Genomic DNA, 57,671 nt, shown 5'->3' with positions numbered 1-57,671 from the left:
TGTCGCAGGTGGCTTACCAGAAATGTCGTAAACAACACGAGAAATGCCATCAACTTCGTTGATAATACGGTTAGAAACCTTACCTAGGAAGTCGTATGGTAGGTGTGCCCAATGAGCAGTCATGAAGTCGATAGTTTCTACCGCACGTAGAGACACAACCCAATCGTACTTACGGCCATCGCCCATTACACCAACAGAACGAACTGGTAGGAATACCGTGAACGCTTGAGATACTTTGTCATATAGGTCTGCAGCGTGAAGCTCTTCAATAAAGATAGCATCAGCACGACGTAGCAAGTCACAGTATTCTTTCTTGATTTCACCAAGAACACGAACACCTAGACCTGGACCTGGGAATGGGTGGCGGTAAAGCATGTTATAAGGCAGGCCTAGCTCTAGACCAATCTTACGTACTTCATCTTTGAACAGCTCACGTAGTGGCTCAACAAGACCCATTTCCATGTCATCTGGAAGACCGCCCACGTTGTGGTGCGATTTGATCACGTGCGCTTTACCAGTCTTAGATGCAGCTGACTCGATTACATCAGGGTAAATCGTACCTTGAGCTAGCCATTTCGCGTTTTTCAGCTTCTTAGACTCTTCATCGAATACATCTACGAATACGTGACCGATAGTCTTACGCTTCTCTTCTGGGTCAGACTTGCCTTCAAGTGCTTTGAGGAAGCGTTCTTCAGCGTCAACTTTGATAATGTTCAAACCAAATTGGTCGCCGAACATATCCATAACTTGTTGACCTTCGTTTAGACGAAGTAGACCGTTATCAACAAATACACACGTTAGCTTGTCGCCGATTGCGCGGTGAACCAGCATCGCAACTACCGATGAATCAACACCACCAGATAGACCTAGGATAACTTCGTCGTCACCCACTTGCTCTTTAATGCGAGCAACCGCGTCTTCTATGATAGATTCCGAAGTCCATAGACGCTCACAGCCACATACGCCAAGAACAAAGTTCTCAAGCATTTGTAGGCCACCTTTTGTGTGTGTCACTTCTGGGTGGAACTGAACACCGTAGTATTTCTTCTCTTCGTTCGCCATCGCAGCGTAAGGACAAGTGTCTGTCTCACCAACTTTTACGAAATCGGCTGGGATCTCTACTACTTTGTCGCCATGGCTCATCCAAACGTCTTGAGTTGCTTCAAGGTCTTTAAATAGAGCACATTCACCAGAAACTTTAACCTGAGCGTAGCCAAACTCACGTTCGTTAGAGCCCGCTACTTTGCCTCCTAACTGTTCCGCCATGGTTTGCATGCCGTAACATACGCCAAGCAAAGGAACACCAGAATCAAACACATATTGAGGCGCGCGTGGAGAGTTCTCTTCCGTTACGCTTTCTGGACCGCCAGATAGGATAATGCCATCTGGGTTGAATTCGCGAATATCCGCTTCTTCTACATCCCAGCTCCATAGTTCACAGTAAACGCCGATTTCACGTACGCGGCGTGCTACTAATTGAGTGTACTGAGAACCGAAGTCCAAGATCAGAATACGTTGGTCATGGATATTTTTAGTCATTTTAAGCAGTCTTTTTAAGGCTAAGTGATTAAAACCGAGGCGAGTGTACTCGCCTCTTCTTAATGCTTCAAGGAAAAAGCAAACGTTTCCGTTAGGTAATTAGTTCCCTAGACGGTAGTTCGGCGCTTCCTTAGTAATTTGAACATCGTGTACATGAGACTCTTGCATACCTGCACCAGAGATACGTACAAATTCAGCTTTCGTACGCATATCTTCGATAGTTGCAGAACCAGTTAGACCCATGCTTGAACGTAGACCACCCATTTGTTGGTGTACGATCTCTTTTAGACGGCCTTTGTATGCGATACGACCTTCAATACCTTCTGGTACTAGCTTGTCCGCTGCGTTGTCAGACTGGAAGTAACGGTCAGAAGAACCTTGAGACATAGCACCAAGAGAACCCATGCCGCGGTAAGACTTGTAAGAACGGCCATTGTATAGAATCACTTCACCCGGCGCTTCTTCAGTACCAGCAAACATAGAACCAACCATCACACATGATGCGCCAGCTACGATTGCTTTACAGATATCACCTGAGAAACGGATACCACCGTCAGCAATAACCGGAATACCATAATCATTAGCCACTTCTGCCGCATCTGCGATTGCAGTGATTTGTGGAACTCCTACACCCGTTACAATACGAGTTGTACAGATAGAACCAGGGCCGATACCAACTTTCACTGCGCTTACGCCAGCTTCGATTAGTGCTTTAGCACCAGCACCTGTTGCTACGTTACCACCGATGATGTCTAGATCTGGGTAAGCTGCACGTGTTTCGCGAATGCGGTTTAGAACACCTTCAGAATGTCCGTGTGAAGAGTCGATAAGTAGAACATCAACGCCTGCTTCAACTAGAGCAGCAACACGCTCTTCGTTACCAGCGCCAGCACCAACGGCTGCGCCAACACGTAGGCGACCACGCTCATCTTTACATGCGTTTGGTTTACGTTCTGCTTTGTGGAAGTCTTTCGCAGTAATCATACCGGTTAGTTGGAACTCATCATTCACAACCAATACTTTCTCTACACGAGCTTCGTGCATTTTCTCTTGCACTTCTTCTCGTGTTGCACCTTCTTTAACTGCTGCCAACTTCTCTTTTGGCGTCATTACTGAAGATACTTTCTTAGAAAGGTCCGTCACAAAACGAACGTCACGACCAGTGATAATACCAACAAGCTCATTGCTCTCAGTGACAACAGGGAAACCTGCAAAACCATGTTTTTCAGTGAGTGCAACAACATCAGCGATGGTCGCGTCAGGGTTTACAGTAACCGCGTCAGTCACCATACCAGCTTCGAACTTCTTAACTTTACGAACTTCGGCTGCCTGCTGCTCAATAGACATGTTCTTGTGGATAAAGCCAATGCCACCCTCTTGCGCTAGCGCAATTGCTAGACGAGCTTCAGTAACAGTGTCCATAGACGCTGAAATCATTGGGATGTTTAGGGTGATGTTCTTAGTTAGCTGAGTGCGAAGATCAGCTGTGTTTGGGAGAACGGTGGAGTGTGCTGGCACAAGTAGTACGTCATCGAATGTCAGCGCTTCTTTGGCAATTCTTAGCATTTGCAATATCTCACAATTAGAAGAGTAAAAAGAACAATCCAATCTCATCGTTTCGCATAATGAGGGTAACCTGTGTTAGCAACAAGCTACATTTGGATTAGATATTGCGGAGGGATTATACGGTTAACGCAATCGCTTGACCACAAATTTTTTAATTTTTTTCTTGCAATTACCCCCTTGCTATGTATTATATTGCCGCTAATTTCCATACTCACGTCTAAGAGATTAGCTGTGCTCTCCAAGACCAATCAAAACATCTTTACTGTTTCTCGTCTCAACGCAGAAGTTCGTTTACTCCTTGAAAACGAAATGGGGATCGTTTGGCTCGTCGGAGAGATATCCAACTTTTCAGCTCCTGTCTCTGGTCACTGGTACCTCACTCTTAAAGACTCTCGCGCTCAAGTTAAATGTGCCATGTTTCGTGGTAACAATCGCCGCGTTACTTTCAAACCCGCTAACGGTAATCAAGTCCTAGTAAAAGCTCGTCTGTCTCTTTATGAGCCTCGCGGTGACTACCAATTGATCATCGAAAGCATGCAACCGGAAGGTGATGGCCGTCTTCAACAAGAGTTTGAAGAGCTGAAAATGAAGCTTGCAGCAGAAGGGTTGTTCGCGCAAATCAATAAGCAATCTTTGCCTGAGCACCCTAAACGTGTTGGCGTCATCACATCGAAAACTGGTGCCGCGCTTTACGATATCTTAGACGTATTGAAACGTCGTGATCCTTCCCTACCTGTTGTGATTTATCCGACAGTGGTACAAGGTGAGGACGCAGCCATTCAAATTGCACAAGCCATTGGTCGCGCTAACAGCCGTGATGAATGTGATGTGCTAATTGTGGGCCGAGGTGGTGGTTCATTAGAAGACTTATGGTGCTTTAACAACGAGATATTAGCTCGCACGATTGCAGCAAGCCAAATTCCTATTATTAGCGCCGTTGGACATGAAGTTGACGTGACAATAGCTGATTTTGTCGCCGACGTACGCGCGCCTACTCCATCAGCAGCCGCTGAGCTAGTAAGCCGTGATAACAGCCACAAAGATCAAGCTTTAGTTACCCGCCAGCATAAGTTAGCGAGCGCGATGCGTTACTACCTAGCACAACAAAAGCAGCAATCTGCTCAATTAGTGCACCGTCTAGAGAGACAGCACCCAAGCTATCGCTTGCAACGTCAGACGCAACAGTTAGATGAGTTGGACATGCGCTTACAGCGAGCGATGAGTCGTTTTATTGCCTTGCGTCAACAGCGAATCGAGCGTCAACATTATCGGCTGCAATTAAATTCTCCTGTAACACGCCTTGCCGAGCAGAAGTCGAAGCTAGAACGTGTTGAGCAAAAGCTCATGGATGCAATGGATCGCAAATTACTGACTATGCGCCATCAACTCGCGATTGCTGCAGAGAAGTTAGACACCGTCAGCCCACTAGCGACATTGAAACGAGGTTACTCAATTACTCAAACTGAGCAAGGTAAAGTGATTACTCAATCTTCAGATGTAAAATCGGGAGATGTATTGATTACTCGATTAGCCGAAGGCGACGTTCGCTCTACCGTTAACTGAATACAAACTCTGGTTAACTGATTTTCTGGAACTCAAATCGGACACGTGATTTTGATTTGAGTTCATTACACACATTACAAAAGTAACTCGCAGCACCGCATGCTTGCAGCTTCTCCAGCTCCGCCTCACAATCAGGGCAAAAACCTACTTTTTTAAAATCCGATTCACACTGTTCACAATGGTATTGTCCTGTCCATTCCAGTTCGACATTGCAAGTCGGGCAAATGTTCTGCTGCATATCCCGTTCCTCTCTCTAAACTAAGCAATTTCGAGTAACGCATGCTACTCAAAATAGCGAACAAGTATGTTGATCTTCATCACCGCCCCAACAAGTTTCACGAGGCGTTAACCATACTTGATACGTAGGATCTTATACTGATCGTCTGATATTTACTCCTTGATCAGCGATCACCCCTTAAAAGAATATTTATATAACCACACACCGAAAGCATAAGTTACATATTCTGCATTCCAATTTAAGACAGAATAAAAAACCTTAAAGAGATTTAATTAAACGAAAAATCAGAATTTAATAAAAAGATCTTATTCAAAAAGCAGTGTTTACATTGGTGTGCATTTCGATAGTTTGAGCGTCGAGCTTAACGAGTTTAACTTGGATAAAAGCAAACTCATTTAAATGGCTCGCATGCGTTCCACCACAAGGGATTACCGCTAATTGACCTTCCCCTAAATCGCACTTCCAATAGCGAGAATCCGTTAATCTGTCACCGTGGCATTCCATGGTGATCATCGCATCTCGTCGAAGCCATTCCACAAGTTGGCTATTCACTTTTTTTGCAATCGCCTGGAGGTCATTCAGCATATCTGCACTGTTTAATCCTCTTTTACGGAGTGTTTTGCCTAAACGGTACGTATCGAGGCACTTGTCTGGAGTAACATAACTCGTAACTTGTGCATAGCTATTAAAGTCATAATAACCATGTGGGTCTTTGCGGTCTGCGTCTTTTCGCCAATAGTCTTCCGCTAGTACTTTATTCAACGCCAAATACGCTAAGTGTCCTGCAGTGTGGCCTCGACTCAAAGCGCGTTGGTAATCCTTATCTACCGCCAATGTCACCAAATCATCAGTAACAAGTGATTCCGTACGTGATAAAACATGCACAACGACAAACACCCAACCTTCAGCATCACGCTTTACAGGGATGTCACTACCCACATACAGAGCACCACTTTCCTGCTCCACTGCCCCAACTTGGCAATCTACTACGTCATGCTCAGCCCCATTCACCTTCAACGTTCCTTTGTCTGCAGGGTGATCCGGCCATATGTGACTAACGGGATGGAACGGCGTGACATCTGTAATAACGTAAGTCACTTCTTCCGTATATTGAACGAGCTGTATTTGTGCTTCTAATTGCCATGTTTGATGACAAAAACGAGTCTTTGTTGCTGTGATAGTCATTTTTACGATTACTTTTGATAAAAAAATACCCAAGTAGAAACTTGGGTATTCGAATTTCATTATTTATTGCGGTTTTTCACTATCGACATCATACGCTTACGTTTACGCTCTTGTGATAGCGTAAGCTTATTCGTACGGTTCTCGTATGGGTTATCACTGTTGTGGAAGTTAATGCGAATCGGTGTTCCCATAATTTCCAGAGACTTACGGAAGTAGTTCATCAGATAACGTTTATACGAATCTGGCAATTCACGAACCATGTTACCGTGGATAACAACGATCGGTGGGTTGTAACCACCTGCGTGTGCGTATTTGAGTTTGATACGACGACCACGAACCATTGGCGGTTGGTGATCATCCACAGCCATCTTCATGATACGCGTCAGTACTGACGTACCCACACGCGTTGTCGCCGAGTTATATGCTTCTTGGATAGATTCAAACAAGTGACCAACGCCAGTACCGTGCAGCGCAGAGATAAAGTGGATACGCGCGAAGTCGACGAATCCTAGACGGCGGTCCAGTTCTTTCTTCACGCTTTCTTTCACGTCACTGTCTAGACCATCCCACTTGTTAACGGCGATGACAATTGAGCGGCCAGCATTCAGTGCAAAACCAAGCAAGCTTAGGTCTTGGTCTGAAATATTTTCACGAGCATCAATCACCAGTAGAACGACGTTTGCATCTTCTACCGCTTTCAGCGTCTTAACAACAGAGAACTTTTCAACCGTTTCATTGATACGACCACGACGACGAACACCTGCGGTGTCAATTAGTACGTATTCGCGTCCATCACGCTCCATCGGGATGTAGATAGAATCGCGCGTTGTACCAGGCATATCGTATACAACCACACGTTCTTCACCCAGAATACGGTTAGTCAGTGTCGATTTGCCTACGTTAGGACGACCGATGATCGCCAACTTAATCGGCTGCTCTTGAAGGCGTTTGAATTCAGCTTCTGCGTCTTCTTCAGTGTAATCTTCAACAAGAGGCTCTTCGTCTTCGAATCCAGTCAGGTCTTCAATCTCACCTTCTTCAGATTCACTTGTTAGTAGATCATCAAAGAATGGAGATAAAGCACGCTCAAGCAAAGCGGTCACACCACGGCCATGAGCAGCCGCAATCTGGTACATATCATCCACGCCGAGCTGCCAAAAATCAGCACACGCCGCATCGGCATCAATACCATCGATTTTGTTTACTACCAGCATCGCTGGCTTTTCAATTTTACGCAGATGCGCAGCAATTGCTTCATCTGAAGGTGTCAGACCAGCACGACCGTCAACAAGGAACAATACAACATCAGCCTCATCAATCGCGGCTAATGACTGTTCTGCCATCTTTGTTTCCACGCCTTCTTCTGTGCCATCGATACCACCAGTATCAATCACAATGAATTCGTGCTCTTCACCAAGTCTCGCCTGGCCATATTTACGGTCTCGCGTTAGGCCTGGAAAGTCCGCAACCAACGCGTCACGAGTGCGAGTCAATCGGTTAAATAGTGTAGATTTACCTACGTTCGGACGCCCTACTAGAGCTACAACAGGTACCATAACAACCTCTACAATAATCTTTCTTCTGTAGTTATAGGTAACGACTTGCTCGATGCCAAATCAAACCAGCTTTTTACCTATAACCACGTCAGGGTTAATAAATTCAAACAACAAAACGGCTCCTAGCTGTCACCAGCCAGGAGCCGAATGTGAATTATATCACGATATTATTCGTTAATGGTTAGTTTCTTTACATCGCCGTTGCGAGTTGTAATCACATAACCATCCGACAATAACGTCGGGCCAACAGCCAAGCCGCTATCATCGACAAACTGCTGCGCAACAAATTCGCCCGTTGAACGATCCATCCAGTGAAGGTAACCAAGCGTGTCACCGACAACGAGATAATTACCAACAATAACTGGCGCTGTAAGTTGTCGGTGCTCAAGCAAGCTGTTTTCCCACAACTCAGTCCCGCTTCGTGAATCAACGGCAACAACATGATCTTTTTCCGTTATCACAAAGATGCGACTACCATCTGTAGAAATGTCTGTCGCAGATGAGTAATTACGCTTCCAAATCGGGTTCGCTGAACGCAAGTCAATGGCGATAAGTTGACCATTGTATCCAATGGTGAAAAGAGTACCGCCTAGCACAATTGGCGATGAATCAACGTCAACCAAACGATCAATTTCTGTCGCGCCTTTTGGCGTACCAACAGGCTGTTGCCAAATCAACTGACCACGCTCAACGATAGCAGCTGCGAGTCGGCCATTTGCCGTTCCCCAAAATACACCGCCGCCAATTGCAGTCGGAGTACTGTCGCCACGTAAAGTTAAGTTCGGCACTTCTGTACTCAATGCCCAGCGTTGCTCACCTGTACTCTCATTAAGGGCAATCAACATGCCTCGGCTAGTATTGATGATAATAAGGCCTGAATCTGCAACTGGCTTCGCCAGTACCTCACCACCAACTTTTACACGCCAAACAATTTCACCTGTTTCTTGGTCAAGAGAGGTGACTTCACCATTCTCAGAGCCAATGTAAAGGTTTCCGTATGCCGCTGTGATACCACCAGAGAGACGAGCAATGACATCTTCTTCTAGGTCCGTTTGCCAACGTTGTTTACCGTTTTCAGGATCCAGCGCTTTTACTAAGCCATCACGACTTGCCACGAACAATGTATCATTCGCAAATACAGGGGATAGTTTTGAAAAGTAATGACCGACACCATCGCCAACCGACGTGCTCCACTCACTACTGGTTGTAAACTGACTGTCTACCTGAGGTAGTGGCGCCATTACAATGGTGTCTTTCTCACCTGCACAACCGGCAAGTACTCCCATTGTTAACGCCCCTAGCAAGGCTTTCTTAAAGACTCTTTTCATCCAATGCGGTCCTTATTTCGCCAGATCGTCCAATTTCATTTGTAGTGTCGGGCTTGCATCTGCCGCTTGCTGAGCTTCAGTATACGCAGCGTACGCAGCATCTTTGTCACCTTGGCGAATCGCAATATCGCCACGAAGTTCAGCAATACGACCTGTCCATGCTGTATCAGTGACGTTACTTAGCTCTGCCGTTGCAGCGTCGAAGTTACCCATTTCCGTCTCAATACGCGCAATACGGTAACTAATCAATGGTAACAACGCAGCATCTTGAGTGTTGCTTTGCGCCCACTTCAGTTGCTCCAATGCAGCAGAAAGGTCTTGAGCTTCAACTTGTGCTTTAGCAAGTTGTAGTGCAGCCAATACTGAATATTCTTTTACTTCATTTGACTCAATGAAAGCTTTCACGTCAGCTTGAGCATCAGTGCCTTTGTCTTGCAAAGCATTCATTGCTGTCGTGTAGCTTTGAGAAGCTGCTTCACTCGCCTGAATCACAGAATCCTGGTAGTAACGCCAGCCAAATAGACCACCTAAACCAACAACCGCACCGATGATGACGGCTTTGCCGTTTTCCTTCCACCAGTCTTTAATGGCTTCAACTTGTTGTTCTTCAGTATCGTAAAGTTCCACTTCCTGTCCTCTTAAAACATGTAAATGGCAGCTTAGCTGCCATTGTTCCTATTTCGTTTAAAGGCTCCACATTTGGGAGCCTTAGCTTACGAACTAGGATGTAATTTTGTTAGATTACTAAAAGACTTAAATCAGTGCTGCGATCTTTTCTGCAACTTCTGCTTGGTTGTAAGTCTCTTGCTCACCACCAGCTAAGTCTTTCAGTACTACGGTGTTATCCGCAACTTCGTTTTCGCCCAGAACCAATGCTACAACAGCACCAACTTTGTCTGCGCGTTTAAACTGTTTCTTGAAGTTACCGCCACCGAAGTGATTCATCACACGAACGCCTGGAACAGACTCGCGAAGCTGTTCTGCTAGCTTCATTCCTGCCATCATGGTGCCTTCACCCGCAGTGACTACGTACACGTCAACACTGCGACGAACGTCTGTCAGTTCCAACGTTTCTAGCATCAGTACTAGACGCTCTAGGCCCATTGCAAAGCCGACCGCTGGTGTTGGTTTACCACCTAATTGCTCTACAAGGCCATCGTAACGACCACCGCCACATACAGTGCCTTGAGCACCTAGGCTCTCAGTGATCCACTCAAATACCGTGCGATTGTAGTAATCCAGACCACGAACTAGACGTTCGTTAACTGTGTATTTGATACCTGCAGCGTCTAAAAGTTCACATAGACCTGCGAAGTGTGCTTTAGATTCTTCACCCAAGTAATCTGAAAGGCGAGGCGCATCACCTAAAATAGCTTGAACGTCTGGGTTCTTCGTATCCAGAACACGCAGTGGGTTCGTGTGCATGCGACGCTTACAATCTTCATCTAGCACATCAATATGTTGCTCAAGGAATGCAACCAGTGCAGTACGGTAGTCTGCGCGGTCTTCTTGAGAACCGATAGAGTTCAGCTCAAGACGAACATGTTCATTGATACCTAGCTCACGCCATAAACGCGCCGTCATCATGATAAGCTCTGCATCAACATCTGGACCATTTAGACCAAACACCTCAACACCACACTGGTGGAATTGACGGTAACGACCTTTCTGCGGACGTTCATGGCGGAACATAGGCCCCATGTACCACAGACGCTGTTCATCACGGTTGATCAGGCTGTTTTGGATACATGAACGTACACAACCCGCCGTACCTTCTGGGCGAAGTGTTAGGCTGTCGCCGTTACGGTCATCAAAAGTGTACATTTCTTTTGAAACGACGTCTGTTTCTTCACCAACAGCGCGGCTGAATAGGTTTGTTTCTTCAACGATTGGCATGCGCACTTCGTTATAACCGTATGCGCTAATTACATTTTTCACTGTGTTTTCTAGTTTTTGCCACAGTGGCGACTGAGTTGGGAGGCAATCGTTCATGCCTCGAATTGCTTGAATTGTTTTTGCCACAATACTTACCGTAATTCTCGTTGAGATTAATCTTGTACTTTAACTTCGATGCGGTTTTCGCCATTCATCATAGCTGCTTTCGCACGGATCTTAGCTTCTAGCTTATTCACAAGGTCATCGTTATCAAAGCGCTCTTTCTGGCGTTTACCATCTTCGTAGAATGCGCTCTTCTTGTTACTACCTGCTAGACCTAAGTGAGAAACTTCTGCTTCACCAGGGCCGTTTACCACACAACCGATGATAGACACATCCATTGGCGTGATGATGTCTTCTAAACGTTGCTCCAGTGCATTCACCGTACCAATCACATCGAATTCTTGGCGTGAGCAGCTTGGGCACGCAATAAAGTTGATGCCTCGAGAGCGAATGCGCAGAGATTTAAGGATGTCGAAACCGACTTTGATTTCTTCAACTGGATCGGCAGCCAAAGAGATACGCAGCGTATCGCCTATCCCTTCAGATAACAGCATACCTAAGCCAACAGATGACTTAACAGCGCCAGCTCGAGCACCACCCGCCTCTGTGATACCTAAATGAAGAGGCTGATCGATTTTCTTCGCCAGCAGACGATATGAATCCACCGCAAGAAAAACGTCTGAAGCTTTCACGCTAACTTTAAATTGGTCAAAGTTAAGACGATCGAGATGATCTACGTGACGCATCGCCGATTCAACCAAGGCTTCTGGCGTAGGCTCACCGTATTTCATCTGTAGATCTTTTTCCAAAGATCCACCATTGACACCAATACGGATCGGGATGTTTTTATCGCGAGCGCAATCAACAACAGCGCGAATGCGCTCTTCATTGCCGATGTTACCAGGGTTGATACGTAAACAGTCAACTCCGTACTCCGCAACTTTCAGCGCGATACGATAGTCGAAATGAATATCAGCCACTAATGGTACAGAAACTTGCTGTTTAATCAGTTTGAAAGCTTCTGCTGCGTCCATCGTAGGTACAGAAACTCGAACGATATCTGCGCCGACTTTTTCTAGTGCTCGGATTTGAGCGACTGTCGCTTCTACGTCAGTCGTGCGAGTGTTAGTCATTGACTGTACTGCAATTGGCGCACCATCACCAATTGGCACATCACCCACATAAATACGCGTCGATTTACGACGAATAATTGGAGATTCGTGTTGCATAATTTTTTATAACGGTAGAGTGAATCTAGCTACTTTGCCTGAAGTATACCCAGAAAGGTCGACAGGTTCACTTGCAAATGTCATTGTAACCCCTTCCGGTGCGCCTAATATCACTTTAAATGGCGCTTTTCCGGTAAGTTCTACATCTTGTCCTGGCTTATGAGTACCACTTACCAGCGTTTTACCATTGGTGTCTTTTACTTGAATCCAACAGTCCGCTTTAAACTTCATAGTAAGAAGTGTCATGCCTTCAGGTACTACTGGCGCAGGCTGTTCCTCTTCCGCCGCTTCAATCACGGCAACAGGTTCTTCAAAATCTACGCTTGTTGTATTTTCAGTTTCAGTCAGCAAAGGATCCGCCCCTTGCTCAACGGGTGCTTCAGTCAATTCAGCAACACCTTCATTAGTTGAAGCAACTTCTTCAGGAGTGCTTGCGATTAACTCTTCAGCCGTCATCAAATCGATATCAGCTAATTCTTGAGCAGTGGGCTGCGGCGCTTCAACACTCGAATCCGTTACTTCCTTAGTTAGGCTATTTTCTTGTTGGTTTTGCCACCACCATGCCGCTGAAATGCCAATAATGACCAGCCCGATAACCCAAGTAAGGAGCATAATACGGCTATTGTGCTTCTCGTCTTTTGTTTTACGAGAGAAGCTTTGCATTTCAATTTCTTGCTCTTGAGGCTGAGCATCGGCAGTCTGCTCTAACGCCGTCAAAACCACCTTCTCATCAAGACCTACGAATTTAGCGTAAGAGCGTAAGTAACCACGCGTAAATGTCGCGACTTGTTGAGATTCAAATCGGTTATTTTCAATATCTTCAATCACAGAAATGCGAAGCCTCAGGCGATCGGCAACTTGCTTTTGGCTCATTCCCAAGGATTCACGTTTGTTTTTCAGTAATGTGCCAGCTTCAATAGAGAGTGGCACTTCATTCGTATTTTCGTGTTCTGTCATAATGGCGGTATTTAATCTGTTTTAGTGGCTAACGTGGTCATGTATTTTCGTTATTGTTCTTAAGCCTCTTTAAAGATAGCTAGCCTAAACGCGTTAACCAAAAATAATAATTTTAAGAAACTCTCAGCGATCTGAGTGCGAATACCCGTTTTGCAAAAATCAGCAAAACGTATGTGAGAAAGTGCTGAGAATTATCGGTGTCATCGTTAGTGTTACATATCATGATAAGCGAATGCGCAACGAAGACAAAAACTCTTTACACTCAAACTAACAGATAGCTCAAGCTTTTGTCCAAACTTTGACAAAGGAATTCGAAATTATACCCAAATAACCTTAAGTTGAAGAGTGATAGTCACAAATCTTTGCGAAAATGTCCTAAACAATAAACAAAATAGCCAGAGCGAATGGCTCTGGCTATTTTTGAATTCCGGTCGTTTATACAGCTTTCACTTCAATGGTATCGGCACCGCGTGACGCTTTCAGCATTGCCGTACGTTTAGTTCGGTCAATTACATCACCGACCAACTGACCACATGCGGCATCAATGTCATCACCACGTGTTTTACGAACCGTAACTGTGTGCTCGTATTGCATCAATGTTTTTTGGAAGCGATCAATACGTGAGTTACTTGGTTTCTTGTAAGGTGAACCTGGGTACGGGTTAAACGGAATCAAGTTAATCTTACATGGTGTGTCTTTCATCAATTCAGCCAGCTCGCGTGCATGGTCCATGTCATCGTTCACATGATCAAGCAACACGTACTCGACTGTTACCTTGCCACGGTTTGCATTCGATGAAGCAATGTAACGACGAACGGATGCTAGGAAATCTTGAATATCCCAACGATCGTTAATTGGCATGATTTCACTACGCAGCTTATCGTTTGGCGCATGAAGAGAGATCGCCAACGCAACGTCGATTTTGCCCGTCATCTGATCAAGACCAGAAACCACACCTGATGTTGATACGGTTACGCGACGCTTCGACAAACCAAAGCCAAGGTCATCCAGCATTAACTCCAATGCAGGAATCAAGTTCTTCATATTAAGAAGCGGCTCACCCATGCCCATCATCACGACGTTCGTAATTGGGCGACGGCCTGTTTCTTTCTCAAGACCAATTTCACGTGCAGCACGCCACACCTGACCGATGATCTCTGAAACTTTCAAGTTACGGTTAAAGCCCTGCTGTGCTGTTGAGCAGAACTTACATTCCAATGCACAACCTACTTGAGAAGATACACAAAGCGTTGCGCGATCATCTTCTGGAATGTAAACCGTTTCTACATCCTGATCACCAACCTTCATTGCCCACTTGATCGTGCCGTCTGAAGAATGCTGAGCTTCTGCTACAGTTGGTGCTTTAATTTCACACTTGTGTAAAAGCTTTTCGCGCAGCTTCTTGTTGATGTTTGTCATTTTTTCGAAGTCATCTACACCGAAATGGTAGATCCACTTCATAACCTGATCGGCACGAAACGCTTTCTCGCCAAGTTCTTCCGCGAAAAACTGACGCATGCCTTTGCGATCAAAGTCGAGTAGATTGATTTTTTCAGTGGTCATGTTGCCTCTCAATGACTGAAACAAGAATAAGGGCGCGAATTGTACAGCCTTTATTCAGCTACAACAAGGGGTGTAAGACCCTGAGTTTGCTAAGGCATTAAAATAAAAACGATTAAATTTTAATCAGACTTTACGGTGAGAATAATGATTAGACAACCGACAGCAAAAGCGTAGAAGTGGTGCAGAGAAAGCAGTGAGAACAAACACACGTAACTAAGCTTTCCCCCCTGTAAGGTGCTCAGATTAGCCAACGTCTTCGCGAGTACTTACGAATGAACTCGCCGATGAAATGGAGAACACGGAATAAAAAACCTCGGACAAATCCGAGGTTGTTACGAACTAGATCATCACGCAAAAGTGATGCATGAACGAGTTAGCGAGAGAAAACTTCTGATTCAGGGAAGAAAAACTCAATTTCACGAGCGGCAGACTCAGGGCTATCGGAACCATGAACTGAATTGTGACGCATGCTGAGTGCGTAATCAGCACGCAAAGTGCCGCATGCCGCTTCCTCTGGGTTGGTTTTACCCATTAGCTCGCGGTAACGTGCAATCGCATTTTCACCTTCCAATACCTGAACCATAATAGGACCAGATGTCATGAACTCTTTTAGAGGAGGGAAAAACTCTTTACCTTCATGCTCTGCATAAAAGCCGCTTGCCTGATCTTCTGTCAGGTGAACCATTTTGGCAGCGATGATACGTAGGCCAGCCTTTTCAATACGATTGTAGATTTCACCAATTAGGTTTCGCTCTACAGCATCAGGCTTAATGATTGAAAATGTTCTTTCTAGAGCCATAAAATTTCCTTTCTGTACTTGTAATAATAGTTGTGCTTTTAAAGTGACTTACTGGGTAAGAGCAGCACTCAAACAAGAGAGTGCTGCAATCAATCTTATTTTCCAGCTTGCTCATTGAGGAAACGAGCAAGTGTACGAACACCCATACCCGTTGCTCCCGCAGCCCATTTATCAGAAGCGGCTTTACGATACGTACCCGCACAGTCGAAATGTAACCAGCCTTTTTTGTAGTCCTCAACGAAGTAAGACAAGAATGCAGCTGCAGTACTTGCACCTGGAGAATAATCACCAGAGCTGATATTCGATAAATCGGCAAAATTAGATGGCAGCATTTCTCGATGGAAATCAGCAAGTGGTAGCGGCCACAAGCCTTCTTTTTCCTGGTTTGCCGCCGTAAGCGCTTGATGCGATAGCTCATCATCAAAGCTCATTAGCGCATGGTAATCGTTACCTAACGCATTCTTCGCTGCGCCTGTTAACGTCGCGCAGTCAATGATTAACTCAGGCTTTTGCTCACTGGCGTAGATAAGACCGTCTGCAAGCACCAAGCGACCTTCCGCGTCGGTATTCATAATCTCAACGGTTTTGCCGTTTTTGTAAGTGATGATGTCGCCAAGCTTAAGGGCACGGCCAGAAACCATGTTCTCAGCACAACACAAGATCAGTTTTACGCGCTTGTTTAAACCGCGCAAGATAGCTAATCCTAGGCCACCAGTTATAGTACCCGAGCCACCCATATCTGCTTTCATTGCACTCATGAAGGTAGAAGGCTTCAAGCTGTAACCACCGGAATCAAAGGTGATGCCTTTACCCACAAGACATGCGAATACAGGTGCGTTTTCGTCACCAGTTGGGTTGTAGTCTAACTGAAGCATCGCAGAAGTACGCTCAGAACCACGGCCTACTGCGTAAATACCTTCCCAACCTTCTGCCAACAAGTCTTTGTCTTTGACGATACGAGCTGTCACCGTGCCTTTCGGCGCAACAGATTTGATGAATTCAGCAGCCATTGTCGCTAGCTGACGAGGAGCAACTTCTTCTGCCGTTTTGTTGATAATATCGCGGGTAAAATCAGTCGAAGTAATACGAGCTTGAAGCTCTGCTTGATCTTCATCAGACAATGCAGCCCACTCAACTGAGCCATGTTTTTTAGGGTTACGGAACCCTTGGTGGAAAGCCCATACGCTCTCTAGATCCCAGTTATCACCAGAAAGAAAAATAGAACGAATTCCTTGGCCATCTAGCTGACGAGCTGCACGTTGAATTGCGCCGAGATCATAACCTTCACCTAAGTGAATAGTTGCGCCGTTTTCAGCGAATGAAAGCAGTGCTTTTTCACCCCAATGTGGTGCTGCCGACTCTTGACTTAAAAATACAGACATCTGTGTAGACATGGTTTCTCCTTGTCTTATAGCAGCGTTGCCTACGCTGCTTCTTTTTAATAACTCACGGATGTTAGCATTATGTAGGGCAAAAATGTCAATTGGATAAAAAAACGGACCTAAAGGTCCGCTTTTTTTAGTAAGAATTGTTAACTAGGCTGTGTTTTACAGACTTAGTCTGCTTCGTCCATCCAGCACATGATAACGGCTTCTAGAATCTTTTCATTAGAACGGTTTGGCTCATCGTCAAACTCATCTAACTCCATGATCCATTGATGAAGATCGGTAAAACGCACTGTTTTTGGATCGACATCTGGAAACTTGTCACAAAGTTCAATCGCGATATCGCGAGAATCTGTCCATTTCATTGCTCATCTTCCTTTTGCTTCTTCCCTATATTGGGAAGATAGTTTTAGTGATCTTCTGAAGCGTGGTTTAGTGTGTATTTAGGAATTTCTACCACCAAGTCTTCATCAGCGATTCTCGCCTGACACCCTAGGCGTGACTCAGGCTCTAGACCCCACGCTTTATCTAGCATGTCGTCTTCTAGTTCTTCACTTTCTTCTAGTGAATCAAAACCTTCACGGATGATTACGTGGCAGGTAGTACACGCACATGACTTCTCACACGCATGTTCAATACCGATACCGTTTTTTAGCGCTACGTCTAGAACGGTGTCACCAGAGTTTGCTTCCAACACTGCACCTTCTGGGCACAAATCGTCGTGTGGTAATACAATAATCTTAGGCATAACTACTTATCTCTTATATATCGTCTACTGATTGACCTGACAACGCAGCTCGAATCGATTTATCCATACGGCGTGATGCGAAATCTTGGCTCGCTTTATCGGTATCTTTAATGCCTTGCTCTATCGCATCTGCATCATCACCATTACGCAGCTCAATCAAGGCTTCGATGGCTTTAATCAAGTTTTGTTTCTCTTGTTCTGATAGTAAGTCATCACCATCAGCTTGCATCGCTGCAATCAAACCTTCTATCACTCGGTCAGCTTCAACACGCTGCTCAGCTAAGGCACGAGCTTGCATGTCTTCTTTTGCGTGCGTCATTGAATCACGCAACATATCCGCCACTTCATTGTCACTTAAGCCGTAAGAAGGTTTTACTTGAATCTCTGATTGAACACCAGTGCTCTTCTCCATTGCCGTAACAGAAAGAAGGCCATCTGCGTCAACTTGGTAAGTCACGCGAATATGTGCCGCACCCGCTGCCATCGGAGGAATACCTTTTAACGAGAAGCGAGCAAGTGAACGACAGTCATCAACCATTTCACGTTCACCTTGTACCACATGAACACTCATCGCCGTTTGGCCATCTTTGAATGTGGTAAATTCTTGCGCACGCGCAACGGGAATCGTAGTGTTGCGGGGGATGATCTTCTCGACCAAACCACCCATGGTTTCAATACCGAGCGACAGTGGAATCACATCAAGAAGCAACATTTCAGAGTCAGGTTTGTTACCCGCTAGGATATCAGCTTGAATACCCGCACCGATTGCAACAACTTCATCTGGGTTAATGCTTGTCAGTGGTGTACGGCCAAAGAATTCGCCAACCATTTCTCGTACAAGCAATGTGCGTGTTGAGCCACCAACCATGACGACCTCGAGTACTTCATCTGCGTCGACATCCGCATCTTTTAATGCGCGACGACAAGACATCAGGGTTTTCTTCACTAGCGGACGAATCAGATCTTCGAACTGCTCGCGAGTCACGGTGCCTTTCCAACCAAAAACGTCAACGTCAACACTGTCTTGCTCAGAGAAAGCAATCTTAGCTTCAGTAGCAATGTTCAACAGTGTACGGTTCTTTTCTGCAGAAAGCGGCGCTTCTAGACCCGCTTGCTCCATTAAATAATCGGCAAATAGATGGTCGAAGTCGTCACCGCCTAATGCAGAATCGCCACCTGTTGCTAATACTTCAAATACGCCTTTCGATAAACGTAGGATAGAGATATCAAAAGTACCGCCACCTAGATCGTAAACCGCAATCACACCTTCTTGACCAGAGTCTAGGCCATAAGCAATTGCCGCAGCGGTTGGTTCATTAAGTAGACGGAGAACATGAAGACCAGCTAATTTCGCCGCATCTTTTGTACCTGCACGTTGCGCGTCATCAAAGTAAGCAGGAACGGTAATAACGACACCTGCTAACTCACCACCTAACGTATCTTCAGCTCGCTTACCCAATACTTTTAGGATGTCCGCAGATACTTCAATCGGGTTTTTGTCACCTTGAGGTGTTTGCAGAATTGGCAGGCCGTTTTCACTCTCTTTAAAACGATAAGGAAGTGAAGAGTAACGGGACTGAATGTCCTTTAATGAACGACCGATCAAACGTTTTACAGAGATAATCGTGTTCTCTGGTTCAAACTCTGCTTTGGCTTTGGCTTCGTGGCCGACCGTTAACGTTTCCTCAGCGTAATTAACGACTGAAGGTAAAATAGTACGGCCCTGCTCGTCCGCAAGTGGAGTTGCATCGCCGCTACGTACAGAAGCAACCAAAGAGTTGGTAGTACCTAAGTCGATACCCGCTGCTAACTTATGCTCATGAGGTGCCGAGCTTTGGCCCGGTTCTGCGATTTGAAGTAGTGCCATGATAGGTCCTTGTCACGCTTACTAGCCGAGGAGTTTGTCTTCGACTAGCTCAATTTCGTTCTTTAGTTTGGCAATGAATTTTAGCTTACGAACTCGGTCTGCGGCTTCAGCCCATAGACCATCATCAAGCTCTTGCTCGACGCTTGCCAGATGCTGTTTGTACATTTTGCTGACCTTAGAGTCGAAGTCAAAAAGCGCCGATTCAGGATCGGAGTTGTCAGCAATCTCTTCCAGTTCTTCGCGCAGTTCCATTTGCTCCATTAAGAACATCGGATCTTGCATCGTTTGCTGTTCACCTCGGATCTCAACACCTTGCTCTGCGAGGATATACTCGGCGCGAGAAATAGGATTTTTCAGAACTTGATAGGCATCGTTGATTTGCGCCGCCTTTTGCACCGCCATCAAACGGTCACGTTCTGAGCCCGTTGCAAAGTTATCCGGGTGGAAGCGTTTTTGTAGTTCTCGGAACTGAGAAGAAAGAAGGCTACCATCCAGCTTAAACTGACTTGGTAGCCCAAATAATTCAAAGTGATTCATTAAGTTCGGGTCCTAGTAAAGCCTTCCGGACTCGTTTGCCCAGAAGGACAATCAATTAGACGTTGAAGCTTTCACCACAACCACATTCACTTTTCGCGTTAGGGTTGTTGAATTCAAAACCTTCATTCAACCCTTCTTTCACGTAATCCAATTCAGTACCATCTAGGTACACTAAGCTCTTTTGATCGATGATAATTTTCACTCCAGAGAGTTCAAATACTTCGTCTTCTTCATTGAGCTCATCAACAAACTCAAGTACGTATGCCATGCCGGAACAACCAGTCGTCTTCACTCCAAGACGTAAACCGATACCTTTGCCTCGGTTATCTAGGAATGCTCTTACGCGACTTGCCGCTGATTCTGTCATTGTGATGGCCATACTGCACCTTAGTCTGTCTAAATTTCGATTGGAATGGGAGCGTCAAAGCTCCCATTATATTACGGAATAATTATTCTTGGTGTTTTTTCTTGTAGTCAGCAACCGCTGCTTTGATTGCATCTTCAGCAAGAATAGAACAGTGAACTTTCACTGGTGGAAGCTCTAGCTCTTCAGCAATCTCAGAGTTTTTAATTGCTGCCGCTTCATCAACTGACTTACCTTTTACCCACTCAGTTACTAGTGAGCTTGATGCGATTGCACTACCACAACCGTATGTTTTGAACTTCGCATCTTCGATGATACCTTCAGGTGTCACTTTGATTTGAAGCTTCATTACGTCACCACACGCAGGAGCGCCAACCATGCCGCTACCTACTGATGGATCTTCTTTATCGAATGAACCAACGTTACGTGGGTTCTCGTAGTGATCAATTACTTTTTCGCTGTATGCCATGATAAATTACCTCGAATCCTCTATTTCAATCCCTGAGATTAATGGTGAGCCCATTCAACAGTGCTCAAATCAATCCCTTCTTTGTACATATCCCATAGAGGAGACATGTCGCGTAGCTTAGTCACTGCAACGCGGATTTGTTCAATTGCGTAATCAATTTCTTCTTCAGTCGTGAAACGACCAAACGAGAAACGAACCGAGCTGTGAGCCAATTCGTCATCCATGCCTAGGGCACGAAGAACGTAAGAAGGCTCAAGGCTTGCAGACGTACAAGCACTACCAGAAGATACCGCTAGATCTTTAAGCGACATTAGTAGTGATTCACCTTCTACGAATGCGAAACTGATGTTTAGGTTGTGTGGTACACGCTGCTCAAAGTCACCGTTTACCGTCACTGCTTCTAAGTCTTTCACGCCATCAAAAAGACGGTTACGAAGCGCTAAAGCATGATCGTAATCTTTTTGCATGTCTTCTTTTGCAATACGGAATGCTTCACCCATACCTACGATTTGGTGAGTAGGTAGTGTACCAGAGCGGAAACCACGCTCATGGCCGCCACCGTGCATTTGCGCTTCAAGACGAATACGAGGCTTACGACGAACGTAAAGTGCACCGATGCCTTTAGGGCCATAAACTTTGTGAGCAGAAAGCGAAATTAGGTCAACTTTCATCTCTTGAACGTCGATTGGTAATTTACCTGCAGATTGCGCTGCATCCACGTGGAAAACAATTTTACGCTCACGACACAATTCGCCGATCGCTGTAATGTCTTGAACCACACCAATCTCGTTGTTTACGTGCATAATAGACACAAGCACTGTGTCATCACGCATTGCCGCTTTAAGCTTCTCTAGATCGATCAAGCCATTTGATTCTGGCTCAAGGTAAGTCACTTCAAAGCCTTCACGCTCAAGTTGACGACATGGGTCAAGAACGGCTTTGTGCTCTGTTTTACAAGTGATTACGTGCTTGCCTTTCTTCGAGTAAAAGTGCGCTGCACCTTTAATAGCAAGGTTGTCTGATTCTGTCGCACCAGATGTAAATACGATTTCGCGAGGATCTGCATTTAGAAGGTCAGCAATTTGCTCACGAGCAGTATCGACCGCTTCTTCTGCCTGCCAGCCGTAACGGTGCGAACGCGACGCTGGGTTGCCAAATGTGCCATCCATTGTCATGTACTGAACCATTTTTTCAGCAACACGTGGATCAACTGGACATGTAGCGGAATAATCAAGATAAATCGGCAGTTTCATTCTCTACTCCAATGTAAAAAGCTGACCGCTAAGAGCGGACGTTTACACCGATGGGCGCGGCGGTTGTATTTTTGTTTGATAGCCCATGGGTTACCGCCAGATCAATGTCCTGACGATCAGAAATTTCGAGTACTTCATTGTCTGTCATCAACTCACCAAGAGTGATGTTATTCAAAAAGTCACTAATGCGAGAGCTTAGGTCACGCCACAGCGTGTGAGTAAGGCAACGTGTTCCACCTTGGCAATCTCCTTTACCTTGGCATTTGGTTGCATCTACTGACTCATCAACGGCAGCAATCACGGTACCAATAGCGATACTGTGAGCGTCGGCACCAAGTCGGTAACCACCACCAGGACCACGAACGCTGGCAACGAGACCTGCTTTACGCAATTTTGAAAATAGCTGCTCTAAGTAAGAGAGCGAGATCCCTTGACGCTCTGAAATATCAGCCAGAGGTACAGGGTTTTGTTGCGAATGCAGTGCCACATCCAGCATGGCTGTCACCGCATATCTTCCTTTAGATGTAAGTTTCATACCACACCGTATCCACATGGTTTGTAATGGTTAAGATTTTTCCATACCTGAGTAATTTGGTCAAGTATTTATTTGACCATTTTACTCAGGTATTCATCCTTACACCTAAAGTGGTTATTATTCACTCAGAACTTCTTTTCTATCGAAGTCAAAACGCCTCGTAGAATATTAAGTTCTTGGGTTTCTGGTCGAGCACGAGAGAACAAACGGCGCAACTTATTCATCACCTGTCCAGGTTGCTCTTTGTTAATAAACTGGGTCTCAACCATCACCTTTTCAAGATGCTCGAAGAACATTTCGAGTTCTCGATGACGCGGGTATTCTTCCGATTCATTTGGGGAAAACTGTCTTTGCTCTAAGTTCAAGTGTGCAACTCGCACTTCGTAACTGAGAGTTTGTACAGCCATCGCTAGGTTAAGCGAGCTGTACTCAGGATTAGCGGGAATACAAACATGGTAGTGGCACTTTTGTAGCTCTTCGTTTGTCAAACCAGTTCTTTCTCGGCCAAACACGAGCGCAACCGGATGCTTTCGGCCTTCAACTGCAAATTTCTCACCGCATTCACGTGGCTCGAGCATTGGCCATTCTAATGTACGAGAGCGGGCGCTAGAACCCACAACAAGGCCACAATCTTCAACAGCTTCTTCTAATGTGCCGACAATCTTTGCATTTTGAGCAATATCACCAGCACCCGCAGCTAAAGCAAGAGTTTGTTCATCCACTTCACATTGTGGATCGACTAATACTAGTTGGTTTAAACCCATCACTTTCATTGCTCGAGCTGCTGAGCCAATATTGCCTGAATGAGAGGTACCTACGAGTACAATTTTTACTTGATCCAACATCTGTGTTTGCTACCTAAATTAAAACCGCAGAATGTTATCATAGTTTTTTAAGACACCCTAGAGGCAAGCAGACCTCTCTTCTCATTCTTGGTTATTGTTCTCGTCCGCAGTATGCTCTGTACACTCAACCAGTCGCATTTAGAACAAAAAATAACCACTTCCCTTTTTAATTATCTCTGGTATACTCGCCGCCGCTTTCATTTGTTCTTTAACATCCGTTGGGAAATTCGTATGCATCCAATGCTAAACATTGCTATTCGCGCTGCGCGAAAGGCAGGCAATCATATTGCTAAATCATTAGAAAACACTGATAAAGTAGAATCTACTCTTAAAGGCACTAATGACTTTGTCACTAACGTAGACAAAGAAGCAGAATACATCATCATCGATACTATCAAGCAGTCTTACCCTGAGCACTGTATCGTTGCTGAAGAACAAGGTCTTATCGAAGGTAAAGATAAAGACGTACAATGGATCATCGACCCACTGGATGGCACCACTAACTTTGTAAAAGGTTACCCAACTTTCGCGGTTTCTATCGCTGTTCGTATTAAGGGCAAAACTGAAGTTGCTTGTGTTTACGATCCAATGCAAAACGAGCTATTCACTGCACAACGCGGTGCCGGCGCTCAACTAAACAGTGCACGTATTCGTGTTGCTCAACTAAAAGACCTTCAAGGCACTGTTCTAGCAACAGGCTTCCCATTCAAGCAGAAACAACACGCTGAGTCTTACATCAAGATCGTTGGTGCGCTATTCACTGAGTGTGCTGATTTCCGTCGTAGCGGCTCTGCTGCTCTTGACCTTTGTTACGTGGCTGCTGGCCGTGTTGATGGTTACTTCGAGCTAGGCCTAAAACCTTGGGATATGGCAGCAGGTGAGCTTATTGCTCGTGAAGCTGGCGCAATCCTAACAGACTTTGCTGGCGGCACTGACTACATGAAGTCTGGTAACATCGTTGCTTCAAGCGCTCGTGGCGTAAAATCTATCCTTAAGCACATCCGCGAAAACGGTAACAGCGCGATCCTTAAGTAAGATTTGAAAGTCATATATAGCCCGTCACGCTGATGACTTTAGAAAGCCCCGCTCATTGAGCTGGGCTTTTTTGTATCAACTGCTCCGTATCGACTTAGCTGTAGCTGAAGGCTCTTCATACAGAGATGCTCTACAAGCTCACTACTCTATTCAGATACAAAAAAACCGCTGATTGTTCAGCGGTTTTTGTTTTCGGTTCTCAATCTGCCTTATGGCATTTCGTCGAACTCTGCACCCTCTTTTTCTACTTGAGGTGGCATCAAGTGCTCTTTCTGGATACCCAGTTTTAGAGCCAGTGCTGATGCTACGTAGATAGAAGAGTAAGTACCTACAGTGATACCGAGTAAAAGTGCGGTTGCAAAGCCGTGAATCATAGCACCACCCTGCATGAACAGTGCAATTACCACGAACAACGTCGTACCAGATGTAATCAATGTACGGCTCAACGTTTGAGTGATTGAGGCGTCCATAATGTCTGAAGGTTCACCCTTACGCATCTTACGGAAGTTTTCACGAATCCGGTCAAATACAACGATGGTATCGTTGAGTGAGTAGCCCACAACCGTCAGTAGCGCAGCTACGATAGTCAGGTCAACTTCAATTTGTAGAAACGAGAAGACACCTAGCGTGATAATTATATCGTGAGCCAATGCCATTACCGCACCAGCCGCTAGACGCCATTCAAATCGCATCGATACATAAAGCAGAATACAGATCAGCGATACCAAGATCGCTAGACCACCAGCTTCTGTTAGCTCATCACCAACGTTGGGACCTACGAACTCAATACGACGCATTTCTACGCTTTCGCCAGTACCATCTTTGATAGCACCAATGATTTGGTTACCTAGCGTTTCACCAGAAACGTCATCACGTGGACGAAGACGAACCATGACTTCACGAGCACTACCGAAGTTTTGTACTGTCGCATCGCCAAAGCCTTTTGAATCTAGTGCTGCACGAATCTCTTCAAGGTTTGCTGGCTGTTCAAAACCGACCTCGATAAGAGTACCGCCAGTGAAATCTAGACCCCAATTAAGCCACTTGGTTGACAAAGTGAAGATAGAAGCAGCAATCATTATAATTGAAAAAACGAATGCTACTTTCGACCAACGCATAAAGCCGATCGTCTTCTCTGCTTTTAGAATTTGAAACATATTAATTCCCAGCCTTAGATCGACAATTTATCAACGCGTTTGCCACCGTAGATCAGGTTCACGATACAACGTGTACCAATAATGGCGGTGAACATTGAAGTTAAGATACCGATAGATAGAGTAACTGCGAAACCTTTCACCGCACCTGTACCGACCGCAAATAGAATGATTGCAGTAATTAGTGTTGTGATGTTCGCATCAGCAATCGTGCTGAATGCATTCGCGTAACCTTGGTGAATCGCTTGTTGTGGACTACGTCCATCACGAATTTCTTCACGGATACGCTCGAAGATCAGTACGTTCGCATCAACTGCCATACCGACTGTTAACACGATACCGGCTATCCCCGGAAGCGTCATGGTAGCGCCTGGAATCATCGACATAACACCAATGATAAGCACTAAGTTTGCCATTAGAGCAATGTTTGCAATCAAACCAAAGCCGCGGTAGTAAAGCAGCGTAAATAGCATTACGGCAACCATACCCCAGATACATGCTTGGATACCCATATCGATGTTTTGCTGGCCCATTGATGGACCAATGGTACGTTCTTCAACGATAGAGATAGGTGCAATCAGTGCACCAGCACGTAGTAAAAGTGCTAGGTTGTGTGCTTCTGCAGCAGAGTCGATACCTGTGATACGGAAGTTACGACCAAGAGCCGATTGAATCGTTGCTTGGTTGATGACTTCTTCATGCTTATCCAGAATAACTTTGCCTTCAGGCGTACGACGGCCACTGTCTTTGTATTCTGCAAACACGGTAGCCATTAGCTTACCAATGTTCTTCTTAGAGAACGCAGACATCTTATTACCACCTTCGCTGTCTAGCGAGATGTTAACTTGTGGACGACCATATTCATCAACACTTGAGCTTGCATCTGTGATGCTTTGACCGCCAAGAATAACGCGCTTCTTAAGCACAACTGGGCGACCATCACGGTCCATCTTGATTTCACTACCTGCTGGCGCACGACCATTTGCCGCTGCCGATAGGTCAGCTTTATCATCAACTTCACGGAATTCAAGCGTTGCCGTAGCTCCGAGAATTTCTTTTGCACGAGCAGTGTCTTGAACACCAGGCAGTTCAACTACAATGCGACTAGCACCTTGACGTTGAACCAATGGTTCCGCAACACCTAGTTCGTTGACACGATTACGTAAAATCGTAATGTTTTGCTCAACAGCATAGTTACGGATCTCTTGTAAACGTTGCTCAGTAAAGGTTGCAGTAAGAGCGTAACGGCCATTTGAATCAGAATCGACAAAAATCATGTCCGGGTGATTCTTTTCTAGCGTTGCTTTCGCTTCTGCTAATTGCTCTTCGTTACGCAACAACACTTCTACCGCTTCTTTTCCAGAAGGGCGGATTGCACGGTAACGAATCTTGGCGTCACGAAGTTCGCTACGGAAAGCTTCTTCTTGTTGACCAACAAGCTTTTCCATCGCTGCATCCATATCCACTTCCATTAAGAAGTGAACACCACCGCGAAGGTCAAGACCTAGCTTCAATGGTGACGCGCCAATCGCTTCTAGCCAATCGGGTGTAGAAGGTGCAAGGTTAAGTGCAACAATTGTGTCTTTGCCTAGCGCTTCGCTGATGACATCACGAGCACTGATTTGTGTGTCAGTGTCGTTAAAACGAACAAGAATTGATCCATCTTCGAGAGCAATGGATTTATGAGAAAGTTGCTCTTTGTTAAGAGCAGTAGTGACAGCATCCAGCGTTGACATATCTACAGAGGCGCCACGCGCCCCTGTAACTTGAATAGCCGGATCTTCACCGTAGATATTTGGAAGTGCGTATAACGCAGCGGTGATGATGGCAAAAAGCACCATCAAGTACTTCCATAATGGATAACGGTTTAGCACAGCGAGGATCCTTTAGCTGTTTTATAGAGACTTAAGCGTACCTTTTGGTAGCACTGCAGTGATGAAGTCTTTCTTGATTACTACTTCATTGTTCGCGTTAAGCTCAATTGAAATGTAGTCATTGTCTTCAGCAATCTTAGTGATTTTACCCACTAGGCCACCGCTAGTTAAAACTTCGTCGCCTTTGCCCATAGAAGCCATTAGGTTTTTGTGTTCTTTTACGCGTTTCGCTTGTGGGCGGTAAATCATGAAGTAAAAGATCACTGCGAACATGCCAAGCATGATTAGCATTTCAAAACCACCGCCTGCTGGCGCGCCTTCTGCTGCTGCGTGAGCCTGAGAAATAAACATTAAAACATCCTCATTATATTTTATTGATAATCAAACAAATTGGGCTTTCGCATTTTAGATTCAAGTCTGAGAGTAACTAATAGAGATCGCTCTCTCAAAAATAACGTGCGTTAGCCTACTTTATTAGCAAAAGCCTCTGGCGACATGCCAAAGGCTTTAATTCTTTTAGTTTTTCAATTACTGCTCTTTTGCTAGTGGTGGCACTTCACGGCCACGACGCTCATAGAACTCAGTAACAAATTCATCGAAGCGATCTTCATCAATTGCTTTACGAATGCTTTCCATCAGACGCTGGTAGTAACGCAGGTTATGGACTGTATTCAAGCGAGCGCCTAAGATTTCATTACAACGCTCTAAATGGTGAAGGTACGACTTGCTGTAGTTTTGACAAGTGTAACAGTCACAATGCGGATCCAATGGTGTTGTATCCGTTTTATGTTTCGCATTACGGATCTTGATCACACCACCAGTCACAAATAAGTGACCATTACGTGCGTTACGCGTTGGCATTACACAGTCAAACATGTCGATACCACGACGAACACCTTCAACCAAGTCTTCTGGCTTACCTACGCCCATCAAGTAGCGAGGTTTGTCTTCAGGAAGTTGAGGACAAGTATGCTCAAGAATACGGTGCATGTCTTCTTTAGGCTCACCTACTGCCAAACCACCAACCGCGTAACCGTCAAAACCGATTTCCGTTAGACCTTTTACCGACACATCACGTAAATCTTCGTAAACACCACCTTGGACAATACCAAATAGGTTGTTCGGGTTTTCTAGCTTCTCGAAGTGGTCACGTGAACGCTGTGCCCAGCGTAATGACATTTCCATCGATTTCTTCGCTTCATCGTGTGTCGCTGGGTAAGGCGTACACTCGTCAAAAATCATAACGATGTCAGAGCCCAGGTCTTTTTGAATTTCCATCGACTTTTCTGCGTCCATGAAAATCTTGTCACCGTTTACTGGGTTACGAAAGTGAACACCCTCTTCAGTGATCGTACGCATCTTACCAAGGCTGAATACTTGGAAGCCGCCTGAATCAGTAAGAATAGGACCGTGCCAGTTCATAAAATCGTGCAGGTCACCGTGCATTTTCATCACTTCTTGACCAGGACGTAGCCACAGGTGGAACGTATTACCTAGCAGAATTTCTGCACCAGTACCTTTTACTTCTTCTGGTGTCATACCTTTAACGGTACCGTAAGTACCTACTGGCATGAACGCAGGAGTTTGAACAGTGCCGCGTTCGAAAGTCAGTTGACCACGACGTGCATTGCCGTTTTTCTTCTTAAGATCGAATTTTAATTTCACGATGCCTCCGGGTGTCAGAGAAACAGTCTGACTGAGTGTTTAGGGCTCTACCCTACTTTAAGGAGCGGTCGCTTTTCCTTGCGAGAGACAAAGCAATGGATGCTTTATTTCCTAGCTTACTGCTAGCACTCGTAAATCTATTTTTAACTACGCCGTTTTCTTCTTGATGAACATTGAATCGCCATACGAGAAGAAACGGTATTTGTTTTCCACCGCATGTTTGTAAGCATTCATGGTGTTCTCGTATCCAGCAAATGCACTCACCAACATGATCAGTGTTGATTCAGGCAAGTGGAAGTTTGTGATCAAGCAATCCACTAGCTGATATTCGTAACCAGGGAAAATAAAGATTTCAGTATCGCCAAAGAATGGGGCCAGCTCAGTCCCTTTTTGCAATGCGTCTTGCGCTGCACTTTCAAGTGAACGCACAGATGTGGTACCAACAGCAATAATTCGTCCGCCACGCGCTTTCGTCGCTTTAATTGCGTCGACGACTTCTTGTGGTACTTCTACGTACTCGGCATGCATGTGGTGATCGTTGATATTTTCCACTTTTACTGGCTGGAATGTACCCGCCCCAACGTGCAAAGTAACGTAAGCAAACTCTGCACCTTTCGCTTTGATTTTCTCCAAGAGAACATCATCAAAGTGAAGGCCCGCCGTCGGTGCCGCAACCGCACCTGGCTTTTGATTATATACCGTTTGGTAACGCTCTTTATCTGCATCTTCGTCTGGACGGTCGATGTAAGGAGGAAGCGGCATATGGCCGATTTCTTCCAGAATTTCTAGTACCGTCTTATCAGAACTAAATTTCAGTTCAAATAAAGCATCATGGCGTGCAACCATTTCTGCTGAATATTCATCATTCTCGCCAACAATAATGGTTGTACCTGGTTTTGGTGATTTAGAGCAACGAACGTGCGCGAGGATGCTTTTCTCATCCAACATGCGCTCCACTAGCACTTCTAATTTACCGCCCGATTCCTTGCGGCCAAAAAGACGAGCAGGAATAACACGTGTATTATTAAACACCACTAAGTCACCGGGTTGAACTTGGCCCAATACATCAGTAAATGTGCCATCAATGAGCTCTCCGGTATTGCCGTCCATTTGCAGCAGTCGGCTAGCGGTACGCTCTGGTTGAGGGTAGCGAGCGATGAGTTCATCTGGAAGGTCGAAATGGAAATCTGATACTTGCATGTTACTTGTCTTATCTATTGGTCAAATCACGTCTAGGCGACGATAAAATTGCGACGAGTTTTTCGCAGCAGACTAGTATATGTTTACATGCTGCAATAGCAAGCAAATCACCAGAATATAGCAGTAAAAGCCATGGTGAAGAGTGTAATAAAACGTGAAAAGCCTCGATTACTTGGCACTATTTTTAATTTGAGCCCAAAAGAGAGAACATGAAAAAAGCAAAGCAGCGTATACCGCTGCTTATTAGTTTGGCATTCCAATCGCCCTATCAAACCTCACGCTTTCGCCACAAGAATAACGGCACGAATAAACCCAATAACCAAAACCCTAGACTGCCACCTTCATCATCTGAGCCTTTGAAATCACAGTTATTGGTCGCAATGCCATCGTGACACTCTTTATTGTCACCACTTTCATTGTTAGCACTTTTGATAAAATTCGGCGCAATGATGTAACGACTTGGTGGCGCATCGGCAGTGATGTAAGACTGTACCCAGTCGTAATAGTGGCTCACCTTGGTGTAGAAACTTGGGATCGTCAAAGAGCCACACGTTGGTAGAATAAGGGGGCCGCCACTAACAATACCAATTTGTTTGCCGGTCGCCACATCGACCAACGGGCCACCACTGTCACCTTTACATGCAGAGTTGCCATATTGAGTATGGCTATCTGGCTCCAATACATGGTTTTGTGTTGGTAGCGTACAAATTTTGGTTTGGTTGTCTCTTGAATCAATGATCCCCGGAAAACTGCTGCCAATTTCTAAACGCTCATAACATTTGTCGATGGGTAAAAATGTGCTAATGGTGGTTTTGAGCGTATTAGAAGGTTCAGAAGCATCCGGCTGAGTAGTCCCCCATCCAAACACTTGCACATTTTCGACACGTTGATTGGTCAGGTAATTATCATTCCAATCCGCCACCAAACGTGCTTCGATACTCTCCATGTCAACTTTACTCGCTAGGTCAGCAAAGCTCGCGTTTGCCACTGGGCGCGTGAGATACAGCAACGCGATGTCTGAATCTAAACCGGTTTGGATAGGTTTCACGTTGCCATTACTGTCGGTCTCAGCTTTTGAAATCCGAGTGTAATCCGGATGAACCACAACGTGAGACACCGGATAGAAGTTATCAAGCCCTGCAGAATTAAGTTCATACACATTCGCATTCACCGACAGCTCACCCGGCGGGGTCACATAGTAGGTTGCTTCATTGGTTCCTTGTCCCATCACCACACAGTGCGCCGCAGTCAGTACCCATTGCTCTGTCAGCATCGTTCCACCACACAGCGGAAACTCTGCCATATTACTTGCTCGCAAAGTAACGCGGTCAACAGGATCGGTTTGTTCATCTCCTAACACAATCGCCTGTGTTGATGGCACACTGAATGCCGCCACTGCCAGCGCAATAAGTTTGTTACACGTTGTTCGTTTCATCTAGGTTGCTGTCTTCAATTTGGTAAGCCTGGACGTATCTTCTTCGAGAGAAGAATCTTGGAAAATCCAGCGAATAAAAATGTGCGATTCAATTCATTGGATTACCTTGGGAACACATTCAATATCAACTAAAAATGCCAACTGACTCGCACACAAACCGACTTATTCAAATTAATAAAAACACCAATAAAACACAGATTACGCAGCCCATCAGCATTGTGCTATTTAATTGATGAAAAACGAGTTAGCTCCCAGATATACAGAAAAATATTCTCTATATTTAAGAGAAGGACAATGCCGCTGGAGGTCTCTATGATCAAGGTTGAAGACATGATGACTCGTAATCCTCATACCTTACTGCGCACGCACACCTTGCGTGATGCAAAAAGCATGATGGATGCGCTTGATATTCGACACATTCCGGTTGTTGATGCCAATAACCACTTACAAGGCTTGGTGACTCAACGCGACATTCTTGCTGCTCAAGAATCGAGCTTGCACCCAGATGAGGCTGAACAATCTTTTACTTTAGACACACCGCTCTACGAAATGATGCACACCAACATCATGACGGCAGAGCCTATCGCGGGGCTCAAAGAGAGCGCTATCTATATGCAAAAGCATAAAGTTGGCTGTCTACCTGTTGTCACCAAAGGTCGATTGGTCGGCATTATTACTGATAGTGACTTCGTGACGATTGCGATTAACTTATTGGAACTACAAGAAGAAGTGGAACCTGAAGAAATCGAGCAGGAAGAGTAGTACGCAAGCGTATTCTCTTTGTTGTAAGTTTCGTTTTTACACCGGTTAAACGAAAAAAGAGCGGCAGGGTTGCCGCTCAAAATGCCATTACTGACGCTGATTAAGGAAGTGTTTCTCTGCCAATTAGAATTGGTCTTCTTCGGTCGAACCTGTCAATGCTGTCACTGAAGAGTTACCACCTTGGATAGTATTGGTCATTCTATCGAAGTAACCTGTACCTACTTCTTGTTGGTGCGCAACAAACGTATAGCCTTTTTCAGCTGCTTGGAATTCAGGACGCTGAACTTTCTCAACATAATGACGCATACCTTCACCTTGAGCGTAAGCGTGTGCCAGTTCAAACATGTTGAACCACATGTTGTGAATGCCTGCTAGCGTGATGAATTGGTACTTGTAGCCCATGTCTGCAAGCTCTTGTTGGAACTTAGCAATGGTTTCTGCATCTAGGTTTTTCTCCCAGTTGAATGAAGGCGAGCAGTTGTACGCCAACAATTGATCTGGGTATTCAGCGTGAATTGCTTCTGCAAACTTACGTGCTTCTTCCAAACATGGCGTAGCCGTTTCACACCAAATCAAGTCTGCATATGGTGCGTAAGCCAGACCGCGAGAGATAGCTTGGTCGATACCCGCGCGAACGCGGTAGAAACCTTCTTGAGTACGCTCACCTTCAATAAAGTCTTTATCATATGGGTCGCAATCTGAAGTAATGAGATCCGCCGCATTCGCATCAGTACGAGCAATAACTAATGTTGTTGTTCCCGCTACGTCAGCAGCCAAACGAGCTGCAACGAGCTTTTGTACCGCTTCTTGCGTAGGAACTAATACCTTACCCCCCATATGACCACACTTTTTCACCGATGCTAACTGGTCTTCAAAGTGAACGCCCGCGGCACCGGCTTCGATCATCGATTTCATTAGTTCGTAAGCGTTAAGCACACCACCAAAGCCCGCTTCAGCATCCGCTACGATAGGTAGGAAGTAATCAATACCACCTTCATCTTCAGGCGTCTTACCAGCAGCCCACTGAATTTGGTCTGCACGACGGAATGAGTTGTTGATACGCTTTACTACTGACGGTACAGAATCTACTGGGTAAAGAGATTGGTCTGGATACATCGTCGAAGCGGTGTTGTTATCCGCCGCTACCTGCCAGCCTGACAGATAGATCGCTTCAATACCTGCCTTAGCTTGTTGAACGGCTTGACCACCCGTTAGCGCACCAAGACAGTTTACGTAACCTTTTTTCGCACTACCGTTGACCAGTGACCAAAGTTTGTCTGCACCACGTTGTGCAATTGTGTTTGCAGGCACCATAGAGCCACGCAGTTCCACCACTTCCTCGGCAGTGTAAGTACGCTTCACATTTTTCCAGCGTGGGTTAGTTGCCCAGTCTTTTTCCAGAGCTTCAATTTGTTGGCGGCGAGTTAAGTTAGTCATTGGTCTATCCCTCTTTATAATTTGCACTTTATGCGTGTGCGTTGAGTTTCCGTTCTCAGGCAGTACTTCCCTATCTGCCTTGAAAATCCTTCACGTTATTGGTGTTACAGTTATTCTTTATTAATCCAGGTAGTCATAACCAGGAACTGTCAAAAAGTTGGTCAGTTCATCGCTCGTCGTGAGCCTTGCCATTAAGTCTGCTGCTTCTTCAAATCGACCCGCATGGTAGCGCTGCTCGCCAATTTCTTGCTTCACGACTTCAATCTCCTCTTTGAGATAGAGCTCGAACAGCTCTTTAGTGACCTTTAATCCGTTGTCTAGCGACTTGCCGTGTTGAATCCATTGCCAGATAGAGGCGCGTGAGATTTCTGCCGTTGCTGCGTCTTCCATCAGTCCGTAAATCGGCACACAACCATTGCCAGAAATCCAAGCTTCGATGTATTGCAGCGCAACGCGAATATTGTGGCGCATTCCGCCTTCAGTGCGCTCGCCTTCACAAGGCTCAAGCAGTTCAGCTGCTGTAATAGGCGCATCCTCTGCACGGCTCACATCCAACTGGTTGGTGCGTTCACCCAGCACAGCACTAAAGACTTCCATAGCAGTGTCAGCCAAACCTGGATGAGCCACCCAAGTACCGTCGTGGCCGTTGTTAGCTTCTAACGATTTGTCAGTCTGGATCTTGTCTAATACTTTTTGATTCTCTTTCGGGTCTTTAGCTGGGATAAATGCGGCCATTCCTCCCATCGCGAAAGCACCTCGTTTATGGCAAGTACGTACCAATAATCGCGAGTAAGCGTTTAAGAATGGCTTGTCCATCGTTACCACTTGGCGATCTGGCAGTACTCGGTCTGAGTGTTTTTTCAATGTTTTGATGTAGCTAAAGATGTAATCCCAGCGACCACAGTTCAAACCAACGATGTGTTCTTTAAGCGAGAACAGAATCTCGTCCATTTCAAATACCGCTGGTAAGGTTTCAATCAGCACAGTCGCTTTGATCGTGCCTGTATCCAAACCGAAATAGTCTTCCGTGAAATGGAACACTTCGCTCCACCACTTCGCTTCGTGATGCGATTGCAGTTTTGGAAGGTAGAAATAAGGGCCGCTGCCTTTTTGAAGTAACGCTTTGTAGTTGTTATAGAAATACAGAGCGAAATCGAATAGCGCACCTGGAATGATCTGACCGTGCCACGTAACGTGTTTTTCTTTTAAATGAAGGCCGCGAACACGGCAGATCAACACCGCTGGGTCATCTTCCAGCTGATAATGTTTGCCATTGCCAGGATTGGTGTAACTGATGGTGCCATTAACAGCATCGCGCAAGTTAATTTGACCATCTAGCACTTTACTCCATGCAGGAGACATTGAATCTTCGAAGTCTGCCATGAACACTTTTACATTCGCATTCAGTGCGTTAATCACCATCTTGCGGTCAGTTGGTCCGGTAATCTCCACACGGCGATCTTGCAGATCTTGTGGGATTCCTAGGATCTTCCAACTTCCTTCACGGATGTCTTGTGTCTCTGGTAGAAAATCTGGTAGCTCACCAGCATCAATACGTGCTTGCTTCTCTTCTCTTGCTTCCAGCAACTGTTCAACACGTCCGGCAAATTTTTCACACAGTAGAGATAAAAAGGTTTGGGCTTCAACAGGGAAAATTGCTTGATGTTCTGGAGCAACGACTCCATTCACCTCAAGCATGCCTTGGGTTTGCTTTAGTTGTTGTGTTTTTTGTTCTGTCTGAGCAAGCATAATCATTCATCCTTAACGTGCTTTATCAATCTTGGGCAGTCAGCGTAAAGCTACATTTGTAAGTTATGAACAACAAATTACATCCTTTAACTTTGTGTTCAACTCGTCTAGCCATGTCGATAGATTGCGTAATGCTACGTGTATTTTCAATCTAGACATAAGTCGTATCGGCCTTTAAATAAGCTATATCAACAAGGGGTTTAGTGAAACCCCCAATATAAACAAAACAGAAAATTCAAAGTTTTATTCCGCAAGGTAAAAACCATCTATCAAGCGCCTTATTTTGTAAGTTATTACGTAATAAAATTACATTAAATTTAAAGTCGTTTTATCATTTCAAACAAGCGTATGAATATAGACTGGTAAACAAACACCTTGTATTCACAAGGGCTGAAGAGATGTATTTAAACAGGGGTCAAACAAGGTATGCAGGGCTTTGTGTAAAATTAACATTGTGAAATTTCACTATTTTATGAAAGCTTCATCAAAGAAGAGCTGTAAAATTTTACAAGTCAAAGTTTACCAACAGAATAAAATACTAGAAAGCGCACTGTTTCCAGTGCGCTTTTAGATAAATAATGGAGAAGTAAGGGCTAATACTAATAGCTAAAGCAGCTCTGAAACGACTTCTGCAAGTTGATTAAATGTTTTCGTTCTTGACGAGCTCGGACGCCAAACTAAGCCGATTTCGCGATAAGCTTGTTTACCAGGAGGATCGATCACGACTAAATTCTGGTTATGCAGCAAGCCATGGTCGATAGCCATTTGAGGAATGAACGTTGTTCCCAAACCATTCGCAACCATTTGCACCAGTGTATGGAGGCTGGTTGCCGTAAACGGATTGATTTTTTCTTTGTCTGTTAATTTACACGCTGATACCGCATGTTCCGTTAAGCAATGTTCTTTCTCTAGTAGAAAGACGGATTCGTCAGGTAAATCCGCGTAACGAATCGGCACAGGGACCGATTGGGCTTGATTAGCGCTTATAACCATTCGAAACGGATCCTTACCCACTACTCGGCTTTCCATGCCATCAATTTCGACTGGTAACGCTAAAATAAGCACATCCAGCTCACCATGTCTGAGCGCTTGAAGTAAGTTTGTCGTCGTGTCTTCTCTTAATAAAAGATTCAGTTGTGGAAAACGGTAGTTCACCTCTTGTACCAAATCACACAGTAAAAACGGAGCAATTGTTGGTATACATCCTACTTTTAGCTGGCCTTGCATATCGTCGCCTTGGCACATACGTCCAAGCTCGACCAAATCTTGCCCTTTTGCTAACAGCTCTCGCCCCTGCTTTACTACCATTTCTCCTGTTTGGGTAAAAACCAGTGGACTTTTCTTATCTTTCTTTTCATATAAGGGACAACCTATCAATTCCTCTAAGTTTTGAATACCCTTACTTAAAGTCGACTGACTGACAAAACAACGCTCTGCAGCGTCACTAAAATGTCTTGTTTCATGCAGTGTGACTAAATAGTGTAACTGCTTCAAACTGGGCCATTTATTCATAATTGTATTTGTATCTACCGCCGTTCCAGTGATCGAGTTAAGAGTTTTGTTATTATCGTTTTTTTCGATTAACTCAATCTATTTATTTCGCTTTTTTCAATACTACAATCTGTACTATAGTTTGTCTCGTACAAACACGAACCAAACCGACACAACTGAATTCGGTTTGGAGCTAACCATACTTTTTAGGAGCAAAAAAATGGTACTAGTAGGTCGTCAAGCCCCTGATTTTACTGCAGCAGCTGTTCTAGGTAACGGTGAAATCGTTGAAAACTTCAACTTTGCAGAGTTCACTAAAGGTAAGAAAGCAGTAGTATTCTTCTACCCACTAGATTTCACTTTCGTTTGCCCATCTGAGCTAATCGCATTCGACAACCGTCTAGCTGACTTCCAAGCTAAAGGTGTTGAAGTAATCGGTGTTTCTATCGATTCTCAGTTCTCTCACAACGCATGGCGTAACACTGCTATCGAAGATGGCGGTATCGGTCAAGTTAAGTACCCACTAGTTGCTGACGTTAAGCACGAAATCTGTAAAGCTTACGACGTTGAGCACCCAGAAGCAGGCGTTGCTTTCCGTGGTTCTTTCCTAATCGACGAAGAAGGCGTTGTACGTCACCAAGTAGTTAACGACCTACCACTAGGCCGTAACATCGACGAAATGCTACGCATGGTTGACGCTCTTAACTTCCACCAGAAGCACGGCGAAGTATGTCCTGCACAATGGGAAGAAGGTAAAGCAGGTATGGACGCATCTCCAAAAGGTGTTGCAGCGTTCCTATCTGAGCACGCAGCTGACCTAGGCAAAAAATAATAGACCTTCACCCTAGCTCAACGGGTGTGATGGTTGGATGTATATAAAGCAATAAGCTAATGCGGAAAACCGCAAACGCCAATCAGTCTAAGTAAAGTCCTATCAAAGCCCAGAGCCTCTGCTCTGGGCTTTCTTTTTCCTTCAGATAAACCGCCAAAATGAGGTAACGCTTTAGCGTAAACTTTACCTCTATTTATCATCCCCTCCATACAGATTCTGCTTACTGGCCCTGTTAATATCTTAGCCACAACACTTATTTGTAACGTTAGCAGGATGAATGAACGTGGTTACTCACCTAGAAGTCTGTATTGATAATATTGAATCTCTGCACTACGCCATTGCTGGCGGCGCCACTCGGATTGAACTTTGCTCCTCTTTGGCTTTAGGCGGACTAACACCCAGTTATGGCTTTATGCAGCAAGCGGCTAAGCTTTCTAGTGTTCCAGTTTATGCCATGATCCGCCCACGCCAAGGTGACTTCTTCTACAATGAAGAAGAGATCGAAATGATGCGTTGGGATATTGAAGCAGCTCACCAATCAGGCTTGAGCGGTGTCGTGTTCGGCGTGCTCACTCAAGACGGTGATATTCATATGCCTTACGCGGCTGCGCTGTGTGAATTTGCTCAAGCGCTTGGCTTAGGCGTGACCTTCCATCGTGCCTTTGACCAGTGTCGTGACGCTGAAAAAACTTTGGAAGAAGTGATCAGCTTAGGTTGTGAACGTATTTTAACCTCCGGTCTTGCGCCTTCAGCACCACAAGGGATCGATGTGCTTAGAGCTTTGGTTAAGCAAGCCCAAGGGCGCATAGCAATCATGGCGGGGGCTGGCGTTAATGCGAGTAACGTACGTGCGTTAGTAGAAGACACTCAAATTCCTGAAATCCATCTGTCAGGCAAAACCACACGCCCTAGCCAAATGACCTTTGTTGCTGAACAAAGCAAAATGGGCGCATCCGATGTCGATGATTTTTTAATCCCCATCACAAGTACACAAGCCATTACCGATGTCGTAGCAGCTCTCAAATAGACCACCGTAACCTCACGCGCATAGCTTTTGAGTGCTAACATATTGTTTATCAAGGAGTGAGGAAATGTGTATGTCTAAATTGAAGAAAAAGGAATACGAAAAGGAGCTCAAAAACCTTCAAGTTGAGCTCGTAAAACTTCAAGAGTGGGTCAAACACAAAGGTTTAAAAGTGGTGGTTCTGTTTGAAGGCCGTGATGCTGCGGGCAAAGGCGGGGTGATAAAGCGAATTACAGAAAAGCTAAACCCGCGTGTTTGTCGCGTAGTGGCTCTGCCTGCACCGACAGAAAAAGAAAAAACGCAATGGTACTTCCAACGTTACGTCGCTCATTTACCATCTGCTGGTGAAATCGTTTTATTTGACCGAAGTTGGTATAACCGAGCAGGTGTCGAAAAAGTCATGGGGTTCTGTACTCCAGACGAATACGAGGAGTTTTTACGCTCTTGCCCTGAATTCGAGAGAATGTTGCAACGCTCTGGGATTATTCTGATTAAGTATTGGTTTTCGGTTTCAGACGAAGAGCAGGAAAAACGTTTTCTAGGTCGAATTAATACGCCGATCAAACGTTGGAAATTCAGCCCAATGGATTTAGAGTCACGTCATCGCTGGGCGGAGTATTCGGAAGCAAAAGATAAGATGTTTGCCTATACAGACACGAAAAACTGCCCTTGGTGGGTCGTCCCTTCTGATGACAAAAAGAAAGCGCGCTTGAACTGTATCAGTCATTTACTAAGCCAGATTGATTACAAAGCACTTGAGTACTCACCCATCGAATTACCTGAACTCAATAAAGAAGGTTACGTCAGAGCGCCCATTGATGATCAGACCTTCGTTCCTGATAAATATTGACGTGCTTTCCTTCTCTCTAATAAATAGACCAGCCTAAAAGCTGGTCTATTTATTGAAGTCAGTTACTTCAGTACGTCATCAATACTTTGATCACCTAGATGGCGTACATCTTTCCCTTTCACGAAGTAAATAATGTATTCACAGATGTTCTGGCAGCGGTCCCCCACGCGTTCAATCGCGCGTGCAGACCACATCACTTGCAGAATATTAGGGATATTTTTTGGATCTTCCATCATGTAAGTCATCAACTGACGAATCACCGCTTCATACTCGGCGTCTAGTTTGTCATCTTGTTTATGCACCTCTGCTGCCGCTTCTACATCCATGCGGGCAAACGCATCTAAAACCTGATGCAGCATATTAATTGCCTGACGGCAGAGAGGCTCTAACGACACTTGGAATTGTCGTTCTTTTGATGATGGGCTTTCGATGGCAACGTAAGCAATGCGTGTCGCCACATCACCGATGCGTTCTAAATCAGTGATCGTTTTGATGATAGCCATAATTAAGCGCAAGTCTTTTGCCGTTGGCTGACGCTTAGCAATAATGCGTGTACAAGCGTCATCGATCGAGACTTCCATCGCATTCACTTTATGATCGTCACGCACAACCTTACGCGCCAGTTCGATGTCTTCTTTATGCAAGGCTTGAATAGCATACGAAAGCTGCTGTTCTACCAAGCCCCCCATGGTTAATACATGAGTACGAATCGATTCTAGCTCTACGTTAAATTGTCCTGAAATATGACGTCCAAAGTGCATGATGTTCCTTATTCCGTATAGAGTCGCGACTTAACCGTAGCGACCCGTAATGTAATCTTCGGTCTGTTTCTTCATTGGCGAAGTGAAGATCGAGTCCGCGTCAGAGTATTCAATTAACTTACCCATATGAATGAATGCAGTATGATCGCTCACTCTCGCCGCTTGTTGCATGTTATGGGTAACGATAACGACAGTATATTGAGTCTTCAGCTCATTGATAAGCTCTTCAATAGTTAAAGTTGAGATTGGATCCAACGCTGATGTTGGCTCGTCCAATAACAGGACTTCCGGCTCAATCGCCACCGCGCGCGCAATGACCAAGCGCTGTTGCTGCCCCCCAGATAAGCCAAATGCGTTCTCATGCAAGCGGTCTTTTACCTCATCCCACAACGCCGCCGAGCGCAAGGATCGCTCCACTGCGTCATCTAAACTGCGGCTGTTTTTTACACCTTGTAAGCGTAAGCCATAAACTACGTTTTCATAAATAGACTTAGGAAATGGATTAGGTCTTTGAAACACCATCCCCACTCGGCGTCGAAGTGTCGCAACATCGACATTAGGATGATAAACATTCTTGCCATGGAGACGCACTTTACCTGTGACTCGACACCCTTCCACTAAGTCGTTCATGCGATTGATGCAACGTAATAACGTCGACTTTCCACACCCTGAAGGACCGATAAAAGCGGTGACTCGCCCTTTGGGAATTCGCATCGAAATATCATGCAGCGCCTGAGTTTGACCATAGAACAGATTAAGGTTCTCGATTGAGATGGCTGTTTGTTCATCCGTTAAATTATGAACGTCCAATGGTGGCTCATAACCTAATGTACTATCAAAATTAAACATACTTAATCTTGTCCTAACGTTCTGTATTTTTCTCGTAAATTATTGCGAATACTGATTGCTGTTAAGTTTAGCCCGACAATCACTGTCACGAGTAAGAAAGAGGTGGCATAAACTAATGGTCGCGCCGCTTCGATGTTGGAGGTTTGAAAGCCAACATCGTAAATGTGAAAACCTAAATGCATGAACTTTCTATCCAAATGCACATAAGGGAATTGTCCGTCAACCGGTAAACTGGATGCCAATTTCACGACCCCCACCAGCATCAGTGGCGCTACTTCGCCAGCTGCACGCGCAATCGCAAGGATCAAACCTGTGATAATAGCTGGCGTCGCCATAGGCAAAACCACGCGCCATAGCGTTTCGAACTGAGTTGCACCAAGTGCCAGAGAGCCATGTCGTACGGAGCTCGGAATTCGAGTTAAACCTTCTTCTGTCGTCACAATCACAACTGGAAGCGTCAGCACGGCAAGAGTTAGTGCTGACCATAACAAACCCGGCGTACCAAAGGTTGGTGCCGGTAGCTTCTCCGCATAGAATACGTTGTCGATAGAGGCACCAATCGTATAAACGAAGAAACCTAAACCAAATACGCCATAAACAATCGATGGAACACCCGCTAGGTTTATAACCGCAATACGAATAACTCTGGTTAGAGCGTTATTCTTAGCATATTCATGTAGATAGATAGCGGCGATCACCCCGAGTGGCATCACAATGATCGACATGATGAGTACTAAGAAAACCGTACCAAATATCGCAGGGAACACGCCTCCTTCGGAGTTAGACTCTCTTGGATCTTCAGATAAAAACTTCCAAACCTGTTTTCCCCAATGCATGACTTTATCAGGCAGTGACATTTGGTTTGGATACCAGTAGTCCAAAATATCTTCGAGCGGAATCGATACTTGTGACCCCGTCATATCCTCGGCAATCAAGGCATAGTCAGAGAGCTGAAGTCGTAAACCATCAAGTTGCAAATCTAACGTCGCAAGCGCTTTTTCTATCTGCTCTTTTTTCGTCTGATTTTCCTTTAAGAAGCTTTCTGTCAGCGTGTCATTCAATTCATGCTTGCGCTTTTCTAATCGCAACTGCTCTAGCTTCCAACCAAGCTCTTTAAGCTGATCGACCACCAAAGAATCAATCTCATGGCGCAGAGTTTCTGCATCATCAAGCTTTTTATTTAGTATCGATTGAATATCACTGGTGTATATATTATCGCCATCTTGAAACGCCACCAGCTTACCAAAGAAATAACCACCGCTACTGCGCTCTATCACCGCCCACTCTTTTGGCGTCGTGGGCTCATCCAACTGCATTTGCAATACGGAGATAAAATCGGCGGGATACAACTCTCGGTTAGCGATTTTGATGTTGAGTCGCGTGGCAAAATCTTCATCGTCTTCTAACTGTTGTGCTGCGCTTTCAGGCAAATAACTCTTCGGTACAAAGCTGCGCTCATACACTTGACCAATCAGAATAGTATTTTCATGTAGCACTTCGCCTTGTACAGGAGTCAGCGCTGCAACATTCCACTGATACAAGGGCGCTGGCCAAAAGTAAGTCAGGCCTTTCCAGCCGATAAGGAGTAACAACCCTAATACCGACAACAAACTGATGCTGACTGCACCGCCTGTTAGCCATATCCACGGTGCGCCAGAACGAATCCAATTTAACACGTTATTACTCGCTCTTTATTCAAACCATTATTACAACGCACGGTACTTATCTCTCAGTCTCTGACGAACCCACTCCGCAAGCGCGTTTACTGCAAACGTAAACACAAACAAAATCAATGCAGCTAGGAACAGCAGGCGATAATGCGAACTTCCAACTTCCGACTCTGGCAACTCAACGGCGATGGTCGCCGACAGGCTGCGCAATCCTTCCAAAATATTCCAATCCATTAATGGCGTATTGCCCGTTGCCATTAACACAATCATGGTTTCGCCAACAGCGCGTCCCAGGCCCATCATAATGGCAGAAAAAATACCTGGGCTTGCAGTAAGCAAGACAACATAGATTAAAGTTTGCCAAGGCGTGGCCCCTAATGCCAAAGAGCCATCCGATAAATGCTTCGGTACAGAGAAAATAGCATCTTCGGCAATGGTAAAAATCGTCGGGATAACAGCAAACCCCATCGCTAGCCCCACCACCAATGCATTGCGTTGATCGTAACCAATACCATGCTCGGTTAAGAATAAGCGCATATCGCCACCAAAGAACGTCTGCTCAATCGTAGGCGAAATCCACACTCCAAGCCCAATCAGTACCAATATGACAGGCATGAGCACTAAAGCATGCCAACCATTAGGCAGACGATTCCGCAAAGGTTGCGGTATTAATGCCCATAGCCCGCCCATAATCATGGTGCTCAAGGGCAAAACAAACAGCATAACGACGATCGTAATCAGGTGATCTTCGACAATAGGCGCGAACCACAATCCCGCGAGGAAACCAATGATCACCGTCGGCAGTGCTTCCATTAGCTCAATCGACGGTTTTACGACACGACGCATGCGTGGCGACATAAAGTAAGCCGTATAAATAGCACCTAGCACTGCGAGCGGTACTGAAAACAGCATCGCAAACATCGCCGCTTTTATCGTTCCAAACGCAATAGGTACTAGGCTGAACTTAGCCTCAAAGTTATCGCTCGCCGAAGTCGATTGCCACACAAATTCAGGCTCAGGATACCCTTCGTACCACACTTCTTGCCATAATGAAGACAATGAAATTTCCGGATAGGCATTGTCCACTTCCGCAACATTTAACGCATTATTTTGCCAAGTGATTAAGTAGCGTTCATTGTTAGACATTGCTGCGATTGCGGGCGCTTGATGGTACGCACGCTTAAACAACACCAGTTTTTCACTGGTTGTATAATGGCTTTGCAACGTGCCGTTGGTGTAAAAGCTATAAAATCCTTTTCGATGAGAATCCGGCAACAAATACTTAAGCTCTGATGCCAATTTAAAATCACGAATATGCGTTAACGTGCGTTTTTCTTCTTGCAGCGTATCAAACCATTGCGACACCCGACCATCGTTGTGCGTCACCAAAAGCGAGTAAGCACCAGCCAATAAGTCTATCGTACGAACGGAATGCTTCTTATCACCTTGAGTGAGATCGACCACCTCTCGCACAGCAAATTTACGTGCGGTTTTCTTTAACACGATCAACTCAGAGCCATCGCGCAAATAAAGCGTTTCACCGTCAGGTGTCAACAACATTTGCTGAGGCGTATTAAAGCCTGAAGAGAACGTAAAATCGATCGTTGTAGGAGACGTACCCAAAGAAGAAGCCACTTGCCAGCGAGCTTTCACTTCACCACTTTGCATCTGCCAAACAACCGTTGGTAAGGGCGTCGAAGCTGCAAATACAAACTGAGTCACAGGATCTTGAGGCGTACTTAGTGTCAGATCCATGCTGGTGTCTAGCTCAATCACTTCCGGAGGACGTGTATTTTCTCTCAACGTGGCATTAAATTCTGGCTTGAAAAGGTTCGCTTTACCCTGCCCATCAACAAATCCATACCAACCTAGCCCAGGAGCAGATTGAGAGAAAGCGACGGGTTTCTGGACGATTTGCTGTGTATACACCGCAGGTTTCGTAGGATCGTCCATCGACAAATATTGAATCTCACCACTTTGGGTTAGGACGAACGCAAGCTGAGCGTAATCATCCACTGAAATCGCAAGTGGTGTTTCAATATGAGTGGCTCGAATGGCTTGGTTGGTTTTGATCTCCGCATCAGAAAAAAGCGGAATGATCACCATGGCGAGGTAGACAAAGATCAAAATAAGCGCCGCGAGTACGCCGACACCACCGGATGTCACTGCAAGTCGAACTAAACGATCTTTTATCAGTCGTTTCTTATCTTTTTCCTGCAATGAAAACTCGGCTTGTGCCATTTATATCTCTACCTTTTTTGACTTAGTACTAGAATATGTCGTTAAGATGACAATTATATTACAGATCACATTAAACACCTGAAAAGAATACAACTCTTATGCAATGCGTGGTATGAAATAAATCTGTAATGAAAATCTCATAATGTTCTCACTCATCCATTTTTCCAAGATGAGTACGTAATACTTCACTTTTGGCTAGGTAAGGTTATGAGCGCAGAAAAACTATATATAGAAAAAGAGCTGAGTTGGTTGTCTTTCAACGAACGAGTATTACAAGAAGCTGCCGATAAAACCGTCCCTTTGATCGAACGTATTCGCTTTCTTGGGATCTTTTCCAACAATTTAGATGAATTTTACAAAGTACGCTTTGCGGACGTGAAGCGCAGAATCCTAATCAGCCAAGAGCGCGGTGGCAGTGATAGCCCTAAACGACTGTTAACCAAAATGCAGTCGAAAGCACTAAAGCTTAACGAACAATTTGATGAGCTTTACAGCGAGTTGATTCGAGAAATGGCGCGACGTCGCATTTTCTTGGTCAACGAGCAACAACTGGATGAATCGCAACAAAAGTGGATCGCGAAATACTTCCGTAGAGAGGTAATGCCGCATATCACTCCCCTCCTAATGAAAGACGAGATCGATGTTCTGCAATTTCTCAAAGACGAGTACGCTTACATCGCCGTAGAACTGCGTAAAGAAGAACATTACCAGTACGCTCTGATCGAAATTCCGACCGATCACCTTCCCCGCTTTGTGATGGTACCAGAACAGAAAGGAAAGCGTCGAAAAACCATCATCTTACTTGATAATATTATCCGCCACTGTTTGGACGAGCTGTTCAAAGGCTTTTTTGATTATGATGAGCTTAGCGGCTATGCGATGAAAATGACGCGTGACGCTGAATACGATTTACGCAATGAAATCGAGTACAGCTTGCTTGAACAAATGTCAGAGGGTGTCAATCAGCGACTGACAGCAAAGCCCGTTCGCTTCGTCTACGAACGCGATATGCCGCCTCAAATGTTAGAGTTTCTGTGTAACAAACTTAATATCTCTAACTACGATAACCTTATCCCCGGCGGACGCTATCACAACTTTAAAGACTTCATCGGCTTTCCAAATGTTGGACGAGAGTATCTTGAAAATAAACCTCTCCCGCCAATGAAATGTGCCGATTTCGAAGGTTATGCCAACAGCTTTGACGCGATTAAAGCGAAAGATATTCTGCTCTATTATCCCTACCACACTTTTGACCACATTAGTGAGTTAGTGCGCCAAGCCTCCTTCGATCCCAAAGTACTTAGTATCAAGATTAACATTTATCGCGTCGCGAAAGATTCTCGCTTGATGAACTCTTTAATTGATGCAGTGCACAACGGCAAAAATGTCACTGTGGTCGTCGAACTGCAAGCTCGCTTTGATGAAGAAGCCAATATCGAATGGTCAAAAGTATTAACCGAAGCGGGTGTGCACGTCATCTTTGGTGCGCCTGGTCTTAAGATTCACTCAAAGCTACTGATGATTAGCCGCCGCGAAGGTGAAGAAATTATTCGCTACGCACACATCGGCACAGGCAACTTCCATGAGAAGACGGCACGAATTTATACCGACTTCTCCCTGCTTACGGCAGATCAAGAAATCACTAATGAAGTCCGTAATGTCTTCGGTTACATTGAGAATCCATACCGACCAGTGAAGTTCAATCACCTTATGGTATCTCCTCGTAATTCTCGAACCCAAATCTACCGCTTAATCGATAATGAAATTGCGAATGCCAAGCTAGGGAAAAAAGCCGCTCTTACGATCAAGGTCAATAACCTAGTCGATAAAGGCATCGTCAATAAGCTTTATGGAGCAAGTACTTCCGGTGTAAAAATAAACATGATCATTCGAGGCATGTGCTCATTAGTACCGGGCATTGAGGGGATCAGCGACAATATTCGCATCATCAGTATTGTTGACCGCTTTCTTGAGCACCCTCGCGTGGTGATCACCCACAATGATGGCGATCCGCAAGTTTATATCTCCTCCGCAGACTGGATGACAAGAAATATTGATCACCGTATCGAGGTAGCAGTACCAGTCCGTGATCCACGTTTGAAACAGAGAATTATTGATATAACGAATATCCATTTTACCGATACAGTAAAGGCTCGTTTAATAGATAAAGAAATGAGTAACGCTTACGTACCACGAGGTAATCGCAAAAAAGTTCGCTCTCAAATCGCTATCTATGACTATCTTAAAAATATAGAAAAGCAAACTAGAAAACAAAATTCAGATGCCTCAAATACTTGAACAAGATACTCGCTACATTGCCGCGATAGACCTCGGCTCAAACAGTTTCCATATGGTGGTGGCCAAAGTTGTCGGCAGTGACCTACAACTGGTTAGTCGTCATAAACAACGTGTTCGCTTAGCATCAGGACTCGACAGTGAATTGAACTTAAGTCACGCCGCAATGGAGCGTGCGCTAGAATGCTTAGCCATGTTCGCTGAAAGGTTGCAAGGGCTTGATGAGTCAAATGTACGTATCGCCGCCACACACACACTAAGACGCGCTAAAAATGCCCACCTTTTCATCGAGCGTGCGAAAGAAGTGATGCCTTTCCCAATAGAAATTATCCCTGGAGAAGAAGAAGCCCGCCTGATTTACTTAGGCGTCGCGCACACTCAAGTAGAATCCAACTCCAAACTAGTCATCGATATCGGAGGCGGCAGTACCGAGATGATTATTGGACAAGAATTTGAGCCTGAACTTCTCAACAGTAAACAGATGGGATGCGTCAGTTTTACAGAGCAACACTTTAAAAACGGCAAACTGTCAGGAAAAAACTTCAGCAAGGCGATGTTAGCTGCCGAACAAAAACTCGAGTCCATCGCTTCAACATATCGTAAAAAGGGCTGGGATATTGCTCTCGGCTCATCAGGAACCATCAAAGCGATTCAAGAAGTGCTAGTAGGATTAGGTTTTGAAGATGGCCTGATCACAGCGAGTCGACTGGATACACTAATTGAAACTCTGTGTAAATTTGATTCCATTGAAGATATTGAGCTGGCGGGTCTAACAGAAGAACGTAAACCCGTATTCGCAGCAGGCGTAGCGATTTTGTCCGCGATTTTCAAAGCGCTTCGCATTGAGCAAATGTTTTTCTCCGATGGTGCTCTACGCGAAGGCCTGTTGTACGAAATGGAAGAACGTTTTGCACGCTCCGATATTCGCATGCGCACCACAGAAAATTTAGCCAACAAGCACCGAGTCGACTTAGAGCATGCCGCTCGTGTTAAGGGGCATGCACGTGAGATGTTATGTCAGGTACGCTCTGAACTAGGCATTAAGAAAAAGAGTGAATTATTTGACTTACTAGAGTGGGCAGCGTTGCTTCATGAAGTCGGATTAAGTATCAACTTGCGTAGTTTCCATCGCCACTCTTTTTATATTCTGTTGCACTCCACCCTACAAGGCTTCAACCGTGAGCAGCAATTAGTGCTTGCAACATTAGCTCGCTTCCAGCGTAAAGCGCTCAAATTGCAAGAACTACCAGATTTCAACCTCTATAAACAGAGTGACGTTATAAGCCTCATCAAAATATTACGACTTTCTATCGTATTAAATGGGCAGCGTAATGAAGATCCATTGCCTGATATCACCTTATCTATCAAAAATGACGAATGGATTCTCACCTGCACAGATGAAGCATGGCTAGAAAACAATAAATTACTTCACGCGGATTTACAGGAAGAACAAGAACGTTGGGACATCGCGAAGTGGACACTCACTTTCTGATCTCGTACTGTCCATACCTAAATAAAAAGTCGGCTTACAGGCCGACTTTTTTTAACTCTTCTTCTGCAAAGTCTGCCGTAATGGGCACATAACCATCTTTCTCAACCAACGCTTGTCCCTGAGCAGAAAAGATAAAGCGAATAAATTCAGCTTCAATTGGTGTTAATGGGTAATCAGGGTGCTTATTCACGTAAACATATAAGTAACGTGATAGTGGGTACTTACCACTAACAATATGTTCTCGCGTTGGAGTCACGTAGTCATTTCCCATTTTAGCCACAGGGACTAAGCGCACGCCTGCCACTCGATAACCGACACCGGAATAACCAATTCCACTGATGGTTGACGCTACAGCTTGCACAACTGACGCGGAGCCTGGCTGCTCGTTAACTCGGGTCTTGAAATCCCCGCCACACAAAGCATTGCTTTTGAAGTAACCGTAAGTTCCAGAAACGGAGTTACGACCAAACAACTGGACGTTTCGCTTTGCCCACTGTGATTCAAGACCGAGTTGCTGCCAGTTTGTGACAAATTGACTTTCACCACAGCGCAGCGTGGCAGAAAACAAAGCATCTAACTGACTAAAGTTAAGCCCTTGAATTGGATTATCTTGATGAACAAAAATACCGATTGCATCGATGGCGACCCTGAGCGCAGTTGGCTTGTAGCCATGTTCACGTTCAAACGCTTCAACCTCTCTTAAACGCATAGGGCGGCTCATGGGACCAAACTGAGCTGTTTGTTCGGTCAATGCTGGAGGGGCAGTAGAAGAGCCAGACGCTTGGACTTGCGCATTAATATTCGGGTAAATGGATTTAAACTCTTCAACCCAAAGCGTTGTCATACCCGCAAGTGTATCGGAGCCAACAGAGAGCAAGTTCCCGACAATCCCCGTCGTTTTATGATAACTCGGCAATGGTTTATCTTGAGCGGCAGCCATAAAAGAACAAACAAGCGCGAATAAACTGAATGTTTTTGCTAATCGTAAAGCCATTATTTCACCACCAAACGCTCAGGCAATACGAAAGAAAACTTACTACCCACGCCTACTTCACTGTGAATTTCTAAATGAGAGTCATGGTGACTCAGCGCGTGTTTTACAATGGCAAGCCCTAAACCACTTCCACCAGTATCACGTGATCTTGCTTTATCCACTCGATAAAAACGCTCAGTAAGTCGATGGAGGTGCTGAGGTTCAATACCATCACCACTATCTTCCACCTCTAAGCATGCGCCTTGAGAGGTCTGGAACCAACGAACATTAATGTTCGCACCAGGCGGTGTGTATTTGACGGCATTATAAACGAGGTTAGAGATAGCACTACGTAACTGGTCATCATCGCCCAGCACGCGTAGGCTAGCATCAACATCAAATTTCAATTTATGTTGGTTGTCCCCACTAAGGCTAACCGCCTCTTTTTCTAACACTTCAAGCATCGCGGGCACATTCACGACTTCCTCAAGCTCATGCATAGGTGCCGCTTCAATTTTAGATAGTGTCAGTAGTTGGTTCACCAAACTGTTCATGCGGTTAAGCTGCTCCGTCATGACACCATGAGCTTTGCTCCACATAGGACCCACGACCATATCAGGATCTTCTGTCATCTCAAGATAACCTTGTAGCACCGTCATTGGTGTACGCAGTTCATGAGATACGTTGGCAAAGAAGTTGCGACGCATTCCCTCAAGTTGTTTTAACTGGCTAACATCACGCACCACCATCAAATGTTCACCTTCGGTATACGGTACGATACGTAGTTCTAGCATGCGTTCGACATTGAGTGGTGAACGCATTTCTAATGGCTCTGAAAAGTCTTTCTTGTTGAGGTACTTGATAAAATCAGGTGTACGAATGAGATTGGAGATAGGTTGACCTGAATCTTCTGGCCAATGGAAGCCCAGTAAGTGCTGAGCCAGCTTGTTGCACCAAACAATATTGCCTTCAGCACGGAATACCACTACCGCATCGGGTAGCGATTCTGCACCATTTCGGAATCGACGAATAAGATTAGTAAGCTCTTTTCGTTTGCGGCGTTGGCGCTGTTGTAAGCGATACAACCCATTGAACAAAGATTCCCAATTACCGCTACCAGATGGTGGCGTGAGGCGTTTTTCATCCCATAACCAAGAAGATAAACGTACTTGGTTATGCAAATGCCACACAAGCTGCAATGCCGTAGCAGCCAAAAGCAACCACGGCATATAACCGAATATCCAACCTACTATCACCCATGGGGTGTAAAAAAAAGCCAGCTCCCAGGCCAGCTTTTTCCACGTTAATCTTTCAACCACTCATAACTCCAGAAATGGTACCGATAAGCTGCGTGTTAATTTATGCCTTCGTCGAGAAGCGGTATCCAGCACCACGAACAGTTTGGATCAGCTTATCATGCCCTGCAGCTTCCAATGCTTTACGCAGGCGGCGAATGTGAACATCGACTGTACGGTCTTCGACATACACGTTGGTGCCCCAAACATTGTTTAATAGCTGCTCACGGCTGTATACGCGTTCTTGATGCGTCATGAAAAAATGAAGCATCTTAAATTCTGTAGGGCCCATGTCTAATGGCGCATCATTAGCCGTAACACGGTGCGATACAGGGTCAAGCTTCAATCCCTGTACATCAATTACATCTTCTAGTGCAGTCGGAGTAACGCGACGAATGACCGCTTTTAAGCGTGCAACCAACTCTTTAGGAGAGAATGGCTTAGTAATGTAGTCATCCGCACCAACTTCTAAACCACGCACTTTATCTTCTTCTTCACCACGAGCGGTAAGCATCACAACTGGAATGTTGCGCGTTAATTCCTCTCGCTTCATATGTTTGATGAAGTTAATGCCACTACCGCCTGGTAACATCCAATCCAGTAAAACTAAATCAGGGAAGGGTTCAGCCAGTTTGGTTACTGCAGTATCGTAATCTTCCGCTTCTACCGCTTGGTAACCTTTCTGCTCAAGTACGAAGCACAGCATTTCGCGAATAGGAGCTTCGTCTTCAACAACCAGAATCCTTCTAGACATAATTGAGTAACCTTATGTTCGTTGAGCTAATGAATTTAAGAGACAAAGCGCCTCTCTTTGCATAAGCATTATCACTACCAATTATGACACTTTTGTGACCTTTGAAAACAAATTTTCATATAACTTTCTTTTGAGGTTCATTCGGATATTTTTCATTTCTATTAAGACATCAGCACAAAAATTCCCTATGATTAGTCCCTTGTCATCAAGCCTAGAGAAGATTTATGTGGTTTAAAAACTGTCTGGTATACCGCGTTAACCGCGAGGTTACTTTTAACGCCGAACAACTAGAAACTCAGCTGTCTGAATTCCAATTCACCCCGTGTGGCAGTCAAGACAAACAGAAATTTGGCTGGGTCAGTGCAATGGGTAGACATGGCGATATGATGACTCACGTGTCAGAAAACCGCATTCTGATTTGCGCCAAGAAAGAAGAGAAAATGCTACCTGCCTCTGTGATCAAAGAATCATTGAATGCAAAAGTAGAAGCAATGGAAGCGCAAGAAGGTCGTCCTCTGAAGAAGAAAGAGAAAGACAACCTGAAAGATGACATCGTAATGGATTTACTGCCGCGCGCATTCAGCCGCAGCAGCCACACTCACGTGCTCATCATGCCAAAAGAAGGTTTTATCCTTGTTGATGCAAGCAGCTATAAAAAAGCAGAAGATGTATTAGCATTGCTTCGTAAAACCATGGGTAGTTTACCTGTTGTTCCTGCTATTCCAGAAGTGGCGATTGAAACTACGCTAACCGAGTGGGTGAAAAGCGGTGACACACCTCAAGGTATCAGCATGATGGACGAAGCTGAGCTAAAATCCGTACTTGAAGAAGGTGGTGTGATTCGCTGTAAGAAGCAAGAGCTAACCACTGATGAAATCCGCAACCACATCGCTGCGGATAAAGTCGTGACGAAACTTGCGCTTAATTGGCAAGATCGTATTGAGTTCATTATGACGGAAGATGCAGGCATCAAACGTCTAAAATTCTCTGATGAATTGAAAGATCAAAACGATGATATTCCACGTGAAGATCAAGCAGCTCGATTTGATGCAGACTTCTCTCTAATGTGTGGAGAGTTCAGTGCTTTCCTTCCCAACCTATACGATGCGCTAGGCGGCTTACCGAATCCTAACGCTTAATTTTGTATAAAGGTTAACCATAACGCCCTCACTTTTTTTGAGGGCGTTTTTCTATCTGAAGCACAATTACCCTAGTCACAGTTCACATTTTGACGTAAAATTTGCGCCCCATTTCCATTAGGTGGAATTGGCCTGACTTGTGATCAGATAAAAGAGAATTGAGCAATGACAACTGAGAAAGCATTCGTGCCTGAGCTACTATCTCCAGCGGGCAGCCTGAAAAACATGCGTTACGCATTCGCCTACGGGGCAGATGCAGTTTACGCAGGCCAACCTCGCTACAGCCTTCGCGTACGTAACAACGAGTTTAACCACGAGAACCTAAAAATCGGTATCGATGAAGCCCACGCCCTAGGCAAAAAGCTTTATGTGGTATGTAACATTCAACCACACAACTCGAAGCTAAAAACGTTCATCCGTGATCTTAAGCCAATCGTAGAGATGGGTCCTGACGCATTGATCATGTCAGATCCAGGCCTAATTATGATGGTTCGTGAAGCTTTCCCAGAAATGCCAATTCACCTTTCTGTACAAGCAAACGCTGTAAACTGGGCGACCGTTAAGTTCTGGGCAGCGAATGGCGTGGAACGTGTGATCGTTTCTCGCGAGCTGTCTCTAGAAGAAATCGAAGAAATTCGTGAGCATTGCCCTGAAACTGAGCTTGAAGTATTCGTTCACGGTGCATTATGCATGGCTTACTCAGGTCGTTGCCTACTTTCTGGCTATATCAACAAACGTGACCCTAACCAAGGCACTTGCACTAACGCATGCCGCTGGGAATACAAAGTTGAAGAGGGTAAAGAAAACGACGCTGGTGATATCGTAGAGAAATTCGACCCGACTGAAGCACAGCCTGTCGAAGTACAAGACGAGCGCCCTGAAACCACAATTGGTCGCGGCAAACCAACAGATGAAGTCGTTCTGCTTTCTGAAGCGCACCGTCCAGAAGAAAAAATGGCGGCTTACGAAGATGAGCATGGTACTTACATCATGAACTCTAAAGACCTACGAGCGGTTCAGCACGTTGAACGCTTAACTAAGATGGGTGTTCACTCATTGAAAATTGAAGGTCGTACTAAATCGTTCTACTACTGCGCACGTACCGCTCAAGTTTATCGTAAAGCGATTGATGATGCTGTAGCAGGTCGACCATTCGATGAAAGCCTAATGGGTACACTAGAAAGCCTAGCTCACCGTGGCTACACTGAAGGCTTCCTACGCCGTCATACACACGATACTTACCAAAACTACGATTACGGTTACTCAGTCTCTGATGCTCAACAGTTTGTTGGTGAGTTCACTGGTAAACGTCGTGGCGATATGGCTGAAGTAGAAGTGAAAAACAAATTCCTTGTCGGTGATAGTCTTGAGCTAATGACGCCAAAAGGTAATGTTGTTTTCACGCTAGAAGCGATGGAAAACCGTAAGTCAGAGTCTATTGAGGATGCCAAAGGGAATGGTCACTTCGTCTTCATTCCAGTACCAGCAGATCTAGATTTAGAATACGGTCTATTGATGCGTAACTTGAACTCAGGGCAGGACACCCGTAACCCGACTGGTAAGTAATCATGGCCTTGCTCATTACTGACAAATGCATCAACTGCGACATGTGTGATCCCGAATGCCCCAATGGGGCAATCAGTATGGGAGAGAGCATTTTCGAAATTGATCCAGCGCTATGTACAGAGTGTAAGGGGCATTACGAAAAGCCGACCTGTCAGTCAGTGTGTCCAATTACAAAATGCATAATCACTGATCCGAACCATGTCGAAACTGAAGAGCAGTTGCTTGAAAAATTCGTGATTATTCAAGGGTTAGCATAAGAGCAATTAGGTTCAACTTTGACATCAAAGTTGAACCTTTTCTCAACCTGATTTTTCAATAGGGATAATATTGCAGAACAGCTCTTTTTCAAAATGATACTCTAGTCTCTCACGCCAATTTTCCGCTTGAGAAACAGGTATTAAATAAAAGTTTTCTCGGCTCGTATCAGTAACGAAAGCCATTCCATATTGCATCAGCTCATAATGCACATCATTAACAAAACCCGGATCAAGGCGTTGACGCCCAGTCAGGTGATTCACATCCTCTCGAGTCAAAGAGACTCCTTTAGTATCACTGCTAAATCTGTGTCTTAACCACTCTGCAAATTCTTTTGCACAAATCATAGTCATGGTTTTGTCCTTGATTTACTCTTCTAACAGGAAAAGGGTATATCCCTGCCTTACACACTTGTCTGCGTTGTTATCGCTTTTTAGCCAACTGACAGACATATTGCTAAGAAACCAGAGTATCGTGACGAAAGATCTTTTTCTAAACAGAGAAGTTACAACTTACCCATACTACAACTCTTTGTTTAATTTAGATTTCTATAATATGTCCCCAAAACTGATTGGGTTAGTTTTTGTATTGGTACTATTCAATGTAGACAAAAGTATGATGTTTCTCCAGTTTCATAAAAGAGATCACCAAGTACAGATAAACCTGAAGAGTAACACTAATTAGGATTGATAAGCGGCAAGCATTGAGGTGGAACGACTTTTTTTCGTTTGGGCTTAGAGGTTGTTTTTACCCGTTGAGGGGTATCAGTAGGTTTTGCTTTTGGGGCCCAACTTGCAAGCTCAGCACCGCAACCATCACCTACTGGAGGTGGTGCTTGATCAACACAATAGTCGCTCGAATCAGGACAAGATAACCTGACGTGAAAGTGGTAATGATGCCCCCACCATGGACGTACTTTACGTAACCAAGAACGATCTTTGCCGTTTTCTTGCAAGCAAAGTTGCTCCTTAATAACAGGATGTACAAAAATTCGTGCAACATCCTTACTTTTTGAAGCGTACCGAATTAGCTTAAAGTGCCGTTCTTCCCAGCGATGATTAAGTATGGAATAACCTTTTAAATCCACCACACTCATGGGTTTAGGAAGTTGTAATTCGTTATAAGAAAGCGGTTTGTCAGCAAGTCTTAACCAGATATCGATATCTAACCCGGTTTGATGACTAGAATGACCAGAGGAGAACCTTCCACCTCTAGGTAAAGACAAATCACCAATTAGCAGAGTGGTGTTGAGATTTTGATGAGCTTTAAGCGCCAGATTTTCAATAAACTCTATCGTTTTAGGGTGCCCATAGTAGCGCTTCGTTTTACTACGTAAGACTTGATAACCAACGCCATCGAGAGACAAGGGTAATGCACCATCTAAACAACCGTTAGCATAACTACCAATAGAGGAGGAAGAGTTTCGGGTAGGATTAACCGCAGACTCCCAAGGAGTAGAACATACTGAAGCTGAGAAACATAAACCCAAAGTTACAATGAAACTCAGCCTCATAGCCTTTAACCTTTAGTAGTGTTCGCCATTATCGTAATAAGCTTTAGGAGATAAGGCGGAAAAGATAACCGCAACATCAATATCGGCACCAGCGATACCGCGCACTTGTTGCGTAATAAGCTTGGCAACTTCATCTTGCACTTCCTGGCCACGGTCGAACCAAAGCACTTCGACAAAAGGATATGCAGCACTCACCTCACCCTCATTGAAAAACGTAGTGTAGATATACTCAAAAGTAAAATCCTCACGCGGACAGTCCATTAGAGGCTGAAGTTCATCCGTAAGAGGTTTTGATAATGCCTGAACAGCTTGTGGCTCTACAGCACGGAATCGAAAATGTGGCATAAACTTACTTCCTAATTATTAGCATTAATGCATGATGATAACAGGAACCAAGTCAGTAATCATCCAAGCCAATGTAACCACTGACCTTTCAATAGATTGTGAATCAGATGTGCTCGATAACGAAGAAAAAGTGTTATGAAATTCGAAGGTAAAACAGAAAGAGCAAAGCGATACATCAACATTTAGTAATTACATTACTAGAAAATAAAACTATCTGAAGCAAAGGTATGCCATATTCGTTGGATAAACATACACCTGACATCGAAACTATACGTTAGGAATAAAAGAGACCCTGACCTAAGCCAGAGCTTATGAATATGGGGGGATAGGTGAAGTGGACCAATATCCCGGAGATATGAGCTTTCAATCCCCCCGATACTTTGGTATCAGAGGAATCGACAACTCTTCCAACTAGTCAGCTTCTCTTTTCTTCAGATGCAAAAAAGCCCCAGCATTACTGCTGAGGCTTTAAAGTATGGCAGGGGTGGAGAGATTCGAACTCCCAACACGCGGATTTGGAATCCGCTGCTCTGCCAATTGGAGCTACACCC

General features: G+C 44.9%; 52 protein-coding genes (1 of these 52 running past the window's edge). 11 read left to right on the top strand and 41 right to left on the bottom strand.

Features of this window, described 5'->3' with window-relative positions; translation table 11 throughout:
* Together guaA and guaB are read right to left on the bottom strand one after the other, a co-directional pair.
* A protein-coding gene (guaA, locus tag MTF70_RS18975) for a glutamine-hydrolyzing GMP synthase (RefSeq protein WP_005383721.1) crosses the window boundary here: on the bottom strand, positions 1 to 1,539 show its 5' portion. 15 nt of this gene lie to the left of the window's left edge; the window shows 1,539 of its 1,554 coding nt (coding positions 1-1,539); it begins with the start codon at positions 1,537 to 1,539; the stop codon falls past the left edge of the window.
* A gap of 99 nt (positions 1,540 to 1,638) precedes the next feature.
* Complete coding sequence (gene guaB, locus MTF70_RS18970) at positions 1,639 to 3,105, bottom strand: IMP dehydrogenase (RefSeq protein WP_042521181.1); 1,467 nt, start codon at positions 3,103 to 3,105, stop codon at positions 1,639 to 1,641.
* Positions 3,106 to 3,336: 231 nt separating this feature from the next.
* On the opposite strand from guaB, the gene xseA reads away from it, so the two are divergent.
* Entirely contained in the window at positions 3,337 to 4,668 is a 1,332-nt protein-coding gene (gene xseA, locus MTF70_RS18965; protein ID WP_017633909.1) for an exodeoxyribonuclease VII large subunit, read from the top strand.
* Positions 4,669 to 4,681: 13 nt separating this feature from the next.
* Here xseA and MTF70_RS18960 read toward each other — a convergent pair whose 3' ends face one another.
* The 20 genes from MTF70_RS18960 to trmJ form a co-directional block, all read right to left on the bottom strand.
* The gene (locus MTF70_RS18960) at positions 4,682 to 4,906 is read right to left on the bottom strand and encodes a zinc ribbon domain-containing protein (RefSeq protein ID WP_031780210.1); all 225 of its coding nucleotides are present in this window, start codon (positions 4,904 to 4,906) and stop codon (positions 4,682 to 4,684) included.
* A 309-nt stretch (positions 4,907 to 5,215) separates the two neighbouring features.
* Positions 5,216 to 6,091, bottom strand: coding sequence for a metal-dependent hydrolase (locus tag MTF70_RS18955; protein ID WP_025768864.1), 876 nt, complete (start codon positions 6,089 to 6,091; stop codon positions 5,216 to 5,218).
* A gap of 59 nt (positions 6,092 to 6,150) precedes the next feature.
* On the bottom strand, positions 6,151 to 7,647 hold the full coding sequence (der, locus tag MTF70_RS18950) for a ribosome biogenesis GTPase Der (RefSeq protein WP_042521178.1): 1,497 nt from the start codon (positions 7,645 to 7,647) through the stop codon (positions 6,151 to 6,153).
* A 167-nt stretch (positions 7,648 to 7,814) separates the two neighbouring features.
* Positions 7,815 to 8,975, bottom strand: coding sequence for an outer membrane protein assembly factor BamB (gene bamB / locus MTF70_RS18945; protein ID WP_042521175.1), 1,161 nt, complete (start codon positions 8,973 to 8,975; stop codon positions 7,815 to 7,817).
* A gap of 12 nt (positions 8,976 to 8,987) precedes the next feature.
* Positions 8,988 to 9,602, bottom strand: coding sequence for a YfgM family protein (locus tag MTF70_RS18940; protein WP_005381697.1), 615 nt, complete (start codon positions 9,600 to 9,602; stop codon positions 8,988 to 8,990).
* Positions 9,603 to 9,728: 126 nt separating this feature from the next.
* Complete coding sequence (gene hisS / locus MTF70_RS18935; protein ID WP_005381698.1) at positions 9,729 to 10,997, bottom strand: histidine--tRNA ligase; 1,269 nt, start codon at positions 10,995 to 10,997, stop codon at positions 9,729 to 9,731.
* 26 nt (positions 10,998 to 11,023) lie between these two features.
* Complete coding sequence (ispG, locus tag MTF70_RS18930; protein WP_005381699.1) at positions 11,024 to 12,142, bottom strand: flavodoxin-dependent (E)-4-hydroxy-3-methylbut-2-enyl-diphosphate synthase; 1,119 nt, start codon at positions 12,140 to 12,142, stop codon at positions 11,024 to 11,026.
* Between the two features lie 6 nt (positions 12,143 to 12,148).
* Positions 12,149 to 13,099, bottom strand: a complete 951-nt coding sequence (gene rodZ / locus MTF70_RS18925; protein ID WP_205460831.1) for a cytoskeleton protein RodZ — start codon at positions 13,097 to 13,099, stop codon at positions 12,149 to 12,151.
* Positions 13,100 to 13,534: 435 nt separating this feature from the next.
* Complete coding sequence (locus tag MTF70_RS18920) at positions 13,535 to 14,662, bottom strand: bifunctional tRNA (adenosine(37)-C2)-methyltransferase TrmG/ribosomal RNA large subunit methyltransferase RlmN (protein WP_017633913.1); 1,128 nt, start codon at positions 14,660 to 14,662, stop codon at positions 13,535 to 13,537.
* Positions 14,663 to 15,035: 373 nt separating this feature from the next.
* A complete protein-coding gene (gene ndk / locus MTF70_RS18915) occupies positions 15,036 to 15,461 on the bottom strand; it encodes a nucleoside-diphosphate kinase (RefSeq protein ID WP_042521171.1) in 426 nt (141 codons plus the stop codon).
* Between the two features lie 95 nt (positions 15,462 to 15,556).
* Positions 15,557 to 16,855: an aminopeptidase PepB gene (gene pepB, locus MTF70_RS18910; RefSeq protein WP_042521166.1), complete on the bottom strand. Its 1,299-nt coding sequence runs from the start codon at positions 16,853 to 16,855 to the stop codon at positions 15,557 to 15,559.
* Positions 16,856 to 17,016: 161 nt separating this feature from the next.
* Positions 17,017 to 17,211: a Fe-S cluster assembly protein IscX gene (iscX, locus tag MTF70_RS18905; protein ID WP_005381711.1), complete on the bottom strand. Its 195-nt coding sequence runs from the start codon at positions 17,209 to 17,211 to the stop codon at positions 17,017 to 17,019.
* 44 nt (positions 17,212 to 17,255) lie between these two features.
* Positions 17,256 to 17,594 (bottom strand): ISC system 2Fe-2S type ferredoxin, encoded by a 339-nt coding sequence (gene fdx / locus MTF70_RS18900; RefSeq protein WP_005381713.1) that lies wholly within the window; start codon positions 17,592 to 17,594, stop codon positions 17,256 to 17,258.
* A gap of 13 nt (positions 17,595 to 17,607) precedes the next feature.
* A complete protein-coding gene (gene hscA, locus MTF70_RS18895; protein WP_017820567.1) occupies positions 17,608 to 19,461 on the bottom strand; it encodes a Fe-S protein assembly chaperone HscA in 1,854 nt (617 codons plus the stop codon).
* A gap of 21 nt (positions 19,462 to 19,482) precedes the next feature.
* Positions 19,483 to 19,998, bottom strand: coding sequence for a co-chaperone HscB (hscB, locus tag MTF70_RS18890; protein ID WP_042521163.1), 516 nt, complete (start codon positions 19,996 to 19,998; stop codon positions 19,483 to 19,485).
* 55 nt (positions 19,999 to 20,053) lie between these two features.
* The gene (gene iscA / locus MTF70_RS18885; protein ID WP_005381717.1) at positions 20,054 to 20,377 is read right to left on the bottom strand and encodes an iron-sulfur cluster assembly protein IscA; all 324 of its coding nucleotides are present in this window, start codon (positions 20,375 to 20,377) and stop codon (positions 20,054 to 20,056) included.
* 70 nt (positions 20,378 to 20,447) lie between these two features.
* Positions 20,448 to 20,831 (bottom strand): Fe-S cluster assembly scaffold IscU, encoded by a 384-nt coding sequence (gene iscU, locus MTF70_RS18880; protein WP_005381718.1) that lies wholly within the window; start codon positions 20,829 to 20,831, stop codon positions 20,448 to 20,450.
* Between the two features lie 38 nt (positions 20,832 to 20,869).
* Positions 20,870 to 22,084: an IscS subfamily cysteine desulfurase gene (locus tag MTF70_RS18875; protein ID WP_025768862.1), complete on the bottom strand. Its 1,215-nt coding sequence runs from the start codon at positions 22,082 to 22,084 to the stop codon at positions 20,870 to 20,872.
* 28 nt (positions 22,085 to 22,112) lie between these two features.
* A complete protein-coding gene (gene iscR, locus MTF70_RS18870; protein ID WP_005381720.1) occupies positions 22,113 to 22,619 on the bottom strand; it encodes a Fe-S cluster assembly transcriptional regulator IscR in 507 nt (168 codons plus the stop codon).
* 125 nt (positions 22,620 to 22,744) lie between these two features.
* A complete protein-coding gene (gene trmJ, locus MTF70_RS18865) occupies positions 22,745 to 23,464 on the bottom strand; it encodes a tRNA (cytosine(32)/uridine(32)-2'-O)-methyltransferase TrmJ (RefSeq protein ID WP_025768861.1) in 720 nt (239 codons plus the stop codon).
* 231 nt (positions 23,465 to 23,695) lie between these two features.
* On the opposite strand from trmJ, the gene suhB reads away from it, so the two are divergent.
* Positions 23,696 to 24,499 carry an inositol-1-monophosphatase gene (gene suhB / locus MTF70_RS18860; protein WP_005381722.1) on the top strand — a complete coding sequence of 268 codons (804 nt, stop codon included), beginning with the start codon at positions 23,696 to 23,698 and terminating at the stop codon, positions 24,497 to 24,499.
* 209 nt (positions 24,500 to 24,708) lie between these two features.
* On the opposite strand, the gene secF is transcribed toward suhB, so the two are convergent.
* The 6 genes from secF to MTF70_RS18830 form a co-directional block, all read right to left on the bottom strand.
* The gene (secF, locus tag MTF70_RS18855) at positions 24,709 to 25,656 is read right to left on the bottom strand and encodes a protein translocase subunit SecF (protein WP_005383689.1); all 948 of its coding nucleotides are present in this window, start codon (positions 25,654 to 25,656) and stop codon (positions 24,709 to 24,711) included.
* Positions 25,657 to 25,670: 14 nt separating this feature from the next.
* Positions 25,671 to 27,527 (bottom strand): protein translocase subunit SecD, encoded by a 1,857-nt coding sequence (gene secD, locus MTF70_RS18850; RefSeq protein WP_005381724.1) that lies wholly within the window; start codon positions 27,525 to 27,527, stop codon positions 25,671 to 25,673.
* A 21-nt stretch (positions 27,528 to 27,548) separates the two neighbouring features.
* Positions 27,549 to 27,878, bottom strand: coding sequence for a preprotein translocase subunit YajC (gene yajC / locus MTF70_RS18845; protein WP_005381725.1), 330 nt, complete (start codon positions 27,876 to 27,878; stop codon positions 27,549 to 27,551).
* A gap of 177 nt (positions 27,879 to 28,055) precedes the next feature.
* Complete coding sequence (tgt, locus tag MTF70_RS18840; RefSeq protein WP_248394207.1) at positions 28,056 to 29,192, bottom strand: tRNA guanosine(34) transglycosylase Tgt; 1,137 nt, start codon at positions 29,190 to 29,192, stop codon at positions 28,056 to 28,058.
* A gap of 147 nt (positions 29,193 to 29,339) precedes the next feature.
* Positions 29,340 to 30,392, bottom strand: coding sequence for a tRNA preQ1(34) S-adenosylmethionine ribosyltransferase-isomerase QueA (queA, locus tag MTF70_RS18835; RefSeq protein WP_025768859.1), 1,053 nt, complete (start codon positions 30,390 to 30,392; stop codon positions 29,340 to 29,342).
* A gap of 268 nt (positions 30,393 to 30,660) precedes the next feature.
* Positions 30,661 to 31,827: a trypsin-like serine protease gene (locus tag MTF70_RS18830; protein ID WP_053302967.1), complete on the bottom strand. Its 1,167-nt coding sequence runs from the start codon at positions 31,825 to 31,827 to the stop codon at positions 30,661 to 30,663.
* 312 nt (positions 31,828 to 32,139) lie between these two features.
* Here MTF70_RS18830 and MTF70_RS18825 point away from each other — a divergent pair, with 312 nt between their 5' ends.
* Complete coding sequence (locus tag MTF70_RS18825; protein ID WP_017820562.1) at positions 32,140 to 32,589, top strand: CBS domain-containing protein; 450 nt, start codon at positions 32,140 to 32,142, stop codon at positions 32,587 to 32,589.
* A 123-nt stretch (positions 32,590 to 32,712) separates the two neighbouring features.
* Here the strand turns inward: MTF70_RS18825 and aceA are convergent, their stop codons facing one another.
* From aceA to MTF70_RS18810, 3 genes are all read right to left on the bottom strand, one after another.
* Complete coding sequence (gene aceA, locus MTF70_RS18820; protein WP_005381733.1) at positions 32,713 to 34,026, bottom strand: isocitrate lyase; 1,314 nt, start codon at positions 34,024 to 34,026, stop codon at positions 32,713 to 32,715.
* A 120-nt stretch (positions 34,027 to 34,146) separates the two neighbouring features.
* Entirely contained in the window at positions 34,147 to 35,775 is a 1,629-nt protein-coding gene (gene aceB, locus MTF70_RS18815) for a malate synthase A (protein WP_017820561.1), read from the bottom strand.
* 606 nt (positions 35,776 to 36,381) lie between these two features.
* Positions 36,382 to 37,287, bottom strand: coding sequence for a hydrogen peroxide-inducible genes activator (locus tag MTF70_RS18810; RefSeq protein WP_005383681.1), 906 nt, complete (start codon positions 37,285 to 37,287; stop codon positions 36,382 to 36,384).
* A gap of 199 nt (positions 37,288 to 37,486) precedes the next feature.
* On the opposite strand from MTF70_RS18810, the gene MTF70_RS18805 reads away from it, so the two are divergent.
* From MTF70_RS18805 to ppk2, 3 genes are all read left to right on the top strand, one after another.
* Complete coding sequence (locus MTF70_RS18805) at positions 37,487 to 38,098, top strand: peroxiredoxin C (RefSeq protein ID WP_005381738.1); 612 nt, start codon at positions 37,487 to 37,489, stop codon at positions 38,096 to 38,098.
* A gap of 277 nt (positions 38,099 to 38,375) precedes the next feature.
* A complete protein-coding gene (locus MTF70_RS18800; RefSeq protein WP_169628879.1) occupies positions 38,376 to 39,125 on the top strand; it encodes a copper homeostasis protein CutC in 750 nt (249 codons plus the stop codon).
* Positions 39,126 to 39,195: 70 nt separating this feature from the next.
* Positions 39,196 to 39,972 carry a polyphosphate kinase 2 gene (ppk2, locus tag MTF70_RS18795; RefSeq protein ID WP_005381743.1) on the top strand — a complete coding sequence of 259 codons (777 nt, stop codon included), beginning with the start codon at positions 39,196 to 39,198 and terminating at the stop codon, positions 39,970 to 39,972.
* Positions 39,973 to 40,034: 62 nt separating this feature from the next.
* On the opposite strand, the gene phoU is transcribed toward ppk2, so the two are convergent.
* From phoU to MTF70_RS18775, 4 genes are read right to left on the bottom strand one after another with little or no spacing between them, the layout of a single operon-like run.
* The gene (phoU, locus tag MTF70_RS18790; RefSeq protein WP_005381744.1) at positions 40,035 to 40,733 is read right to left on the bottom strand and encodes a phosphate signaling complex protein PhoU; all 699 of its coding nucleotides are present in this window, start codon (positions 40,731 to 40,733) and stop codon (positions 40,035 to 40,037) included.
* Between the two features lie 30 nt (positions 40,734 to 40,763).
* A complete protein-coding gene (gene pstB / locus MTF70_RS18785) occupies positions 40,764 to 41,582 on the bottom strand; it encodes a phosphate ABC transporter ATP-binding protein PstB (RefSeq protein ID WP_005381745.1) in 819 nt (272 codons plus the stop codon).
* A 2-nt stretch (positions 41,583 to 41,584) separates the two neighbouring features.
* A complete protein-coding gene (gene pstA / locus MTF70_RS18780) occupies positions 41,585 to 43,258 on the bottom strand; it encodes a phosphate ABC transporter permease PstA (protein WP_025768855.1) in 1,674 nt (557 codons plus the stop codon).
* Between the two features lie 30 nt (positions 43,259 to 43,288).
* Complete coding sequence (locus MTF70_RS18775; RefSeq protein ID WP_025768854.1) at positions 43,289 to 45,493, bottom strand: ABC transporter permease subunit; 2,205 nt, start codon at positions 45,491 to 45,493, stop codon at positions 43,289 to 43,291.
* A 207-nt stretch (positions 45,494 to 45,700) separates the two neighbouring features.
* Between MTF70_RS18775 and ppk1 the strand changes: the two genes are divergently transcribed.
* Both ppk1 and ppx read left to right on the top strand, forming a co-directional pair.
* Positions 45,701 to 47,791 (top strand): polyphosphate kinase 1, encoded by a 2,091-nt coding sequence (gene ppk1, locus MTF70_RS18770; protein WP_005381748.1) that lies wholly within the window; start codon positions 45,701 to 45,703, stop codon positions 47,789 to 47,791.
* A complete protein-coding gene (gene ppx, locus MTF70_RS18765; RefSeq protein ID WP_025768853.1) occupies positions 47,775 to 49,280 on the top strand; it encodes an exopolyphosphatase in 1,506 nt (501 codons plus the stop codon). The genes ppk1 and ppx overlap by 17 nt, the downstream gene beginning before the upstream one ends.
* Positions 49,281 to 49,314: 34 nt before the next feature.
* Here ppx and MTF70_RS18760 read toward each other — a convergent pair whose 3' ends face one another.
* The 3 genes from MTF70_RS18760 to phoB are packed head-to-tail and all read right to left on the bottom strand — an operon-like array spanning position 49,315 to position 52,302.
* Positions 49,315 to 50,274: a phosphate ABC transporter substrate-binding protein PstS family protein gene (locus MTF70_RS18760; protein ID WP_025768852.1), complete on the bottom strand. Its 960-nt coding sequence runs from the start codon at positions 50,272 to 50,274 to the stop codon at positions 49,315 to 49,317.
* A complete protein-coding gene (phoR, locus tag MTF70_RS18755) occupies positions 50,274 to 51,572 on the bottom strand; it encodes a phosphate regulon sensor histidine kinase PhoR (protein WP_005383667.1) in 1,299 nt (432 codons plus the stop codon). The genes MTF70_RS18760 and phoR overlap by 1 nt, the downstream gene beginning before the upstream one ends.
* A 40-nt stretch (positions 51,573 to 51,612) precedes the next feature.
* Entirely contained in the window at positions 51,613 to 52,302 is a 690-nt protein-coding gene (phoB, locus tag MTF70_RS18750) for a phosphate regulon transcriptional regulator PhoB (protein WP_005381752.1), read from the bottom strand.
* Between the two features lie 224 nt (positions 52,303 to 52,526).
* Here phoB and rdgC point away from each other — a divergent pair, with 224 nt between their 5' ends.
* From rdgC to MTF70_RS18735, 3 genes are all read left to right on the top strand, one after another.
* Complete coding sequence (gene rdgC, locus MTF70_RS18745) at positions 52,527 to 53,441, top strand: recombination-associated protein RdgC (protein WP_017633930.1); 915 nt, start codon at positions 52,527 to 52,529, stop codon at positions 53,439 to 53,441.
* Positions 53,442 to 53,606: 165 nt separating this feature from the next.
* The gene (gene yegQ / locus MTF70_RS18740) at positions 53,607 to 55,007 is read left to right on the top strand and encodes a tRNA 5-hydroxyuridine modification protein YegQ (RefSeq protein ID WP_025768851.1); all 1,401 of its coding nucleotides are present in this window, start codon (positions 53,607 to 53,609) and stop codon (positions 55,005 to 55,007) included.
* Between the two features lie 2 nt (positions 55,008 to 55,009).
* Positions 55,010 to 55,264: a YfhL family 4Fe-4S dicluster ferredoxin gene (locus tag MTF70_RS18735; protein WP_005381763.1), complete on the top strand. Its 255-nt coding sequence runs from the start codon at positions 55,010 to 55,012 to the stop codon at positions 55,262 to 55,264.
* A gap of 42 nt (positions 55,265 to 55,306) precedes the next feature.
* On the opposite strand, the gene MTF70_RS18730 is transcribed toward MTF70_RS18735, so the two are convergent.
* The 3 genes from MTF70_RS18730 to MTF70_RS18720 all read right to left on the bottom strand — a co-directional run bounded on the left by MTF70_RS18730 (position 55,307) and on the right by MTF70_RS18720 (position 57,120).
* Positions 55,307 to 55,615, bottom strand: coding sequence for a hypothetical protein (locus MTF70_RS18730; RefSeq protein WP_005381765.1), 309 nt, complete (start codon positions 55,613 to 55,615; stop codon positions 55,307 to 55,309).
* 323 nt (positions 55,616 to 55,938) lie between these two features.
* Entirely contained in the window at positions 55,939 to 56,775 is an 837-nt protein-coding gene (gene mepA, locus MTF70_RS18725; RefSeq protein ID WP_205460830.1) for a penicillin-insensitive murein endopeptidase, read from the bottom strand.
* Positions 56,776 to 56,787: 12 nt separating this feature from the next.
* A complete protein-coding gene (locus tag MTF70_RS18720) occupies positions 56,788 to 57,120 on the bottom strand; it encodes a DUF1904 domain-containing protein (protein WP_005381768.1) in 333 nt (110 codons plus the stop codon).
* Positions 57,121 to 57,671 lie beyond the last annotated feature (551 nt).

Source organism: Vibrio sp. 2CM40D (assembly GCF_023161825.1).
GTDB lineage: Bacteria > Pseudomonadota > Gammaproteobacteria > Enterobacterales > Vibrionaceae > Vibrio > Vibrio alginolyticus.
Note: the sequence above shows the minus strand (reverse complement) of the source record. Positions and strands in the feature narration are given on the sequence as shown.

What these genes read in the sequence shown, in the direction of transcription:
- secF (WP_005383689.1), bottom strand. Translation starts at nt 25,656, where the DNA reads ATGTTTCAAATTCTAAAAGCAGAGAAGACGATCGGCTTTATGCGTTGG.
- MTF70_RS18775 (WP_025768854.1), bottom strand. Translation starts at nt 45,493, where the DNA reads ATGGCACAAGCCGAGTTTTCATTGCAGGAAAAAGATAAGAAACGACTG.
- yegQ (WP_025768851.1), top strand. Translation starts at nt 53,607, where the DNA reads ATGACAACTGAGAAAGCATTCGTGCCTGAGCTACTATCTCCAGCGGGC.
- pepB (WP_042521166.1), bottom strand. Translation starts at nt 16,855, where the DNA reads ATGTCTACACAGATGTCTGTATTTTTAAGTCAAGAGTCGGCAGCACCA.
- ndk (WP_042521171.1), bottom strand. Translation starts at nt 15,461, where the DNA reads ATGGCTCTAGAAAGAACATTTTCAATCATTAAGCCTGATGCTGTAGAG.
- rodZ (WP_205460831.1), bottom strand. Translation starts at nt 13,099, where the DNA reads ATGACAGAACACGAAAATACGAATGAAGTGCCACTCTCTATTGAAGCT.
- trmJ (WP_025768861.1), bottom strand. Translation starts at nt 23,464, where the DNA reads ATGTTGGATCAAGTAAAAATTGTACTCGTAGGTACCTCTCATTCAGGC.
- MTF70_RS18760 (WP_025768852.1), bottom strand. Translation starts at nt 50,274, where the DNA reads ATGGCTTTACGATTAGCAAAAACATTCAGTTTATTCGCGCTTGTTTGT.
- MTF70_RS18735 (WP_005381763.1), top strand. Translation starts at nt 55,010, where the DNA reads ATGGCCTTGCTCATTACTGACAAATGCATCAACTGCGACATGTGTGAT.
- MTF70_RS18825 (WP_017820562.1), top strand. Translation starts at nt 32,140, where the DNA reads ATGATCAAGGTTGAAGACATGATGACTCGTAATCCTCATACCTTACTG.
- queA (WP_025768859.1), bottom strand. Translation starts at nt 30,392, where the DNA reads ATGCAAGTATCAGATTTCCATTTCGACCTTCCAGATGAACTCATCGCT.
- pstB (WP_005381745.1), bottom strand. Translation starts at nt 41,582, where the DNA reads ATGTTTAATTTTGATAGTACATTAGGTTATGAGCCACCATTGGACGTT.
- MTF70_RS18875 (WP_025768862.1), bottom strand. Translation starts at nt 22,084, where the DNA reads ATGAAACTGCCGATTTATCTTGATTATTCCGCTACATGTCCAGTTGAT.
- guaB (WP_042521181.1), bottom strand. Translation starts at nt 3,105, where the DNA reads ATGCTAAGAATTGCCAAAGAAGCGCTGACATTCGATGACGTACTACTT.
- ppk2 (WP_005381743.1), top strand. Translation starts at nt 39,196, where the DNA reads ATGTCTAAATTGAAGAAAAAGGAATACGAAAAGGAGCTCAAAAACCTT.
- ispG (WP_005381699.1), bottom strand. Translation starts at nt 12,142, where the DNA reads ATGCAACACGAATCTCCAATTATTCGTCGTAAATCGACGCGTATTTAT.
- MTF70_RS18960 (WP_031780210.1), bottom strand. Translation starts at nt 4,906, where the DNA reads ATGCAGCAGAACATTTGCCCGACTTGCAATGTCGAACTGGAATGGACA.
- ppx (WP_025768853.1), top strand. Translation starts at nt 47,775, where the DNA reads ATGCCTCAAATACTTGAACAAGATACTCGCTACATTGCCGCGATAGAC.
- MTF70_RS18955 (WP_025768864.1), bottom strand. Translation starts at nt 6,091, where the DNA reads ATGACTATCACAGCAACAAAGACTCGTTTTTGTCATCAAACATGGCAA.
- rdgC (WP_017633930.1), top strand. Translation starts at nt 52,527, where the DNA reads ATGTGGTTTAAAAACTGTCTGGTATACCGCGTTAACCGCGAGGTTACT.
- bamB (WP_042521175.1), bottom strand. Translation starts at nt 8,975, where the DNA reads ATGAAAAGAGTCTTTAAGAAAGCCTTGCTAGGGGCGTTAACAATGGGA.
- MTF70_RS18800 (WP_169628879.1), top strand. Translation starts at nt 38,376, where the DNA reads ATGAACGTGGTTACTCACCTAGAAGTCTGTATTGATAATATTGAATCT.
- der (WP_042521178.1), bottom strand. Translation starts at nt 7,647, where the DNA reads ATGGTACCTGTTGTAGCTCTAGTAGGGCGTCCGAACGTAGGTAAATCT.
- iscR (WP_005381720.1), bottom strand. Translation starts at nt 22,619, where the DNA reads ATGAAACTTACATCTAAAGGAAGATATGCGGTGACAGCCATGCTGGAT.
- MTF70_RS18730 (WP_005381765.1), bottom strand. Translation starts at nt 55,615, where the DNA reads ATGACTATGATTTGTGCAAAAGAATTTGCAGAGTGGTTAAGACACAGA.
- aceA (WP_005381733.1), bottom strand. Translation starts at nt 34,026, where the DNA reads ATGACTAACTTAACTCGCCGCCAACAAATTGAAGCTCTGGAAAAAGAC.
- iscX (WP_005381711.1), bottom strand. Translation starts at nt 17,211, where the DNA reads ATGAAATGGACAGATTCTCGCGATATCGCGATTGAACTTTGTGACAAG.
- yajC (WP_005381725.1), bottom strand. Translation starts at nt 27,878, where the DNA reads ATGTTTATTTCTCAGGCTCACGCAGCAGCAGAAGGCGCGCCAGCAGGC.
- MTF70_RS18920 (WP_017633913.1), bottom strand. Translation starts at nt 14,662, where the DNA reads ATGACCACTGAAAAAATCAATCTACTCGACTTTGATCGCAAAGGCATG.
- MTF70_RS18805 (WP_005381738.1), top strand. Translation starts at nt 37,487, where the DNA reads ATGGTACTAGTAGGTCGTCAAGCCCCTGATTTTACTGCAGCAGCTGTT.
- hscA (WP_017820567.1), bottom strand. Translation starts at nt 19,461, where the DNA reads ATGGCACTACTTCAAATCGCAGAACCGGGCCAAAGCTCGGCACCTCAT.
- MTF70_RS18830 (WP_053302967.1), bottom strand. Translation starts at nt 31,827, where the DNA reads ATGAAACGAACAACGTGTAACAAACTTATTGCGCTGGCAGTGGCGGCA.
- MTF70_RS18810 (WP_005383681.1), bottom strand. Translation starts at nt 37,287, where the DNA reads ATGAATAAATGGCCCAGTTTGAAGCAGTTACACTATTTAGTCACACTG.
- suhB (WP_005381722.1), top strand. Translation starts at nt 23,696, where the DNA reads ATGCATCCAATGCTAAACATTGCTATTCGCGCTGCGCGAAAGGCAGGC.
- iscU (WP_005381718.1), bottom strand. Translation starts at nt 20,831, where the DNA reads ATGGCATACAGCGAAAAAGTAATTGATCACTACGAGAACCCACGTAAC.
- MTF70_RS18720 (WP_005381768.1), bottom strand. Translation starts at nt 57,120, where the DNA reads ATGCCACATTTTCGATTCCGTGCTGTAGAGCCACAAGCTGTTCAGGCA.
- iscA (WP_005381717.1), bottom strand. Translation starts at nt 20,377, where the DNA reads ATGGCCATCACAATGACAGAATCAGCGGCAAGTCGCGTAAGAGCATTC.
- aceB (WP_017820561.1), bottom strand. Translation starts at nt 35,775, where the DNA reads ATGCTTGCTCAGACAGAACAAAAAACACAACAACTAAAGCAAACCCAA.
- phoB (WP_005381752.1), bottom strand. Translation starts at nt 52,302, where the DNA reads ATGTCTAGAAGGATTCTGGTTGTTGAAGACGAAGCTCCTATTCGCGAA.
- fdx (WP_005381713.1), bottom strand. Translation starts at nt 17,594, where the DNA reads ATGCCTAAGATTATTGTATTACCACACGACGATTTGTGCCCAGAAGGT.
- phoU (WP_005381744.1), bottom strand. Translation starts at nt 40,733, where the DNA reads ATGCACTTTGGACGTCATATTTCAGGACAATTTAACGTAGAGCTAGAA.
- hscB (WP_042521163.1), bottom strand. Translation starts at nt 19,998, where the DNA reads ATGAATCACTTTGAATTATTTGGGCTACCAAGTCAGTTTAAGCTGGAT.
- ppk1 (WP_005381748.1), top strand. Translation starts at nt 45,701, where the DNA reads ATGAGCGCAGAAAAACTATATATAGAAAAAGAGCTGAGTTGGTTGTCT.
- mepA (WP_205460830.1), bottom strand. Translation starts at nt 56,775, where the DNA reads ATGAGGCTGAGTTTCATTGTAACTTTGGGTTTATGTTTCTCAGCTTCA.